We start from the raw sequence: 57,671 nt of genomic DNA on the forward strand, positions 1-57,671 counted from the left end.
GGGCTTCAGGGAAGAACAGCCGGTCAACCGAACCGCCCAACACATACACGAAGAAGCCCAGGCCAAACACGCCGTAAACAATGGCCGGTACACCCGCCAGGTTGTTCACCGCAATACGGATCAGGCGGGTCATCGGGCCCTGACGAGCGTACTCACGCAGGTACACCGCTGCCAGCACACCGAACGGCGTCACGATCACCGCCATGATCAGGGTCATCATCACCGTGCCGAAAAATCGCCGGGAAAATCCCGCCTTCGGTGTTGGCTTCACGAGGATCGTCGCTGAGGAATTCCCAAACCTTGCTGAAGTAGAAGCCGATCTTGGTGAACGTGCCCATGCCGTTGGGCTGGTAGGCGTGTACCACTTTGCCGATTTCGATTTCCAGTTCTTTGCCATTGGCATCGCGGGCGGTCAGGCTGTCGCGATTGAACTGCGAGTGCAGATCACCCAGACGGGCCTCGATGTCCTTGTAACGGGCATCGTACTCAGCACGGTCAGCGTCCAGGTCCGCTTGCGCCGCGGCGTCCAGTTTGCCATCAAGCTCCAGCTTGCGACCTTTGAGACGAATGCGTTCAAGCCCTGCGTTGATTGCACCGATGTCGGATTTTTCCAGGGTCTTGAGCTCGGCTGCGAGCTTGTTAACCCGGGCCACGCGAGCTTGCAGTTCCGGCCAGGCCGCTTCGCCTTCGGCGATGATCTTGCCGTTTTCTTTGACGTTGACCAGGTAGCCGTAGAAATTCCCCCACTCACGACGCTCGATGGCCATCAGCTCCGGCGGCGTGGTCTGGTTGGTCAGCCAATCGCCGACGATCCAGGTGAAGTCGGTACCGTTCAGGTCCCGGTTGCCGACCTTGATCAGCTCGCGGGTCATGAATTCGGGGCCTTCGTCCGGCACCGGCAGGCCAGCGCTTTTCAGGCGCTCGCGGGGCACTGATTCCTTCTGCACCACTTCGCCAACAACCAGTTGCGCGGGTATGCCCGGCACGTTGTAGCTGGCGTGGATCAGGTCGGCCGGCCAAAAATGGCCCAGACCGCGCACGGCAATCACTGCCAGCAGGCCAATGGTCATGATGACCGCGATGGACACCGCGCCACCGCTGATCCAGACGCCGGGGGCGCCGCTCTTGAACCATCCTTTCAGGGAGTTCTGTTTCACAGACTTCTACCTTTCTTAAAGCGACGAATATTTCTTGCGCAGACGCTGACGGATCAGCTCGGCGAGGGTGTTCATGATGAAAGTGAACAACAGCAGGACCAGCGCCGACAGGAACAGCACGCGGTAATGACTGCCGCCGACTTCCGACTCAGGCATTTCCACCGCCACGTTGGCCGCCAGAGTGCGCAGGCCTTCGAACAGGTTCATTTCCATGACCGGCGTGTTACCGGTGGCCATCAGCACGATCATGGTTTCGCCGACCGCACGACCCATGCCGATCATCAGCGCCGAGAAGATGCCAGGGCTGGCGGTGAGGATCACCACGCGGGTCATGGTCTGCCACGGCGTGGCACCGAGGGCCAGCGAGCCCAGGGTAAGGCCGCGCGGCACGCTGAACACGGCGTCTTCGGCGATGGAGTAGATGTTCGGGATCACCGCGAAGCCCATCGCCAGGCCGACCACCAGGGCGTTGCGCTGGTCGTAGGTGATGCCCAGGTCATGGGAGATCCACATGCGCATGTCGCCGCCGAAGAACCAGGCCTCCATGTACGGGCTCATGTACAGCGAGAGCCAGCCCACGAACAGGATCACCGGGATCAACATCGCGCTTTCCCAGCCTTCTGGTACCTTCAGACGCACGGACTCAGGCAAGCGACTGAAGACGAAACCGGCCACCAGAATGCCCACCGGCAACAACATCAGCAGACTGAAAATACCCGGCAAATGCCCTTCGACGTACGGCGCCAGGAACAGGCCGGCGAAGAAGCCGAGGATCACCGTCGGCATCGCTTCCATCAGCTCGATCACCGGCTTGACCTTACGGCGCAAGCTTGGAGCCATGAAGTACGCCGTGTAGATCGCGGCGGCAATCGCCAGCGGCGCAGCCAGCAGCATCGCGTAGAACGCAGCTTTCAAGGTGCCGAAGGTCAGCGGCGCAAGGCTCATCTTGGGTTCGAAATCGGTGTTGGCGGCGGTCGATTGCCAGACGTACTTAGGCTCGTCATAGTTTTCGTACCAGACCTTGCTCCACAACGCGCTCCAGGACACTTCCGGGTGCGGGTTCTCCAGCAGCAACGGTTGCAGCTTGCCACCCTGCTCCACGATCAGACGGTTGGCCCGTGGCGACATGCCGAACAGGCCTTCACCGTCGACCACCTGGTCCACCAGCAAGGTGCGGTGGGCGGTACTGTGGAACACACCGAGCTTGCCGGACGCGTCCAGGGCGACGAAGCCCTTGCGACGCTCCTCGGCGGTGATCTCAATGACCGGCGCAGTGCCCATCTGGAACGTACGAATCTGTTTCAGGCGTTGCTCACCGTCCGCATCGCGGGCCATGAACCACTGGGCCAGGCCACCTGTGGAGTCACCAATGATCAGGGAGATCCCGCCCACCAACTGGGTGCTGGCAGTGACTTGGGCGTCGCCGTTCTCAAGCAGCTTGTAGCGGCCGTTGAGGCTCTTGTCCCGCAGGCTGAATACGTCGGCCTGGGCACGCCCGTTGACGACATACAGCCATTGCTGACGCGGGTCGACGAAGATGTTCTTGACCGGTTCGGTCATCTGCGGCAGCTCGATACGCGTCTGCTCGCTGGTGATTTCACCGGTCATCATGTTTTCTTCACTGGTGATCGACAACACATGCAGTTGCGCGCCCGTGGAACCGGCGAGCAACAGGGTCGAATCAGTGGCGTTGAGCGAAACGTGCTCCAGCGGCGCACCCTGCTCGTTGAGCACAATCGGCGTTTCGCCGTACGGGTACTCGATGGCGGGCGAGATGGTTTTCTTGCCGTCCGGGTAACTGACTTTATAGGTATGACGCAGCACCAGCGCCTGACCGTTGGACAGGCCAATCACCACCAGCGGGCTGCCGGGCTGGTCTTCGCCAATGGAAGTCACGCTGGTACCGGCGGGCACCGGCAAGTCGACACGACGCAGCTCTGCGCCGGTGTCGATGTCGAAGAACAGGGCCTGGCCCTTGTCGGAAATCCGCATCGCCACCTGATTCTGCTCTTCAATGGCGATCATCAGCGGTTTGCCGGCGTCCTGCATCCAGGCAGGCGTGATCGAGTCCTGGGAGGTCAGGTCAGCGCCCTGGAACAGCGGGACTACCACATAGGCAAGGAAGAAGAAAATCAGGGTAATGGCCGCCAGGACGGCGAGTCCGCCGATCAGGACGTACCAGCGGGTCAGGCGATCCTTGAGCGCGCGGATGCGACGCTTGCGTTGCAGTTCAGGCGTATTGAAATCAATGCGCTTGGGAGGGGAAGTCGTAGTCATTGTGGAATTGGCCAGATCATTCATGCGCACACCCTAGCGATCCTGTATGACAGAAAGATGACAATGCAGTGACGCAACAAATCCGCCGCCGTGGACACCGGCAGCGGACAAAAATTTGGGCGTGGGGCGGGCTTGCTCCCGATAGGGCCATCACATTCAACCTCAATGTTTACTGACCTACCGCTATCGCGAGCAAGCCCGCACCCACAAAAGCCCGGGCGTGGCCCGGGCTCAGGTGTTACTTCTTGGCGACGCTGCCGCCTTCCGACAGACCCAGGTCAGCCAGTGCCTTGGCGGCAACCTTGGCTGGCAGTGGGATGTAGCCGTCCTTGACCACAACTTCCTGACCTTGCTTGGACAGGACCAGCTTCAAGAACTCAGCTTCCAGCGGGGCCAGAGGCTTGTTCGGCGCCTTGTTGATGTAGACGTAGAGGAAACGCGACAGTGGGTACTTGCCGTTCAGGGTGTTTTCTTCGGTGTCTTCGATGAACGGCTCGCCTTCTTTCTTGGCAAGAGCAACGGTTTTCACGCTGGCGGTCTTGTAGCCGATGCCCGAGTAGCCAACGCCGTTGAGCGAGCTGCTGATCGACTGCACAACCGAGGCCGAACCTGGCTGCTCATTGACATTGGACTTGTAGTCGCCTTTGCACAGGGCTTCTTCTTTGAAGTAGCCGTAGGTGCCGGATACCGAGTTACGACCGAACAACTGGACTGGCTTGTTGGCCAGGTCACCGGTCACGCCCAGGTCACCCCAAGTCTTGACATCAGCCTTGGCGCCGCACAGACGAGTGGAGGAGAAAATCGCATCGACCTGAGCCATGGTCAGGCCTTTGATCGGGTTGTCTTTGTGCACGAACACCGCCAGGGCGTCCACGGCCACTGGGACGGCGGTAGGCTTGTAACCGTATTTGGTTTCGAAGGCCTGCAGCTCGTTGTCCTTCATCTTGCGGCTCATCGGGCCCAGGTTGGAGGTGCCTTCAGTCAGAGACGGTGGCGCAGTGGAGGAACCTGCGGCCTGAATCTGGATATTTACGTTCGGGTATTCTTTCTTGTAGTTCTCGGCCCACAGGGTCATCAGGTTGGCCAGAGTATCGGAGCCGACACTGGACAGGTTGCCCGACACACCGGTGGTCTTGGTGTAGCTCGGGATGGCTGGGTCGACAGCGGCAACCGCGTGGGCGGTCGCAACGCCAGCGGCGACAAAGGTCATTGCCGTCATCAAACGCTTCAGTTTCATGCCTTACTCCTAGCAGATAGGTGTGTTAAGTCGGCCAAGTATCGGTAAGCCGTGTGAACACTCTATGGCTGAAATATGACAATTGGATGAAAGGCCATTATTGAGATTTAAAAGAAGATCGCGCAGCCCCCATCGCGAGCAGGCTCGCTCTCACAGGGGATGTGCGGTGAACACAAAATCCAATGTGGGAGCGAGCCTGCTCGCGATGAGGTCAATACAGTCGATAAAGCTTAACGACCTTCCTTCCAGAGATACGCCCCCACCGCAATCCCGATGCCGCAGATAACCGCCACGTAATAGGCTGGCCCCATCGGGTTTTCCTTGAGCAGCAAAGTGACGATCATCGGGGTCAGGCCGCCGAAGATTGCATAGGCCAGGTTGTAGGAGAACGACAAACCGCTGAAGCGCACCACGGCCGGGAACGCCTTGACCATGACATAAGGCACCGCGCCGATGGTGCCCACCAGCAGCCCGCTCAGGGCATAGAGCGGAAACAGCCAGTCGGGATGGTTGAACAGGCTGTGGTAGAAGGTCCAGGAGGTGATCAACAGCAGCGCACTGCCGAACACAAACACTCGCCCGGCACCGAAACGGTCGGCCAGCACACCAGAGCCGATGCAGCCAAAACTCAGGAATACGATCGCCAGGCTGTTAGCCTGCAAGGCAATGGTCGGGCTGAAGTGATACACCGTTTGCAGCACGGTCGGGGTCATCAGGATGATCACGATGATGCCGGCCGACAGCAGCCAGGTCAGCAACATCGAAATGGCAATGGCGCCGCGATGATCACGCAGCACGGCCCGCAGCGGCACTTCAGCGGCCAGGGCCTTGCGCAGTTGCAGCTCGGCGAATATCGGGGTTTCGTGCAGCCAACGGCGCAAGTAAACCGAGAACAGGCCGAACACACCCCCTAGCAGGAACGGAATCCGCCAGGCGTAATCTGCCACCTCCACCGGCGTATAGATGCTGTTGATCGCCGTGGCCACCAGCGAACCCAGCAAAATCCCCACGGTCAGTCCACACGTCAGCGTGCCGCAGGCATAGCCGATGTGGCGCGCCGGAACGTGCTCGGAAACGAACACCCAGGCCCCTGGCACCTCACCGCCAATGGCCGCACCCTGGATCACTCGCATCAGCAACAGCAGAATCGGCGCCCACATGCCGATTTGGGCATAGGTCGGCAGCAAGCCCATGATGAGGGTCGGCACGGCCATCATGAAAATGCTCAGGGTGAACATTTTCTTGCGGCCCAGCAGGTCACCGAAGTGAGCCATGATGATCCCGCCCAGCGGCCGGGCCAGATAACCGGCGGCAAAAATGCCGAACGTCTGCATCAAGCGCAGCCACTCGGGCATTTCGGCGGGGAAAAATAATTTTCCGACCACGGTGGCGAAGAACACGAAAATGATGAAATCGTAGAACTCCAACGCGCCGCCCAAGGCAGAAAGCGACAGGGTCTTGTAATCGTTGCGGGTCAATGGACGAGCCGATTGAACGGGTGTCGCCGTGCTCGAAGGCGCAGTGGTCATGGCAAGGGCTTCTCTTATAGTCAGTTCTGCAACCCCGGACAACGGTGGGCAGGCTCGGCACGATAGCAAATTGTTCAAAAAAGCACATAGAGGTGCGTAATTGACAGTCAAAATCGGAACCGGGTGGTCGTCTCGACGTCTATCGCTCGATATACTCGCAACCTTGCAACACTCTGTAAGGGGTTGCTGTGCGAAAACGTCGTTGGTGACGTAGTAACTTAACCAGCCGGTTTCGCAGAGTTTCCCTTTGGCACGCCTTTACGAAAAACGTGACGAACGCCGCATGTTCGGGCTGAATCGTTTTTTTCAAAGACGGCTATTCACCTGATACATAAGACAGAGTTACGGGTCAGAGGCACCCCCGGCATGATAGAGCTCGAACAAGAAGATCCAATCCCGCAAGGCGACCTGGCCCTGCAAATCACCGCGCTTCCTCGCGAAACCAACGGCTTTGGCGATATTTTCGGCGGCTGGCTGGTTTCCCAGATGGACCTGGCCGGCACGGCCATGGCCAGTAAAGTGGCCGGTGGACGCGTGGCCACCGTGGCGATCGATCGCATGGCGTTTCTGGTGCCGGTGGCCGTGGGTGCCCAGCTGTCTTTTTACACCCAGGCGCTGGAGATCGGCCGCAGTTCGATCCAGATGATGGTCGAGGTCTGGAGTGACGATCCGCTGTCCAGCGAATGGCGCAAGGTCACCGAGGCGGTGTTTGTATTCGTCGCCATCGATGGCAGTGGTCGTACCCGCTCGGTTCCGCCGCGCGCCCGTTAAACACGGGGGCCGTTTTGCGGTCCATTGCAGTTCATGTTCCTGAACGAGACTTGCAGTATGCCTACGCCCCATGTCGAAGCCGTCAAACTGGATGAACTGAACGGCTGGCGCATCCGCCACGGTCAGGCCGAGTTGCTGGTGGCCCAGCAAGGCGCGCACATCCTCAGTTATCAGGTCGACGGCCAGCCGCCGCTGATCTGGCTCAACGACCAGGCAACGTTCAAGGCCGGCAAGAGCATCCGCGCCGGAGTGCCGGTGTGCTGGCCGTGGTTCGGCAACCTGACGCGCAACCCCGAGAGCGTGCAGGCCATGCGGGTAAGCAACGAACCGGCCACGGCTCACGGCCTGGTGCGGGCGATGGATTGGGAGCTCAAGGGCATCGAAGCCCAGGGCGAAAGCCTGAAAGTGGAATTCGTACTGCCCTATCCCGAAAACGGTCTCTCAGGCTGGCCCCATCAGGTAGACCTGACGCTGGCCATCGTGATGGACGAGCAGTTGCACATCCGTCTCACCAGCCATAACCGCGGCAGCGAGACCGTCAGCCTGAGCCAGGCACTGCACAGTTACTTCGCCGTCAGTGACGTGCGCAACGTGCATGTCGAAGGCGTGGATGGCTTGCGTTATATCGAAACTCTGGACAACTGGAATACCGTGACCCAGGCTGGCGATCTGCACTTTGCCGGCGAGACCGATCGCATCTATCTCGATACCCCACCGAAGCTGAGCATCGTTGACCCGCACTGGGAACGACGCATCGAACTGACCAGCAGCGGTTCACGCTCGGCGGTGATCTGGAACCCCTGGACCCAACGCGCCAAGGCCTTCAGCGACATGGCCGACGATGGCTGGCAGCGCATGCTGTGCATCGAGACGGCGAATGTGATGGACGATGTGGTGACGCTGCTGCCGCAGGCCAGTCATACCCTCGGCGTCAGCATCGGCAGCAAGCCGCTCTAAGCCACACCGCAAAACCATTGTGGGAGCGGGCTTGCTCGCGAAGGCGGTGTGTCAGTCAACATAAGTATCAACTGACCGACCGCCTTCGCGAGCAAGCCCGCTCCCACATTGGGATCTACGCCATATCTGCGACTGGTTACAAATCCGCCTCCTGCACCACCCTCACCTTTTCCGCCTCCAAGGCATACGCCGCGCTGGCCAGGTCGTTGTCGACCTTTTCGATCTTCAGCGTGCCGGTCACCCATAGCGGTGTGTAGATGTCGTCCAGCTTCAATCCCTTGGGATAGCGCACCAGCACCAGTTGATTAGGCGGTGGTGGCGGGACGTGGATGCAGGCGCCGGGGTAAGGCACCAGGAAGAACAGCGTGCTGCGGCCCTTGGCGTCGGTTTCCAGCGGCACCGGGTAGCCGCCAAGGCGAATGTGCTTGTCGTTCATCGACGCCACGGTCTTGCTCGAATACATCACCGCCGGCAAGCCCTTGCTTTGCTTCAGGCCACCTTTTTCGGTGAAAGTGCCGCTGGCTTCGGGGGTGTTGTGGTCGATCTCGGGCATGGCCTCGAGGGCTTTCTGGTCCGACTTGGGCATCAGTTCGAGCCAGTCGGTTTCCGGCAGTTCGGCGGCATGGGCCAGGCTGCTGCCCAGCAGAAGAAGGGTCAAGACTAGACGGCGCATGAATGGGCTCGGCAATAAGTAGGAAGTGCGACGCCGGGCATTCTAGCCCTCTCTGCGCGCCAACGCAGAGGGGGCTTGGTCACAGAATCAGTTTCTTTTGATCAAGCCGTAGATCACCAGCAACACCACCGCGCCCACCAGGGCACCGAGGAAACCGGCGCCTTCGCCAGCCTGGTAGATGCCCAGGGCCTGGCCGCCGTAAGTGGCTGCCAACGAACCGCCGATACCGAGCAGGATGGTCATGATCCAGCCCATGCTGTCATCGCCCGGTTTCAGGAAGCGCGCCAGCAGGCCAACGATCAAGCCGATAAAGATGGTTCCAATGATTCCCATGGCATTTCCCTCTGAGATAAGTAGCTAGACCAGAGCCCGTTCGGACTTTGGCACCTAGCCATCAGAGAAGTTAGCCGACCAATGGTTCCACCGTCGCTGAAGACTATTGTTCGGCGATCAATGTCTCGACCTTGATGATCTGCTGGGCCAATGTGGCCCGGTCAGCGCAGCGCAGGTTGGCGTGACCGACCTTGCGCCCGGCCTTGAACGCCTTGCCATAGTGATGCAAATGGCAGTCAGCGATCGACAGGACTTTCTCGCTGTCCGGCACCTTGCCGATGAAGTTGAGCATCGCGCTCTCACCCACCTTGGCAGTCGACCCCAGCGGCAGCCCGGCCACCGCCCGCAGATGGTTTTCGAACTGGCTGCACTCGGCGCCTTCGGTGGTCCAGTGCCCGGAGTTGTGCACGCGCGGGGCGATTTCATTGGCCTTGAGGCCGCCGCCCACTTCAAAGAACTCGAACGCCATCACGCCGACATAGTCCAGTTGCTTGAGCACCCGACTGGAGTAGTCCTCGGCCAGGGCCTGCAGCGGATGATCGGTGCTGGCGACGGACAGCTTGAGAATGCCGTCCTTGTGGGTGTTGTGCACCAGCGGATAGAAACGGATTTCACCGTCGCGGGCGCGCACCGCGATCAACGAGACTTCCCCGGTGAACGGTACAAAACCTTCCAGCAGGCAGGCCACGCTGCCCAGCTCGGCGAACGTGCCAGCCACATCTGCAGGATTGCGCAGGACTTTCTGGCCTTTGCCGTCGTAACCCAGGGTACGGGTCTTGAGGACTGCCGGCAGGCCGATGGAAGCGACGGCGGCTTCCAGGTCGGCCTGGGACTGGATGTCGGCGAACGCAGGTGTAGGAATGCCCAGGTCCTTGAACATGTTCTTTTCGAACCAGCGGTCGCGGGCAATGCGCAAGGCTTCGGCGCTCGGGTAGACCGGGACGAACTGGGACAGGAAGGCAACGGTTTCGGCCGGGACGCTTTCGAACTCGAAGGTCACCAGATCGACTTCATCGGCCAGTTGGCGCAGATGATCCTGATCGCCGTAGTCGGCCCGTAGGTGTTCACCCAGCGCGCTGGCGCAGGCGTCCGGCGCCGGATCCAGGAAAGCGAAGTTCATTCCCAGCGGCGTCCCCGCCAGGGCCAACATGCGACCCAACTGGCCGCCACCGATTACACCGATCTTCATTCGTCAACCACCTCAGGCAATGCGTGGGTCTGGATTGTCCAGGACGCTGTCTGTCTGCTCAGCGCGGAATTTTTTCAGCACGGTATGAAATTGTGGGTGCTTGGCGCCCAGGATGCTCGCCGACAGCAGGGCCGCGTTGATCGCGCCAGCCTTGCCGATAGCCAGGGTCGCGACCGGAACGCCGGCCGGCATCTGCACGATCGACAGCAGCGAATCGACGCCCGAGAGCATCGACGACTGCACTGGCACGCCCAGCACCGGCAGGTGGGTCTTGGCCGCACACATGCCTGGCAGGTGAGCCGCGCCACCGGCACCGGCGATGATCACCTCAATGCCGCGAGCCTCAGCCTCTTCGGCGTACTGGAACAGCAGGTCCGGGGTGCGGTGGGCGGAGACCACTTTCACCTCATAAGGGATGCCGAGCTTTTCCAGCATATCGGCGGTGTGGCTAAGGGTGGACCAATCGGACTTGGAGCCCATGATCACGCCAACCAGTGCACTCATCGTCGTGCCTCTTCTCTCTGGGCGCCCGCAGGCGCGTCAAAAAACAACAAGCCACGCAGGAAACCGGCGTGGCTTGTTGTACGAATTATGGCCGATCTGGACCGGCCGAAGGCCGCGCAGTATACCTCAATGAAATAGATAAACAGCCCCTGTCGCGACCATCTGTCATTTGCGCTTAAACGGCGGTTTTATTGACTCTCAGGTCAGCGAAAAAGCACCACAATTCCCCCGTGGGAGCAGGCTTGCTCGCGAAGGCGGACTGACATTCAACATCATCGTTGCCTGACACACCGCTATCGCGAGCAGGCTCGCTCCCACAGGGGATCTTCGTGGTATCAGGAGCCAGTCACGCCTTGCGCCGCGCCGCCCTCGAGCTTGCGCCACAACAAGCGCACATTGGCCTTGCGCACCAGCGCGCAGCGGTACAGGCGGATTTCCAGGGGCACGTGCCATTGCGCGCCGCCGCAGACCACCAGTTCGCCCCGAGCCAGTTCGGCGCGCACGCTCAGTTGCGGCACCCAGGCGATACCCAAGCCCTCCAGCGCCATGCTTTTGAGGCTGTCGGCCATGGCCGTTTCGTAAACCGTGGTGAAACGCAGGGCCCGTTGGCGCAGCAACAGGTTCACCGAGCGGCCGAGAAATGCACCGGCGCTGTAGGCCAGCAACGGCACGCTGGCCTCGCCTTCAAGGTCGAACAGCGGTTTGCCGTCGGCATCGGCCGCACACACCGGCAACATTTCGGTCTGGCCCAAGTGCAGCGAGGGAAAAATCTCCGGGTCCATCTGCATGGCCGAATCCGGGTCATAGAAGGCCAGCATCAGGTCGCACCCCCCTTCACGCAACGCATGCACGGCGTCGCCGACGTTGGTCGCCACCAACCGCGTGGCGATGTTCAGTCCTTCGTTGCGCAGTTGTGCAATCCAGCGCGGGAAGAAGCCCAGCGCCAGGGAGTGCGCGGCCGCCACTTGCATCACTTCACCCTGCCCGCCTTCCAGATGGTGCAGATGACGCAACACTTCACCCAGTTGCTCGACCACGGTGCGCGCCGTCACCAGGAACAACTGCCCCGCCGCTGTCAGTTCGATCGGTGTGCGAGAGCGGTTGACCAGGGTCAGCCCCAGCGCCGCCTCGAGGCTGCGGATGCGTCGGCTGAAGGCCGGTTGCGTCACGAAACGCCGTTCGGCCGCCTGGGAAAAACTGCGGGTAGCGGCCAGGGCACTGAAGTCCTCGAGCCATTTGCTTTCTAGATTCATTACGTCCTCCCAAGGCACGCACCAAAACAGGTCACACGCTCGCCGTACTGTCGGCGTCACACTCGCATTATGCCGAATATGCATAGGTCAGTGTTTAACAGCATTGGCCCTAATTTTCCTGAAAGCCTAGGATTCACAGCGTTCCGGCTCAGACCGGGTCCTTATCGAGATGATTTCCATCATGTCCTCCTCTGCATCATTGCGCACAGAAAAAGACCTGCTTGGCGTACTTGAAGTACCAGCACAAGCGTATTACGGCATCCAGACCCTGCGAGCGGTAAACAACTTCCGTCTCTCCGGCGTCCCGATCTCGCATTACCCCAAGTTGGTGGTCGGTCTGGCAATGGTCAAACAGGCCGCCGCTGACGCCAACCGCGAGCTGGGCCAACTCAGCGAAGCCAAGCACGCCGCCATCAGCGAAGCCTGTGCACGACTGATCCGCGGTGATTTCCACGAAGAGTTCGTGGTGGACATGATCCAGGGCGGCGCTGGCACTTCAACCAACATGAATGCCAACGAAGTCATCGCCAACATTGCGTTGGAGGCCATGGGCCACAACAAGGGCGAATACCAGTACCTGCACCCCAACAACGACGTGAACATGGCGCAGTCCACCAACGACGCCTACCCGACCGCGATTCGCCTGGGTCTGCTGTTGGGTCACGACGCGTTGCTGGCCAGCCTCGACAGCCTGATCCAGGCCTTTGCCGCCAAGGGTGAAGAGTTCAGCCACGTCCTGAAAATGGGCCGCACCCAACTGCAAGACGCTGTGCCGATGACCCTCGGCCAGGAATTCCGCGCCTTCGCCACCACGCTGAGCGAAGACCTGGCGCGCCTGAAAACCCTGGCGCCTGAATTGCTCACCGAAGTGAACCTGGGCGGCACCGCCATCGGCACCGGCATCAACGCCGACCCGCGCTATCAAGCCCTGGCCGTGCAGCGCCTGGCGACCATCAGCGGCCAGCCGCTGGTACCGGCCGCCGACCTGATCGAAGCCACGTCCGACATGGGTGCTTTCGTACTGTTCTCCGGGATGCTCAAGCGCACCGCGGTCAAGCTGTCGAAGATTTGCAACGACCTGCGCCTGCTGTCCAGCGGTCCTCGCACCGGCATCAACGAAATCAACCTGCCGGCTCGCCAGCCAGGCAGCTCGATCATGCCGGGCAAGGTCAACCCGGTGATCCCCGAAGCGGTCAACCAGGTAGCGTTCCAGATCATCGGCAACGACCTGGCCCTGACCATCGCCGCCGAAGGCGGGCAGCTGCAATTGAACGTGATGGAGCCGCTGATCGCTTTCAAGATCTTCGACTCGATCCGCCTGCTGCAACGGGCCATGGACATGCTGCGCGAACACTGCATCGTCGGCATCACCGCCAACGAAGCGCGCTGCCGCGAACTGGTCGAGCACTCGATCGGCCTGGTCACCGCCCTGAACCCGTACATCGGCTATGAAAACGCCACCCGTATCGCCCGTGTTGCCCTGGAAAGCGGCCGCGGCGTGCTGGAACTGGTGCGCGAAGAAGGCTTGCTCGACGACGCCATGCTCGACGACATCCTGCGCCCGGAAAACATGATTGCTCCGCGTCTGGTCCCGCTGAAGGCTTGATCGACACGATGACTGCTCACCAGGTCGAGGGACTAGACACCTCTCACCTTTTGAGGGCTTGGGGATTTATTCCCCAGGCCCTTTTTTTTAACTGACTTGAGGCTGAAAAAGGGTCTGGAAGCTGAAGAGTGTGGGAGCGGGCTTGCTCGCGAAAGCAGAGTGTCAGGCGGCATCACTGTGGCAGACACACCGCATTCGCGAGCAAGCCCGCTCCCACCAAAAGCAGCTCCCAAACAAGCCTGGCCCTAAAACGCCAGGTGATTCAAAGGTCCGCTTCGTCGCACGCACCATAATCGTGCAGACGGGCGCCGCACTGGTAGGTATAGTGCCGCCCCTCTTCGCGTGAGCGGTCGTCGGTAGCGAGACCCCCAACACATGCGAAAACCGAACTAATAACAAACCCGCAATATGGACCGGGACGAAATATCGCCTCACCTGTCGTGCCGCGCGCCGACCGATGTAACACGATGTTTCCAAATGGCCAGCATTTGCTTAAACAAAAAACAGCGAGGAATACTCATGCTCGAAGTCATCAACGACTTCCTCTCAGGGAAAGTGCTGATCGTGCTCATTGTCGGGCTCGGTAGCTACTTCACGATCCGCTCGCGTTTCGTCCAGTTCCGCCACTTCCTTCACATGTTCGCGGTATTCCGTGACAGCCTCAAAAGCAGCGCCGGTCAGCTCAGTTCCTTCCAGGCCCTGATGCTCAGCCTGGCCGGCCGTGTCGGCGCCGGCAACATCGCCGGTGTCGGCATCGCCGTCACCCTCGGCGGGCCCGGCGCGGTGTTCTGGATGTGGGTGACCGCACTGGTCGGCATGTCCAGCAGCTTCTTCGAATGCTCCCTCGGCCAGCTCTACAAGCGCTGCGACGCCGACGGCCAGTTCCGTGGCGGCCCGTCCTATTACATCCAGCACGGCCTGCAGAAGCGCTGGCTGGGCATGATCATGGCATTCCTGCTGCTGATCACCTTCGGCTTCGCCTTCAACGGCCTGCAGGCCCATGCCGTGACTCACTCGCTGAACAACGCTTTTGGTTTCGACACCACCTACACAGGCATTGGCCTGGCGGTGCTGCTGGGCCTGGTGTTCATCGGCGGTATCAAGCGCATCGCCAAGGTCGCTGACCTGCTGGTGCCGGTCAAAACCCTGGCGTACATCGGCGTCACCCTCTACGTGATCGTGCTGCAGTTCGATCAGGTGCCGGCCATGCTGACCATCATCGTCAAAAGCGCCTTCGGCCTTGACCAGGCCTTTGGCGGCCTGATCGGCAGCGCCATTGTCATGGGCGTCAAGCGGGGCGTGTTCGCCAACGAAGCGGGCCTGGGCAGTGCGCCAAACGTCGCCGCCGTAGCCTCCGTCGAGCACCCGGTGGCTCAAGGGGTGATTCAGGCGTTCAGCGTGTTCCTCGACACCTTTTTGATCTGCACCTGCACCGCGCTGCTGATCCTGCTGTCGGGCTTCTACACCCCGGGTTTCGAAGGTGACGGTATTGCCCTGACCCAGAACTCCCTCGCCGCCGTGGTCGGTGACTGGGGCCGGATATTCATCTCCGTGGCGCTGTCGTTGTTCGTGTTCACCTCGATCCTCTACAACTATTACCTGGGCGAGAACAACCTGCGCTTCATGGTCGGCGAAAACCGCAAGGTGCTGATCGGCTACCGCGCCTTGGTACTGGCGTTGATCTTCTGGGGTGCCATCGAAAACCTCGGCACCGTGTTCGCGTTTGCCGACATCACCATGACCCTGCTGGCGTTCGTGAACCTGATCGCGCTGTTCCTGCTGTTCAAGGTCGGCATGCGTATCCTGCGCGACTACGATGACCAGCGTTCGGCCGGCATCAAGGTTCCGGTCTTCGATTCCAGCAAGTTCCCGGACCTGGATCTGGACCGCAAGGCTTGGCCAGCCAACCCTTCGGCACCGGTAGCCGCGCCTGGAAAGGCTCCGGCAGGCGTGGTCGCCGCGCAACGCTGATCGGTAGGCTGATTGGAAAAAACCGGGCGCACCCGCTGCGCCCGGCGTGACACAGCGTAAGGTCGGCGTCATGCTCGGCCTTATGTTGTGGCAGCCCGATGAGCTGTCGTTTTCGTCCTCGGAGAACACCCATGAATGTCTCGACCTTCCCTGCCGCCCAGCACGTCATGGTGCTCTACACCGGCGGCACCATCGGCATGCAGGCCAGCGCCCACGGCCTGGCCCCAGCATCCGGTTTCGAAGCGCGGATGCGCGATTACCTGCACAGCCAACCCGAACTCGTCATCCCGCAATGGCGCTTCCGGGAAATGTCGCCGCTGATCGACAGCGCCAACATGACCCCGGCCTACTGGCAGCAACTGCGCGAAGCCGTGGTCGATGCCGTGGATGTGCAGGGCTGCGACAGCGTGTTGATCCTGCACGGCACCGATACCCTGGCCTACAGCGCGGCCGCTATGAGTTTTCAATTGCTCGGCCTGCATGCCCGGGTGTGTTTCACCGGCTCCATGTTGCCCGCTGGCGTCACCGACAGCGATGCCTGGGAAAACCTCAGTGGCGCGCTGATCGCTCTCGGCCAAGGGCTGGCGCCGGGTGTGCATCTGTATTTCCACGGCGAGCTGTTGGCTCCGACCCGTTGCGCCAAGGTGCGCAGCTTCGGTCGTCATCCGTTCAAACGCCTGGAGCGTCAGGGCGGTGGTATCAAGGCAACCTCGCTGCCGGCACCGTTGAATTACGACCAGCCCAAGCAACTGGCGAACATCGCGGCGCTGCCGCTGTTTCCCGGCATCAGCGCGCAAATTCTCGATGGCCTGCTGGGCAGCGGCATCCAGGGCCTGGTGCTGGAATGCTACGGCAGCGGCACTGGCCCGAGCGACAACCCGGCCTTCCTCGCCAGCCTCGAGCGGGCGCGGGACAGCGGCGTGGTGGTCGTGGCCGTGACTCAATGCCATGAAGGTGGCGTCGAGCTGGATATATACGAGGCCGGCAGCCGCTTGCGGGGCGCTGGCGTGCTGTCTGGCGGCGGCATGACCCGCGAGGCCGCGCTCGGCAAGTTGCAGGCGTTGATCGGTGCCGGGCTGCCGGTGGATGAGGTCCGCCGGCTGGTTGAGCTGGACCTGTGTGGCGAACTCACGTAATTCAAGCCGGGCATCAACTTGTGGCGAGGGGATTTATCCCCGCTGGGGTGCGGAGCGCCCCACTGCCTCACCGCCGCGCTTTGTCAGATAGAACTCAGGGGGGCCGCTGCGCGGCCCAACGGGGATAAATCCCCTCGCCACAGATAAATTCCTTTACCGCTGTGGTTCATGCTGAAAAACCGGCCGGCACATAACTTGCTCCATCTCCAGCCTCCTCCGGCCGGAAACGAACATGCTTCACTCCCACCTCACCACCCTCAACGCCGTCTCCCTGGTACTCAATACCTTCAAGCACGAAGGCCTGCCCAGTGATGCGTTGCTGGCCGGCAGCGGCATCAGGCGCGGCGGACTTGAGCCGGGCCGACGCGCATCACCACCAATCAGGAGATGCAAGTCTGCGCCAACGCCGTGGCCCTCAAGCGCGACATCGGTCTGGAACTGGGCTTGCGCATGCACGTGTCGTCCTACGGGATGCTTGGCTATGCCCTGCTCAGCAGTGCCACTTTGGGTGACGCTTTGCGTTTGGCACTGCGCTATCCGGCGCTATTGGGAACACTCTTCGAACTGAATCTGGAAGAAGACGAGGAGACGGTCTGGCTGAGCGCCGGCGATTATCGGGAGAATCCGGCCCTGGCGGTGTTCAACGCCGAGTTCTGCATGGTTTCGCTAAAAGTCATCTGCAACGACCTGCTTGGCCAGACACTGCCTCTGCGCACCGCGCGCTTCGAACATTCGGCGCCCGATTACCAGGCGCGCTACGCAGCACTCTTCGACTGCCCGGTGCGTTTCGACAGCGTCGATAACGCGTTCGCCTTCGACCGTCACTGGCTGGAACAACCGCTGCCACTGGCCGACCCCATCACCCACCACGCCATGGCCGAGCGTTGCCGTCGGCAGAACACCGAATTCACCGGTCGCCAGGCCTGGCTGGGGCGGATTCGCCAGTTGCTCAGTGCACAATTGAATGCCGCTCCCGGCCTGGAAGGCCTGGCCGAACAGATGAACTGCTCGTCGCGCACCTTACGCCGACACCTCAAGAGTATGGGCTGCAGCTATCAGGAATTGCTCGACGAACTGCGCTTCGAACGGGCCAAGCAAATGCTGTGTGAGGACAAATTGCCGATCTATCGGATTGCCGAAATGCTGGGTTTCAGCGAAACCGCCAGCTTTCGGCATGCCTTCGTACGCTGGAGCGGCGTGGCGCCGAGTCAGTTCAGGTCCTAAGCCTTCGGTAATTGCCGCTTTCACGCACAACACCTGAGACCCCTGTGGGAGCAAGGCTTGCCCGCGATGGCGTCCGCTCAGACACATCCAGCGCCATAAAGGCTGACGCCAGGTAGACTGCAACAACCGGTCTACGACGGCTGCGCCGCCGAGCGGGAGCAAGCTCCCTCACCCCCGAATCCTGAGCATTACGAAGGCTTGTTTATTCTCCCTCCGCAACGCTTCCACCAAGCTACGAATCCTTGCGCCATTGCCTACAACTACGCCAGAATCCGCCCGCTTGTGCGCCTTGCCCATGGGTTCTATCGTTTCCCTGCCACTGCCCATCAGTGGTCGGGTTTAGTAGCCCGAGGTAGTGTCAGTAAGATGCACGAGCTCTCCATCCAAACAGGTTCCTAACCTGTCCTTGATGGTGGCTGTGCGCAGGGCGCTTCGGCGCGCCGGCAATGCTGATCTCCCCGGTCTACTAACCTGCGTACAGCCGCCACCCTTCTTTTAGTAGGGAAGAGGTTGCGGCTTAACCATGGAGTATCAGCACATGTTCAAGCCTACACCGAATCCCCCAGAGACAGACCGCACTTCCCCGCATACCAAATCCGAAGCTAGAAAGCACGACGAAGCAGCCAAACGCGCCTTGGATCACTACCTGCTACCCAAACCGGAAAAGTCCGAAGATGCATCCAAACCGGACCAGCTCTTCACCGTGGCAAAAAACGCCGACAACGAATGCCTGCTCGCCAACCTCAGCGAAAACCTGGCATCCGCCGACGCGATGATCAGCAACCTGGCCTTCGACCTGGAAGGCCCCCGCCGCCACATCGCCCTCGGCATCCAGCAATTGATCGAACTGAGTTCAATGTTGGCGAACCGAGCGTTGGATAACGTCGAACCGCGCTAGCCGCTACACCATCCGTGGCGAGGGGATTTATCCCCGCTGGGCTGCGCAGCAGCCCTAAAGCAGTTAACTCAATCTTCCTGGCACACCGAGTTGCCTGGTTTGGGGGCTGCTGCGCAGCCAGCGGGGATAAATCCCCTCGCCACAGGACCTGGTTCACTGCGCGACAGCGCAGCGTCGCAGACGCGGCGGCCACTCCCTCGCCACAAAATCACCGCCTCGCCACCGAAGCAGCCCTTGCCCCAACCCCGCGCACACCCGCGCCAACAAGGGGCGATTTACGGTCAAACCTTTTGGCCATTTCAATCCCCTTTTGGCCTCTCCTGCCGTTCTCCGAAACGCCGCGTGCCGCAAGACTGTGAGCAACCGGATCAGCCTTACGGAGAACAAAAATGCTGACGATCTACTCAGACGATCACCACCTGCACCACGGACGCTGTGAGTTGATGGACGGGCAATTGATGCCCTGCTTTGAAATGCCCTCCCGGGCCGATCATGTGCTGGAGCGGGTCAAGACCCAGGCGTTGGGCCCGGTCGAACCACCCCATGATTTCGGCCTCGCGCCGATCCAGCGCATTCACAGCCCGGCGTACCTGGAATTTTTCAAAGGTGCCTGGGATCGCTGGGCTGAGTTCAACCGTGACGGCGATCTGCTGCCCTACACTTGGCCGGCGCGGACCCTGCGCACGGTCATGCCGACCAGTCTGCACGGCCAGCTCGGTTATTACAGCTTCGACGGCGGCGCGCCGATCACCGCCGGGACTTGGCAAGCCGCGTACAGCGCCGCTCAGGTCGCCCTCACCGCCCAGGCCGACATCCAGCGCGGCGCCCGCAGTGCCTTTGCGTTGTGCCGCCCGCCGGGGCACCACGCCGCCGGCGATTTGATGGGCGGTTATTGCTACCTCAACAACGCCGCCATCGCCGCCCAGGCTTTTCTCGACCAGGGTCATAAGAAAGTCGCGATCCTCGATGTGGATTACCACCACGGCAACGGCACCCAATCGATCTTCTACGAACGTAACGACGTGTTGTTCGCCTCGATCCACGGCCACCCGGAAGCCGAGTTTCCGTTCTTCCTCGGCTATGCGGACGAGCGCGGCGAAGGCGCCGGTGAAGGCTTCAACTTCAACTACCCTTTGCCGGCTGGCTCTGGCTGGGACACATGGAGCGCAGCGCTGGAACAGGCGTGCGGCGAAATCCAAAGCTACGACGCCGATGTCATCGTCGTGTCCCTGGGTGTGGACACCTTCAAGGACGACCCCATCTCGCAATTCAAGCTCGACAGCCCGGATTACCTGGCGATGGGCAAGCGCATCGCCGCGCTCGGCAAGCCAACGCTGTTCGTGATGGAAGGCGGTTACGCGGTGGCAGAAATCGGCATCAATGCCGTCAACGTGCTCGAAGGTTTCCAAAGCGCCCAATGAGGAATGAAAGCATGAACAGACTCAAGCGTTTGATGGTTCCCAGCCTGTGCGCCGCGCTGCTGTGCAGTGTTGCCCAGGCCGAAGAGCGTACCCTGCGTGTCTATAACTGGTTCGACTACATCACGCCCAAGGCCCTGGACGATTTCAAGGCGCAGAACAGCCAGGTCAAACTGGTCTACGACATCTTCGACACCAACGAAGCCCTGGAGGCCAAGCTGCTGACTGGCAACTCCGGCTATGACATGGTGGTGCCGTCCAACGTGTTCCTGGCCAAGCAGATCGAGGCCGGCGTGTTCCAGCCTCTGGACCGTAGCAAACTGCCAAACTGGAACCACCTCGATCCCAAGCTGATGAAGCTGATCGAAGCCAACGACCCCGGTAACAAATTCGCCGTGCCTTACATGTACGGCACCATCCTGATCGGCTTCAACCCGGACAAAATCAAAGCCGCCCTGGGCGACAACGCGCCAGTGGACAGCTGGGACCTGATCTTCAAGGAAGAGAACATCAGCAAGCTCAAGCAGTGCGGCGTGGCGCTGCTCGACTCACCGTCGGAGATCCTGCCCCTGGCCTTGCAGCACCTGGGCCTGGACCCCAACAGCAAGAAGCCGGCGGACTATGCCAAAGCCGAAGCGCTGCTGATGAAGATCCGCCCGCACATCACCTATTTCCACTCGTCCAAGTACATGGCCGACATCGCCAACGGCGATATCTGTGTGGCGGTCGGTTACTCCGGCAGCTTCTCCCAGGCGGCCAACCGCGCCAAGGATGCCAAGAACGGCGTGACCGTGGACATGCGCCTGCCCAAGGAAGGTGCGCCGATCTGGTTCGACATGCTCGCCATCCCTAAAGGGGCGAAAAACCCGGACGACGCCTACACCTTCATCAACTACTTGCTGCAACCGAAGGTGATCGCGCCGGTCAGCGATTTTGTCGGTTATCCGAACCCGAACAAGGACGCCACCGAAATGGTCGACCCGGCGATCCGCAGCAACCCCAACCTGTACCCGACCGAGACGGCGATGGCCACGCTCTACACCCTGCAACCCTTGCCCAGGGATGCCGAGCGCGCACGCACGCGTGCCTGGACCCGGATCAAATCCGGCCAGTAAAGGCCGTTGTGGGAGCAAGCGTTGCTCCCACCTGGTGTTGGCTACATATACATAGTTACCACCTGCGCCGTCCCTTGCCTCTCTAGCATGAAAAACCCGAAGCATTTGGCTTCGGGTTTTTCATGTATTTCGAGACAGGGACACTCAGATGACACCAGACCCTACCGACACCAACCCGACGTTCAATGCGAGCATCAGGAGTAAGCTGCTCAACCAGTTGCTCGCAGGCCCCACCTACCCGGAGGTGGCCGCCATGCTCCTGCGCAACGCGCTCAAGAAGCTGTACCCGTCATTGGATCTCGATCCGCATACCACCGTCATCGGCGAACCGGCCTGGGACATTGTCGACGACGAGATCGTCGCACGCCCCACCCGTTATGAATCGCTCAGCGATCTGCTCGCCGCACGGGTGGACCAGAGCAAACCCACGTTGTTGATTGAAGGGCTGCATTACCTGACCCAACTGCCGATCACCGTGCCCGAGGTGCATTTGCCGGTGCGCATCGACCAGATCGGACGTTTGATCAACGAACTGGTGCCCGCCATGGTGCCGGCCAGCCAGGAGCAACAACTGGCGTACTGGAACATGCCATTCGGTAATTACGGGCCGCGCTGGCATGAACTGTCCCACACACTGCGCAAGCTCTGGGACGTCAAGCAGATCGAGGGCTGGACGGCGGCTGAGTGCGACATGGCCCGGCAATTGTTCCTGTACCCCGACCCACAAGACCGCAAGGACAGCTATGACAGCCACGCGTATCTGGTGGACATCGAGGAGGTCGACGGCGACGAGGTCAACCGCGTTAATGAAAATTCGCTGGTGGTCCTGATCGGCCTGATTGACAACAAGGAGGTCATCCTTGTGCACTCGTTGCTCAACGGCTACCAGAAGTTCGCTTCACGGCAGGCGTTGGGACAAGCCCTTTCCGATCACCTGGGGACCTTGGTCCACCCGACGAAGATTCGCTGGCGGCTCTATGAACCCAACGGCAATATTTTCGATAGCAAGGCCTGCGGGATCATCGCCGTGCAGGTCAAGATCCTTGGCATCCCCACCATCAGTCTGAATCCAACCTTCGCTGAAGACGAACCACCGGCCCCCAGCGGGCTGGACATAGGACCTAGCGAAAGCTGGTTCCAAAAACAGTTGCCCGAATGGCTGCAGAGCGCACCGATCTCCGACCAGATCCTGTTCGCCCAATACATGAAAAACCTCTCGGCGCTGAGCAGCTCCCACGCCGGAAAAACCTACCTGGACGATATTCCCCTCATCAAGAATTATGCGGCGCACGCGCTGAAAACGCAGATGCTGGCGGACCACCGCGATGCATCGACGCTGGACCCGGAAAAAATCGAGATCGAGATAAAAAGCCCCGTGGTCTGGGGCACCTTCGTTGTGCCCTTCAAGTTGGATACCACCCGGTTCAACCTCGTCGAACTGGCACTGCAAAACCTGATTGCACTGCCTCCGGGCAACAAAACGGTGGGGGCCCTCGACGCGACCGTGTTGCCCGCCTGGTTGACGGTGGACTACATCGAGAATCTCATCACGCAGGTCGACATCGGTCGGTTTTATCCCCACCTGATCAAGCAAAAACTGCTCGATGACCCGGCGGAGTCGAGCCGCCGCGAAAAGCTGTACACCTCGCAATTGCGCATACAGCTGCCCATGCTTGCACTGGAAGGCAAACTCCGTGGGCGGGGCAATATCGATGAGCGCGGTTGCCGTTATGTCGCGGCACTGTTGGAACCCCAGGAAGCCGACCGCAAGGTAGACGGGCAAACTATCGTCCTGCGCAAACTGGCCTTCGTGCCCGAACTGCAACTGGGGCTTTCAGAGGACATCGTTGCCAACATGTTCGTGATCGGCCCGCAGACGCCAAGTGCCGGTCCTTGCCTGCTTTATCGACCATTGTTTGAACCGCAGCTGTGGCAGTTCCCGTCGTTCAGCAACTTGCTGTACACGATCCGGCAAAACGCCTCTTTGCGCCAATCGGTCCTGGCGTGGCTGCCCGATGGCGTACGAGAAACCTATGGCCGAGATGTCTTTCCAGGCGCCCTGCCCTCGCCCTGGACCATCGTAGAGTTCGTGGCAGCCCCGCTGGAGTCATTGTCCAATAACGGCCCCGTCAGTCTTGGCGGCGAAACCCTGGGCGACGACTTCCTGCCGCTGTTGTTCAGGGCCAATGCCAATGCCTTGGTTACGCTCGCCGATCATCAGTCGGTCTCCAATCACGAAGGCCGTTGGGAGTCTTTCAAGCAAGCCGGTTGGCTGATTTTCAACCTGGCGTTGCCCTACCTCGGCACTACGGTGAACACCACGACCTGGCTCTGGCAAATTTTGAACGACCTTGAACAACTGACGCAAAGCAACGAAGAAGCCAACAGCCAGGCCAAGTGGGAACTCTTCGTCGATGTGTTGTTGAACGTTTCCTTGGGGATTATCCATTACGTCATTGACCGCACCAGGGCCGCCAAAGGTAACCGTCCGACAGAGGCCCCGGAGATTGCCCCTTCACAAATCCCGGCAGTGCCCAAACCCAAGCTCATTATCGAAACACTCGCGCCGCTCACCCAGACAGAGCTGCCGCAAGAGCACTACGAGGTCATTCACACCAGCGGCGCCTTGATCGGCAGATCGAGCAAGCGCGCCAATCTCCTGGATAGCTTCAGCATCGCGGCCCCCGACGCCATTGGACAACCCAAGACCGAAGGCGCGCTCAAGGGCCTCTATGAGAAAGGTGGGAAGTGGTACGCGAAGATGGCGGGAAAATGGTTCGCGGTCACCATTGAGGGCGATCAGGTCTCGATCATCGATGGCGCCCGCACCGGCCCTCCGCTGAACCATGATACGCACGGCCAGTGGCAGATCGATACCCGCTTGCGTTTACGCGGCGGCGGATCAAAAGGCGCCCGGCAGAGGGTCGTCGCCGAGGCACGGCGCCGCAGCGTTGAGCTGCTGGCCGAACTCAACCAGTTTGAAGAACAGAAACCGGTGAACCAGAAGTTGCTGACCATGGACGCGCAGGAAATGAACCAGGCGTCCGGCGCGGCCCGGCAAACCAAGCGCGAAGCGTATCTGACGACCCTGCAAGCACAGCGAGAAAACTACGAAAAAGCGCTGAGGACCCTGATTGAATGGCCGGTCTTCCAGTCAAGGCCCGACTACCCTCGCGTCAGCCTCGGTTACCTGAACGCACAGGTCAATTTCACCTTCGCAGAAATGGATGTATTGCGAGAGCGTTTTACCCCTGCCATTACCGAAGCCATGGGCATGATCACGTCCGAGGTCAAGGTGCTGGAGCAACAACACATCGATGCTGCCAACAGCATGATCAGCGCCGGTGACGACATGATCGAGCGCCTGGACTACATGGAAACACGCTTCTCCAGGCTCAAGGAGATGGGGCGCGAAGGCTTTGAGTTTGTCCGCCAGTACCGTGGAAAAATGCCGGCCTACAAAAGTGACGATCTGCGGCTTATCCAGCTGGATATGTATCGTCACCTCTGTTTGTCACTCGAAAGCGTCGAGACAATGCCCGAAGGCTGGGTGGAGATTAACCGAATTGTCGACAACGCTACGATGGCCTTCCAAAGCCTGCGCGACGCCGTGGATGAGCGAAGCATGATCCGGCTGGATGAGCAGATCGACGCACTCGGCAGCCTGACGGAACAGTTTGCCGCCATCGAGGAACATCTCGACTACATGGGTCGCGAATACAAGGACAGCGCCAGCCCTGTACAACTCTCTCGCCTGGTCAGGCAGATAGGCGAATGTAGAAAGCGAGCGTTGCACCAGTTGGCGCAAGCCCTCGATGAGCGAAGCAACCGACGAAGGTCAGGAAGCCCTCATGAGCCACGTCCACGGGCCAGGAAGAAATTCATCAGGGCACGCTTCTGGGGCATCGTCAGTGGCGAGCCTCGCTTATCGCAGTTGCATGAGGAAACGGATTGGGTCGATGTGAAGCATCCGTTCTCGGACGAAATCATCGTCTCATTCCACCGTAAGGAAACCGGCGAATGGGTGCCCCATGTGATGTCCGAGGCCGCCCCGCTGGCAGTTCCGTCGCTGGAAACGAGCGTTCGCAAAGGCCAGGCCCTGATCGACGGGCTGGCAGCGTTCAACGCACAAATTGAAAAAGACCTGAAACAGCCAGGCCGGACACCTGCCGGCATTGCAATGATCCTCAATGCACACGCCAGCAGGATGGAGAAAGTCGGCATCGCGATCAGGAAGGCACTCGACCAGGCACAAAGCGTTGTCACCAACGAAACGATTGAAACATCAGAGGCGCAGCAGCGCTCGGCCGAGTCCTTGCGACTGCGCCTCAAGAAAGAATCGAAGACGCTCTATGAACAGGAGTTCGAAACCGTACTGACCATTATCAAACAGAGCCCACCCACCATGAGTGGCGTGATCTGGCTGAAAGACCGAAACCGGATTTCCATCACCAAACGGATCAACCGACAGCGCGTCAAGGGCCCCTTACATGGTTACCTCGACAGGTATGAAATCAAGGACAGAAAGACCAGCAAAACGCTCTGGTTCGCCGACTTTCACTACTCCACGAACTGGGTGCCCGCCCGTACGTTCCTTTCGGCACGCCTGAAAACAGTGGAGCAGGTGGTTTTCGGGTTGGCCGAGGCCTCTACAAAGGGCTTTAGCCAGCGTCAGTTGATCAATCACTACCGTAGCGAAATTGCCGTGGACCAGGCCCAGCAGGTGTTTTTCCCAAAAGAGCGGCCATAAAGCCAACGCCGCCGCCGATGCCCCGGCGGCGCGCCCTCAGGGTTTCCAGGCTTTCGAAAGGTTCGCCAGCGCGGTGCCAATCGCCGCTGGCGGCACCGCCGCAAACCCCAGCACCAGCCCGGCGCGCACCGGCGTCGGTGTGTTGGGCAACCAATAACTGCTCAGGCCATTGATTTCCACACCCACATTCGTCGCTTGGGCGATCAGTTCGCGCTCGCGCTCGATGCTCTCTACCGGGACCGTGAGATGCAGCCCGGCCACGACAGTGGGCAGTGCACCAACACCCGCAACCGCCTTGGGCCAGCCCGCCAGCAACGCATCACGCCGAACCAGGGCGGCCCTGCGCATACGCCGGATATGCCGCTGGAAATGCCCGGCGGCCATGAACTCGGCCATCACCGCCTGGGTGCTGACTTCGGAGTGGCGCACGTCCACGGCACGCCGGCGAGAGAAGGCGTTGACCAGGCCAGGCGGCAGCACCAGGTAGCCCAGGCGCAGAGCCGGGAACGCCACTTTGCCGAACGTGCCGACGTAAAGCACTCGCCCCTGGCGATCCAGTGCAGCCAAGGGCGCCAGTGGCGCGCCGCTGTAGCGGTACTCGCCATCGTAGTCATCTTCGACGATCCAGCCGTCGTTGCGTTCGGCCCAGGCCAGCAGTTCCAGCCGCCGGGGCAGGCTCATGACCACCCCGGTCGGATATTGATGGGACGGTGTGACGTAGGCCAGCCGACAGTGGCTCAACGCACCCAGCGCTGCGCAATCCAGGCCGTCGCCATCCACCGGCACGCCTCTGACGTCGGCACCGGCAACGGCGAACGCATGCCCGGCCGCGCGATAGCCGGGATTCTCCACCGCCACGACGTCGCCCGGGTCGACCAACAGCTGTGCACAAAGGCTGATGCCCTGCTGCGCGCCACTGGTGATCACAATTTGCTCAGCCGTGCAGTGCAGCCCCCGGGAGCTGCGCAAATAAGCAGCGATCAGCCCGCGCAAGCGCGCATCCCCTTGGGAATCGCCATAACACAGCTGTTGCAGATCCGGCTTGCGCCAGAAAGCCGCATTCAGCTTGGCCCAGACGTCGAAAGGGAACAGATCGAAAGCCGGCACGCCGACCCTGAATGCTCGCGGCGGGCCACTGGGCGGTTGGGGCAAATGGTGGTTTTCGACGCGGTTCAACGCGTCGCTGTGGATAACTTTACTGGATGGACCCACAGGTAAATCCAGCCAATCTGTGGATAAGGCTGTGGGTAAGCCTGTTGAAAACCCTGTGGATACTTTTGTGGATATGTTTTTCAGCGGCAGCGCCGACGAGGACAGTTTCGCCACATAAGTACCGTCACCGACCCGTCCTTCGATGAAACCCTCGGCGTAGAGCTGGTCGTACGCCCGCACCACGCTGTTGCGCGAAATCGACAAGGCCGCCGCCAGGTCCCGGCTGGCCGGCAGGCGCGTGCCGCTGGCCAGGCGCCCATCGAGCACACGGGCACGCAAGGCCTGGTAAAGCTGGCGGCTGAGCCCCTGACGGCGGTCCAGCTCGATACCAGCGGGGTTGAACGACAGTGGCGGCACGGCGTTGTGCATGACAGCCCTCACGAATGGACCTATCGAATTGGCCGTAAGTGGCTCTTACAACAGACCAATAGCCTGCCTAGGATGCTCGCATTCGCCAAGGAAAATCGTCATGTACAACCCTAAAGCCTTTGCCGTCGAAGACCTGCCTCAACTGCATGCCATGATGGGTGATTGCCGCCTGGCCGTCTTGATCACTCAAGGTGAACACGGCTTGCAGGCCAGTCATCTGCCGTTGCTACTGGACACGCAACAAGGTCCGAACGGAAGCCTCTACGGCCACATGGCCCGGGCCAATCCACAATGGCGTGACCTGGAAGCCGGCGCCGAAGCGTTGGTGATTTTTGCTGGGGGCGACGCTTACGTCAGCCCCGGTTTCTACCCCGGCAAGGCCGAACACGGCAAAGTTGTGCCGACCTGGAACTACCTGGCCGTACACGCCTATGGCCGCGCAGAGGTGTTCAGCGATCCTCATCGCCTGCGTAACCTGGTGGGCGCCCTGACCGACCGCCACGAAGCTGGCCGCGCCCAGCCCTGGACAATCGATGACGCTCCGGCGCAGTACATCGACAGCATGCTCAAGGCCATCGTCGGCTTCGCCCTGCCCATCCAGCGCCTGGAAGGCAAGCGCAAACTCAGCCAGAACCGCAGCCCCGCAGACATCAGCGGGGTGCGCAACGGTCTCGCCGCCAGCCTGGACCCGCAGGACCAGTCGCTCGCACGCCTGATACCTGAACAATCGTCGAAGGAGTGAACATGAGCCAAATCGAAATCCGCCTCGTCAGCGCCGATGACCACGCCGCCTGGCTACCGTTGTGGCAGGCCTACTTGCGTTTCTACAACACCGAACTGCCGCAGGCCGTGAGCCAAAGCACCTGGCAACGCCTGCTCGATGAGCGCGAGCCGACCTACGGCGCCCTCGCCTGGAACGGCGACACAGCGGTGGGCCTGGTGCATTTTATTTATCACCGTTCGAACTGGAGCATCGAAAACTCCTGTTACCTGCAAGACCTGCTGGTGACGGAGCACAGCCGTGGCACCGGCGTCGGTCGCCAGCTCATCGAATTCGTCTACACCTGCGCCAAGGCCGATGGTTGCTGCAAGGTCCATTGGCTGACCCACGAAACCAACGCCACGGCGATCCAGCTCTACGAGCGCATCGCCGAGCGCCCAGGCTACATTCAATTTCGCAAAGCCCTGTAAGGAGCACACATGTCGATTTCTCTCGCCGATTGGAAAGGTGTTCCGGCACCGTCTGCGCAGTTGCTCGAGGGGCGCTTCATCCGCCTGGAAAAACTCGATCCGGCGCGCCATGCCGATGGCCTCTGGCAAGCGCTCGAAGGGCCCGGAGCCGATCCGAAACTCTGGGATTATTTGCCCTACGGCCCGTTCCAGGATCGCAGCGCTTTCGATGCGTGGCTGGCCAATCACGCTGCCAATACCGATCCCTATTTCTTCAGCGTGATCGACCGCACCAGTGGCGAGGTGCAGGGTATTCTCAGCCTGATGTCGATCGTGCCGGCCCAGGGCCGCATCGAGATCGGCCATGTGACCTTCGGCGCGCCGATGCAGCGCTCACCGAAAAGCACCGAGGCGGTTTACCTGCTGGCCAAGGAGTCTTTCGCCCTGGGTTATCGCCGGCTGGAATGGAAGTGCAACAACGGCAATGCCCGCTCCAAATATGCTGCCGAACGGTTGGGGTTCACGTTTGAAGGGGTGTTCCGCCAGCACATGGTGGTCAAGGGGCAGAACCGCGACACCGCCTGGTACTCGATGCTGGATTCGGAATGGCCGGTGATCGCCGCGGGCTTCGAGCAGTGGTTGAGTGAGGACAATCAGCGCGAGGGTGGGCAGGTGCGCGGGTTGGTGGAGTGTCGGGCATAGCTTATGGGTGACTGATCGTCCGGCTATTTGCGAGCAGGCTCGCTCCCACAAGGGTTCAGAGGTCGACGACAGGACTTGTGCTCGCCGTTGATCCCTGTGGGAGCGGGCTTGCTCGCGAAAGCAGTGTGTCAGCCACCACAGAGGCTGGATGTACCGACGCCTTCGCGAGCAAGCCCGCTCCCACACGGCCAGTCACACCTGTTTCGGTTTCATCTCGCCAAAAGTCTTGAGCGATTCGGGTGTCACCCCGCGCCTCAGGTACTGCCAGGCCCAGTTCGGCACGGCCATGTGGCTTTCCAGATACGTCACAAAGTCCAAAAGGCTGTGCCCCAAGCGATTAACGGGGAAATCAAAGTTGTTCAGATATTGTTGGGCGCGGCTTTGGTCGATGCTGAACAGCTCCCTGACAATCCGGTTCGCACGAAGGTTGCCTCTTAACGCGAGCACAAAATCCAGCGCGGAACGAAGTACGCCGGGGCGCTCGAGCGTGAATTGAATCACCGAATCGCTAAATTGCCGCCCAATCAGATCGTCCCAGATCTGCACCGCGTGACGCCTGGGGAGACGTTGCAGCGAGCTCCATAGATCTGGCGTATTGAACAAAATGCTCACTCGAGTATTGGAGGGTAATTGCCCCGGGCCACTGAATAATCTGATGACAGGCGCCTGGTTCGCCTCTCCAGCCTTCGCTGGCGCCCTCTCCAAGAACTCCCAAAACGTCGTCAGTACCCGTTGATGGGTGACAATATTCTGCAGATTGCTGTCATCAAACAATCGCATCCACTGGATATCGATATCGCCTTGCCTCACCACCTCTTTGTAACGCGTATCGGCATATTCAGAGATGACTCGCAGTCGCCGCTCGGAGAGCGCCGGATTACGCAACCATCTTGCAACCACATTCACAGGCAACATGCCGTCCAGGTTGGATGAAATAACCGCTGACCTCAGGATGAGGTTCGCCCGCCTCAACAAACCGGGGAAACGTGCGAGGGAGGCAATGAGTAAATCACGGGTGTTTTCAGCCCTGTCGTAATAGATGAATTGCTCCATCAGTTCTGAGTCGTCATCGATTACCCGGCCCGTTTCACGCTCGAATCTCAGTTTCACCTGATCCAGATCGTCGCGATCCACCAGGTAGGCACCGTCGAGCAATTGTTCAAGCTGGTCATCATCAAGATGACCATGCCTGGCCTGGTCGAACTTGATGTAGGCCAATTGATTTCTGGGGTGATGATCGGTCAGTTGCCGGGCCCTGACACCGTACTCAAGCATGATATGGATCACGCCTTGAGACAGCCGGAGGAATTCATTGTTGAGCAGTTCGGTGAGGTGCAAATCCTCGATGGGGCCCAGCAGCGTATCCTGGAAAAATTGCCGCAGGGTCTGATTCTCCCGAGTGTAATAAGGGGCGCTGCTCGGCATCAGTTGCTCTGGGGACCGGGGCGATAAATGACGCCCGATTTGCTGCAGCACCTCCGGTGGCAGGTCGGCCTCTCGCGCTGCAAACAGCGTCCTGCGACCCAGGCTGTTTGCGTACAGCCTCAGGTAATCCTGGGTCGGTTGAAACAGGCCATACGGGTTGGGACCGCCGTAGATAATCCGGCTTAGATCGGACAACGCCGCCTCGTCCAACAGGTTTTCCAGCCAGGGGGCATTTTCAAAGAACGCTTGTCGGACCCCGGAGGCTCGCGACACCATGTACTGATTCAATTCCGGGTGTTGATCGACATAGTCGGCCGCTGCATGACGCAGCCCCTGCATCGAGAAAGTCTCCTGCGCTTGCCCTTCATTCAGCCCTCGGGCAATGGCATTGAAAAAACAATCACCGTCGCCAGGGATCTGCTCGACACGGTCTCCCAGCACCAGGCTGTAGTGGTTCTGGGTCGTGCGCCTCAAGACGATATCGGTGCTCGACTGACCCGGGTGGTTGCTCATCGGATAGACACTTTCCACCTCGCCCGGGGTAAAGCGCACGGACCAAATACGCTCTGCCGTTATCTCATCGATGATCAGCAAGCTGCGGTTTTGCGGCCAGCTCGCAAGGCGCGTGATGATGGCCGGCACCAGCTCCATGACTTGAGTGTTCCAGACGCCTGGCGTACGGATCAAACCGGAAACAGACGCCGATGATGGGGCAGGTACCTTGGGTTTCGATGGGCCTGGTTCAGCCGGCGCCGGACGCTTTCCACCACCCCGACCAAACCCTACAGCGCGCCACTCGCCATTGGGCATCCGTGCCACCGTGCTTCTCATCACCCCACTGGAACGGATACTCAACCCGGTAGCAGGGTCGACAAGGGTGGCCTCGGTCGCCGTCAACTTCGTATGATCGTGCACCCGGAACACCGTCCCATCGGGTTGCCGCACGTACACGGGGCGCGTGACGCTGTTATTGACCGTGGGGCGATAAAAGCCTTGGGCATCGGCGGCCAGCCCTTGTAGCAACGAGGGATCCGTCACGGCATAACGGCGGTAAAGCGCGTCTTCCAAAGGCAGGCCAGCCAATGCTTCGCCCTGGCTCTGGCGCGCCGTCACGGCCAGGAAAGAGGACTGTCCCCGCACCGGGACGGTCACGCCAGCGGCCAGCCCTCGCCCGCCATGATTGGCCACTCTGTGGACAAAGGCCAAGGTGGTCAGGTTCGCTGGAACAGCGCCGGTGCGGACCATCAACCAGCCCGTCTTGATGGCGCTCTTGAGTAGCTGGAAACCGGGGACCAGGAGGATGCCGGCCAGGTCCATGACTGCTTCCATCGCCATCATCACCAGCCTGGCATACGTCTGGCGATGAACATCCAGGTTGCTGTTGGAGCGGTGATCGGCATAAGCGCTATGGAAGTTGACGTGCGCTCGATGAAGGGCCTCAAGAAGATTGCCAGCGATCAACGCACCTCGGATCAAAGGACGGCCACGTTGTTGCCCCAATGTGCGCTTTATCTCTTCGGGATCGAGGGTGCTAATGCGTGACCGGAAATACCCCTGCCATTGCTCTTGTTGCAAAAGCCCGGCAACCCCCTCGCCCAGGCCGGCAAACTCATGAAAGTCATTACCGTCGGGGCTGTCTGGAAAATAAACACCCACGGTTCCCTTGATGTCCGGCCCGTCCTGATCGGAAAAAACCAGGACGCCATCAATGCTGACCGCACTCCCCATCGTCCCATGCTGCCCTCCACCCCCTACGCTTCCACCCAGTAGAAGAGCATAGACCTGCACCCTTCGCCCCTGGACCAGGGCACGCATCTCGGCACCGGGCGCTTGCAGAACAGCCTGCAACCAGAGAGCGACCAACTTCTTGGGTTTCGGTGGATGGAAGGCCCTATCGAGCAGGGTGGCCTTGAACACTTCATCGCCCCTGAGCCCGGCCTCATAACCTTTGAATTTCATGTTAGCCAGGTACGCCGCCTGCCAGGCTGTTTTGTATTCAGGGGTATTCATCGCCTCCCTGAGCCGGGTTTCGTAACGACCACCGACATCAATACCCGTCGCCATCCTGGCAAGCTCGCCCCCCGTCAATGTGATCAGGAAGCCATTGGCCGGGTGACGGATGCGCTGGCCGTCTTGATCGGCAAGGTAGACGGTCAGCACGTCTCTCATTGCATTCGGGTATTGAGCCGGGCGCAGATTATCAAGCATCAATTGGGTCAGGCTGCAGATACGCGACTGCCTTGGGTTGGCACCTTTGCCATAGGAAAGTGTGACCAGGGTCTTGTCCGGATCGGGATCCAGCCCAGGGTGCACAGCCTGTTGCAAGTACTGCTTGACCTTCTGGCGGGTGAACTGCAACAACGTCGGGATATCGCTATTGCCCAGTTTATAGGCGGCCTCCAGCACCTGCTTTTCCAGGCTGCGGTAGTTCGATTTCTCCGAACGCGTCGCGGTTTTATAGAAATCGGGGCGGTTGTTCTCAACCAGGGTTTCCTGGCGTACGGCCAGCGGCCCGGCAAGCGACAACATGGGCAACCCCAGCGCATCTTCAGCCTTCAGCGCAAGGGCAGCCAAATCGAGCGTCTCGTTTCCCGAGGCATTCAGGACCGCCTCCAGCGCGGCGCTTTGGCTCTGCAGCAAGTCATCCGCCGCCACTGCGAAAACAGACCCGCACAGTTCAGCGGAAATCTCCCGGATCCCACGTTTCTGCCCTGCATAGGTCGGGCTGACTTGATTGACCAGGTCCTGGAAAGAACGCAAGCGCTGTATCCCTCCTTCCAGGGAGTACAGGAACAGCGAAGGCTGATCCGTGCGTTTGATCACCATCGCAGCGGGCCATTTCTGTGGCTTCGCGGCGCCCATGTCGAGCATGACGGCATAGACATGGGGAACGGGCGCGCGCAGCAAACGGCTTCTGTCCGCCCTGGACGGGTGGGTGGTGATGAGGTCCAGCAGGCGATCCTCTTCATCCTGCAGGGTTCGCGCGCTTTGGGTTAACGGGATGGCCGGATCCCGATCGACTTTGTACAAATCGAGCAGATGCAGGAATCGTCGGGACAGCAGATGAGCCAGTGCCGCTTCAGTTGTCGACGTATCGAGCACGTCTGCAGCGTTTCTGTGCGTGCGAAAAGCGATGAGCTCGTCACGCCACTGACGCTTCAAACTGTCATTGATCGCAGGTTCAGCGATATAGAACACGGACTCCATGATCGCTGGAGTTTTTGTGTCCAGCGGGCTGATAAATACGCTGTCGACCTCTTCCACTGCATCCGGACGGGTGAAGAATCCCACGCCGCCGACCGAGTAGGTGGGAGGCGTATCGGTCGCTAAACAGCCCAACATAACGTCGGTAAAACACTGCGAGGATGTCAACGAACGGCCACCGAGCGAGTCCACGGCAAAGTGGTTCACGTACCAGTGATCTGGATCGATGCCCTGAAGCAATGATGGGCGGAATTTGCGCTCCGGCATCCTGGCTTTGAGCCGGCTGACCAGCAGGCTCTTGAGCACCGTGCCGAACGTTGGCAGGCCGGCGAACAACCGCGCCAGTTTCACTTGGTTGCCATCCAGAAACCCCAGTTGGCTGACTTGTTCTTTTTCACGGGGGCTGAGCAAATTGCCCTGGGCATCCACCTGCGTAATGACGGGCTGCCCGATGCCCTGATAGCCGGGCGCAATGCCTGTTTGCAATTGCTGCAAAACGTCTTGCGAAAGGCCTTTGCCGTTGACCAGAAGTGACGAGAAGTCCAGGGACATATGACTTATATGAGGATAAACCCAACCCTCGCGCGGGGAATGGACCGAGGAAGAAGCATTGCTTTGGTGGGCGATCAAAAAACCTCGTGTCACGGCGTCACGCAGAGGCACCGATGAGGTTTTTCCTTGAGCGGCCGAATCGACTGTTTCGACCTCTTGATAAGTAACCTGTACCTGCGCGTCGCCGATAAGGCCCCACTGACTTAGCCATTGATCGGCGAATTCATGGGCCTGAAATCCAATACCGTGGGGTAACAGGCTGATGGGTTTCAGACGTACGCCGGCAGCAAACGGCGTCACGCCAGGTGCATTTTTAGGGGGGGCAGTCATTCAGGTGTCCCGGTTGTGAGTAGGACTGGGACCCTATCGCGCCGTTTCAGCGCAAATGACATACATATGTATAGGCTTGGCTACGGGATACGCAGAAACGTAAGCCGAAATGTCAGCAGAATCTCATGGGGTCGTGGCGGGGAGTTTGCTCCCTCGCCACTGGCTTACTTCATCAAGTTCAGATCAGCTTTTGCGCCAACACCGCAATATGCTCCGGCCCGATCCCGCAGCAGCCGCCCAGATGACTGGCACCGCGTTTCTGCCAGTCCGCCGCCCACTGGAGGTACCCCGGGGGATCGAGGTCTTCACGCAGCGGATCCAGCCCATCATTGGCCGTCGCGTCCTTCGGTTGCGGCGGGAAGGCGTTAGCGTAAGCACCGATGTGGATTTTCACCCCCAGGCGCTCGAAGGTGTCTCGCGCCGCGTCAATCGCCGAGCCGATCACTTCCGGCTGGCTGCAGTTGAACAACAGCACCTCGACACCCAGTTCGGCCGCGACAGCCGCAGCATCCGCCACCGGTTCGCCGGAACGCAGGCGCGGTACTTCATCGGTGTCTTCGTCTTTCAGGGTGAACGACAGCCAGAACGGCTTGCCGTCCTTCGGCAGCCCGGCGTGAATCGCCCGCGCTTCAACCGTGGAGCTTTGGGTCTCGGCCAGCCACAAGTCGACATGAGGCGCCAGGCCGGTCACCAATGGCGCCAACAATTCGCTGGCGCGGGAAGCGTCGAACAGATCCGGCCGGTAGGAGCCGAACAAGGGTGGCAGCGACCCGGCAACCCGCACCGCTTTGCCGCAAGCCTGTACCGCCCGTTGCGCCAACTCACCCGCCAGCGCGGCCAAGGCCTGGCCTTCTGCGGCGAAACGCGCTTCGCCAATATGAAACGGCACCACGGCATAGCTGTTGCTGGTGATCACGTTGGCGCCGCTGGCAATGTAGGCCGCATGCACGGCCTCTACCACCTGTGGTGCTTCGCTCAAGGCCAGCGCCGACCACTCGGGCTGTCGGAACGGGGCGCCCCGGCGTTGCAGTTCACGGCCCATGCCGCCATCGAGGATGACTATCGTTGCTGCGCCCATATGCGATTCACTCATAAGCTTATGAAAATTACTCACTACCGGAGTCCTTCTTATAACTATTTAATACGCACCCATCGGTTAACCACAACTTATTTTTCAGCCTGGGATCTCTCGTGAAACTTCAACCGCTGCTGGCCCTCGGCCTGACTCTACTGGCTGTTTCGTCGCAAGCATTCGCTGGCGCCACGCTGGATCGCATCGAGCAAAAAAAACAACTGGTCGGCGTGCTGATGGAAAGCTATCCACCCTTCTCATTTCTCAACGATCAGAACCAGCTCGACGGCTTCGACGTGGATGTTGCCAAAGCGGTCGCTGAAAAACTGGGCGTGAAGCTGCGCCTGGAAACCCCCTCCTGGGACGTGATTGCCGCCGGGCGCTGGAGCGGGCGCTATGACATCTGCATCTGCTCCATGACGCCAAGCAAGGCTCGCGCCGAGGTGTTCGATTTCCCGGTTCAGTATTACGCCTCGCCAGCGGTGATCGTGGTCAACGCCAAGGACGACAGCATCCATGGCGCCAGTGACCTGAGCGGCAAGAAAGTCGGCCTCACCAGCGCCTCCAGCTACGAGAGTTACCTGAACAAGAACCTGGTGATCGAAGGCGCCGAAGACACCCGTTTGAGCTACCCCTTCGAGGACGTGCAGATCGCCCCGTACGACACCGACAACGTAGCCTTCCAGGATCTGGGCCTGGGCGCCGGGGTGCGTCTGGACGCGGTGCTGACCAACCTGGTGACCGCGCAGCCGCGCCTGAGCGAAGACAAACGTTTCAAACTGGCGGGCGAGCCGCTCTATTCCGAACCGAACTCAGTGGCCATTGAAAAAGGCGACGCCGAATGGAACAGCAAGGTGCGTGAAGTCTTCGCCCAGTTGAAACAGGACGGCACCATGAGCAAGCTTTCACAAAAATGGATCGGCGCCGACATCAGCCAATGACTTCCTTTCCATCCCCTGCTCGGCCACCGCAACCGGTGGCCGAGTCGCGCCTGAAAAAGATCTTCGGTTTTCGCACACGGTTGTACCTGACCTGGGCGGTCATGCTGGTGTTGTTCGCGAGTTTCTTCCTGAGCTTCGACCTGAAGTTCTCCATCATCCTGGACAAACTGCCAAATCTGCTGGGCATGCACCTGGCACCCAACGGCTTTCTGCAGGGCGCGGCGCTGACGCTGTTTCTATGCCTGTGTTCGATCGTCGCTTCGTCCTTGCTGGGCTTCATCACGGCCCTGGCGCGGCTGTCCAGCAGCGCGGTAGCCTTCGGCATTGCCAGTTTCTACGCGTCATTCTTTCGCGGCACGCCGCTGCTGATCCAGATTCTGCTGATCTATCTGGGCCTGCCACAACTGGGGCTGGTCCCGGGCGCGATTGCCGCCGGGATCATCGCCCTGTCGCTGAACTACGGCGCCTACCTGAGCGAAATCTTCCGCGCCGGCATCCTTGGCGTCCCCCACGGCCAGCGCGAAGCCTCCCTTGCGCTGGGCATGGGTGAAACCGTGATCTTCTGGCGCGTCACCCTGCCCCAGGCCATGCGCACCATCATTCCACCGACCACCAACCAATTCATCTCCATGCTCAAGGACTCGTCCCTGATCTCGGTGATGGGCGTCTGGGAAGTGATGTTCCTGGCGCAATCCTATGGTCGCTCCAGCTACCGCTATATTGAAATGCTGACTACGGCGGCGATCATCTATTGGTTGATGTCCATTGCGCTGGAGCTGATTCAGGCGCGGATGGAGCGGCATTATGGGAAGGCTTATCTGAATAATCGCTGAGCTTGGGGAATGCCTGGGAGGCGATAAAGCTATTCCGGTGTGTATATCCGTTGCTGCGGTAACGGCTTCTCAGGGTTCCGCCCTTACGGCGGGTCACTTTCGAAAATCCGGAAGCCGGCCCAGGCGAAAGTAACCAAAGCGCTTCTGCCCCACCACTCGGCACCTCGCCTAGGCTCGGTGTGCCTGAACGAAGGCATTGCTTCGTGGGCCCGCCGCGAAGGGCCATCCATGGCCCAGCGCGGCTATCCCGGTCGTACACCCATCAGATCTGTGGGAGCAAAGCTTGCTCGCGATGAGGCCAGTAAGCACAACATCCATGTGACTGAACCACCGCCATCGCGAGCAGGCTCGCTCCCACATTCGATCTTCAGCGGACACAAAATTCATACCCAACACAGAACCACTGTGGGAGCGGGCTTGCTCGCGAAGAGGCCAGCAAGCACAACATCCATGTGACTGAACCACCGCCATCGCGAGCAGGCTCGCTCCCACATTCGATCTTCAGTGGACACAAAATTCATACCCAACACAGAACCACTGTGGGAGCGGGCTTGCTCGCGAAGAGGCCAGCAAGCACAACATCCATGTGACTGAACCACCGCCATCGCGAGCAGGCTCGCTCCCACATTCGATCTTCAGCGGACACAAAATTCATACCCAACACAGAACCACTGTGGGAGCGGGCTTGCTCGCGAAGAGGCCGGCCCATCCAACATCTTCATCGACTGTGACACCGCCTTCGCGAGCAAGCCCGCTCCCACAGGAGAAATGCGATCCCACCAAGAACCAGGTCGGCTATAAGGACGCCTCGGGGTGGACGTTGATCTCGGCGCCCCGTTAACCACGCTGGCTGAACGAAGGCGTTGTGAAGTGGGCCCACGGAGTAATGCCTCCGTTCAGGCATGCCGAGCCTAGGCTCGGCACCGAGTGGTGGGGCATGAGCGTCTTGCTTACTTTTGCCTGGGCCGGCTTCCGGATTCTCAAAAGTGAGCCGCCGTCAGGGCGGAACCCTAAAATGATGTTCTGACAAGGCAAAAAAAAGGGGAGCACATGCCCCCCCGAGGTTAAACGGTTGTATCGAGGCTGTTAGCTCAGCCTTCGATCTCGATCAGGATCTCGCCCGGGTTGACCCGGTCGCCCTTGGCTACATGAATCGCGGTGACCTTGCCGGCGATGGCCGCCTGTACTTCGGTTTCCATCTTCATGGCTTCGGTGATCAGCACCGCTTGGCCGGCCTTCACCACGTCGCCCTCCTTGACCAGCACATCGACGATGTTGCCCGGCATGGTGGTGCTGACATGACCCGGCGCAGTGGCTTGCTTGCGCTTGCTGCTGCCGCCGCTGACAAACTCATTGAGCGGTTCGAACACGACCTCTTCGGGCATGCCATCGATGGACAGGTAGAAGTGACGCTTGCCTTCAGCCTTGACGCCCACTCCGGTGATGTCGACGCGGTAGGTTTCGCCGTGAACGTCGATGACGAACTCGGTCGGCACGCCTTCGCCGCCCGCCGAACTCACACTGCCCGCCTCAGGGATTGGCAGCAGCACTTCCGGGGTCAGGGTGCCGGCTTCGCGCTCTTCGAGGAACTTGCGTCCGATGTCCGGGAACATGGCGTAGGTCAGTACGTCTTCTTCGGATTTGGCCAGTGCGCCGATTTCGCCACGCAGCTTGGTCATTTCCGGCTTGAGCAGGTCGGCCGGACGCACATCGATCACGTCTTCGCTGCCGATGGCCTGGCGGCGCAGCTTCTCATTCACCGAACCCGGAGCCTTGCCGTAGCCGCCCTGCAAATAGAGCTTCACCTCGTTGGTGATGGTCTTGTAGCGCTCACCGGCCAGCACGTTGAAAAACGCCTGGGTGCCGACGATCTGCGAGGTCGGGGTCACCAGCGGCGGGAAGCCAAGGTCTTCGCGCACTCGCGGAATCTCAGCCAGCACCTCGTTCATACGGTTTAACGCGCCCTGCTCTTTGAGCTGGTTGGCCAGGTTGGAAATCATCCCGCCCGGCACCTGGTTCACTTGCACCCGGGTGTCTACCGCGGTGAACTCGCTTTCGAACTGGTGATACTTCTTGCGCACCGCATAGAAATACAGGCCGATTTCCTGCAGCAATTCCAGGTTCAGGCCGGTGTCGAACTCGCTGCCCTTAAGGGCCGCAACCATCGATTCGGTGCCCGGATGGCTGGTGCCCCAGGCGAAGCTGGAGATTGCGGTGTCGATGTGATCGGCGCCGTTTTCAATTGCCTTGAGCTGACACATCGCGGCCAGGCCAGCGGTGTCATGGGAATGGATGAACACCGGCAACGATTGCTCGGTCTTCAGCGCTTTCACCAGCTCGCCAGTGGCATAAGGGGTCAGCAAGCCGGCCATGTCCTTGATTGCCACCGAGTCGCAACCCATGGCTTCCATTTGCTTGGCCTGGGCCACGAAGGCTTCGATGGTGTGTACCGGGCTGGTGGTGTAGGCGATGGTGCCCTGGGCATGCTTGCCAGAGGCCTTCACCGCCTCGATGGCGACCCGCAGGTTACGCACGTCGTTCATCGCATCGAAAATACGGAACACATCGATACCGTTGACCGCAGCCTTGGCCACGAATGCCTTGACCACGTCATCGCTGTAATGGCGATAGCCCAGCAGGTTCTGGCCGCGCAGGAGCATTTGCAGGCGAGTGTTGGGCAGCGCCGCGCGCAGTTGGCGCAAACGCTCCCACGGGTCTTCCTTCAGGAAGCGCACGCAGGCGTCGAATGTCGCGCCGCCCCAGACTTCCAGCGACCAATAGCCGACTTTGTCGAGCTTGTCGCAGATCGGCAGCATGTCCTCGGTGCGCATGCGCGTGGCGAGCAGCGATTGGTGGGCGTCGCGCAGGATTGTGTCGGTAACAAAGATCTTCTTGGACATGGTTGTATTTCCTTACAGGCCTGCGTGGGCGGCAATGGCGGCGGCGATGGCCAGGGCCAGCTCTTCGGGTTTGCGCTTGATCGAGTAGTTGGTCAGCTCAGGATGGCTTTCAACGAAGCTGGTATTGAACTGGCCACTACGGAATTCCGGGTTGCGCAGGATTTCCTGGTAATACGCCGCGGTGGTCTTGACCCCCTGCAGGCGCATGTCGTCCAGGGCCCGCAGGCCACGGTCCATTGCCTCTTCCCAGGTCAACGCCCAGACCACCAGTTTCAGGCACATCGAATCGTAGAATGGCGGAATGGTGTAGCCGGTATAGATCGCTGTGTCGGTGCGCACGCCCGGGCCGCCGGGGGCGTAGTAACGGGTGATCTTGCCGAAACTGGGCAGGAAGTTGTTTTTCGGGTCTTCGGCGTTGATCCGGAACTGCAGCGCGAAGCCACGGTGATGGATGTCTTCCTGCTTGACCGACAGCGGCAACCCGGAGGCGATGCGGATCTGTTCGCGAACAATGTCGATGCCGGTGATTTCTTCGGTGATGGTGTGTTCCACCTGCACCCGGGTATTCATCTCCATGAAGTACACCTCGCCCTCGGCGAGCAGGAACTCCACGGTGCCAGCATTTTCGTAGCCCACGGCCTTGGCGGCGCGCACCGATAGGTCACCGATGTAGGCACGTTGCTCAGGCGTCAGTTGCGGGCTGGGGGCGATCTCGATCAGCTTTTGGTTACGACGCTGGATAGAGCAATCACGCTCGAACAGATGCACCACGTTGCCAAAACTGTCACCCAGGATCTGCGCTTCGATGTGCTTGGGATTGACGATGCACTTTTCCAGGAACACTTCTGCCGAACCGAAGGCCTTGGTAGCTTCGGAAATGACCCGAGGGAAAGCCTGTTCGAGTTCTTCGCGGCTGTTGCAACGGCGGATACCCCGACCGCCGCCACCGGACGTAGCCTTGAGCATCACCGGGTAACCAATGCGGTCGCCTTCGGTCAGGGCCTCTTCGATGCCCGATACGTTGCCTTCAGTGCCCGGCGTGACCGGCACGCCGGCCTTGATCATGCTGCGCCGCGCTTCGGTCTTGTCGCCCATGCGGCGAATGACTTCAGCCGACGGGCCGATGAATTTGATTCCGCGCTCGGCGCAGATGTCCGCCAGCTCGGCGTTTTCCGAAAGAAAACCGTAACCGGGATGCAGCGCATCGCAGCCGGTTTCCACGGCCAGGTTCACCAGTTTGCGCGGGTTGAGGTAGCCGGCCAGCGGATCGGCGCCGATGCTGTGGGCCTCGTCCGCACGCTTGACATGCAACGCATGGCGGTCCGCGTCGGAATAGACCGCGACCGAGCGAATGCCCATCTCGGCGCAAGCGCGCACGATGCGGACGGCAATCTCACCACGGTTGGCGATCAGGATCTTTGTTATCAATTGGAGGTTCCCTTGAGCCGGTGATACCACGACCTGGGAGGTTCAGGTCGACGCGTGACCAGATGTAACAATCGGTCGCAGCACCACACTAGCCCTGGCTGGGGATTAACAAAAATGAATATTTATTGGGTCACGCATAAGCAAAGACTTATAGTTGACTCATCCGCCCCGACCCAGAGCCTATAGAAAATGCGTAAGTCATTGATGCGTATGACATTGCGTCAACTGCAAATTTTCAACGAGGTGTGCGACCTGAGGTCCTACAGCCGCGCAGCCGACGAAATGTCTCTCACACAACCGGCCGTTAGCCTACAGATTCGGTCACTTGAGGAGCTGATTGGCCAGCCGCTGTTCGAGTACGTTGGCAAAAAACTCTACATGACCGAAGCCGCCGAAGCCCTTCAGCGCGCCAGCCGGGACATCTTTGGGCGCCTGGAAAACCTCGACATGCAGTTGTCGGACATGCAGGGCTCGCTGCAAGGCCAACTGAAGCTGGCGGTGGAATCCAGCGCCAAGTACTTCGTGCCGCACCTGTTCGCCGCCTTCAAGCGCCAGCATCCGGAGGTCAACCTCAACCTCACGGTGGTCAATCGCGGCCAAGTGATTCGAAGGCTCTCGGACAACCGGGACGATCTGGTGATCATGTCCATGGTGCCTCAGGACATGGGCCTGGAATTCCTGCCTTTTCTCAATAATCCGATCGTCGCCGTGGCGCCGCCCGACCACCCGCTATGCCATATGGGCCCGCTGCGCTTGCAGGACCTTGAGCCGTATACACTGCTGCTGCGCGAGCCGGGGTCAGGCACGCGGCTGGCCTGTGAGGAGTATTTCAAGGAGAAACGGGTGCATTTCACCCAGACACTGGAAGTGGCGTCGGCGGAGGCCCAACGCGAATGCGTGCTGGCGGGGCTGGGCGTGGCGCTGTTGACACGCCACGCCGCGAGCCGGGAGCTGACATCCGGCGCACTCATCGAGCTGCCGGTGGAGGAGCTGCCGCTATACCGCAGTTGGTGCCTGGTACAAGCCAAGGCGAAACGCTTGTCTCCGGTGGCCCACGCCTTCCTGGCGTTCGTTCGCGGCGAACGTGCTCAGATCATTGGCCTGGTTGGTCGTTTCGACGGGAAGCCGCCGGTGTTGCCTGCCAATAGTTGAATTCTGCTGCATCCGGAAACTCGCTGATTTCGGCCAGCAGCTGGCGCTGCTCACAGCGGTCTTCGATGGCACGACGGAACGCCATGCGGCGCTGGTCTTCCTGCTGACGACGGGTTTTGACGGCGCTGCGTTCTTCGTAGGACTGGGTCATGTCGAGACTCCCAAGACGTATACGGGAGCTTTACGATGAAGGCGCGGGATGACGATTTGGCGGCGCGAGCGTTACAGAACGATGAATTCGGGACAAATGAACCTTTGTGCCCCCAACTTCAAGACCAGCGGTCAGTCATCCAGCGCCTTCACCGACTTGGGTGACAGCCGCAAGCTACGCAGGCTGCGTTTCACGCTCTTGAGGTGATTGACCAGACTTGGGCCACGCGCCATGGCCACGCCCATCGCCAGCACGTCAATGACCACCAGATGGGCGATGCGTGAGGTGAGCGGCGTGTAGATTTCCGTGTCTTCATGCACATCGATAGCCAGGTTCACCGTCGAGAGCTCCGCCAGTGGCGTCTGGCTGGGACACAAGGTGATCAGCGAGGCGCCGCTTTCGCGCACCAGGTTGGCGGTGATCAACAAGTCTTTGGAGCGCCCCGACTGGGAAATGCAGATCGCCACGTCAGTGGGTTTCAACGTGACCGCCGACATCGCCTGCATGTGCGGGTCGGAATAGGCCGCCGCCGTGAGCAGCAAACGGAAAAACTTGTGCTGGGCATCCGCCGCTACCGCGCCCGAAGCACCAAAGCCATAAAACTCGACGCGCTGAGCCTGAGACATGGCTGTGACGGCTTTCTGCAAGGCCACCGGATCGAGTTTCTCGCGAACCTCCATCAGCGTGTGCAGCGTCGTGTCGAAGATTTTCAGGCTGTAGTCGGCGACCGAATCGTCTTCATGGATGGCAAACTGACCGAAGCTCGCACCCGCGGCCAGACTTTGCGCCAGCTTGAGTTTCAGGTCCTGAAAACCCGAGCAACCGATGGCTCGGCAGAAACGCACAATGGTCGGTTCGCTGATGCCTACGCTGTGGGCAAGATCGGCCATGGAGCTGTGCATCACGGCCGCAGGATCAAGCAATACGTGATCGGCGACTTTCAGCTCCGACTTGCGCAGCAGATGGCGTGACTGGGCGATGTGTTGCAACAGGTTCAAGGGACTGGACTCTTGTTATTGGCAGGTGCCGGGATGTAGCAAGTTTGTAGTTATACTACAAGAGTTGGCTTTTTGCCCGCCCAATGCGAACTCAATCTCCCGGTTTCATGCCGCATGCACGCCATGTAGCAACAGCGCGCTATAAATCATCTTTATTAGCCCATAACAATGCAGCCAAGCCTTCGGCCTCAACCGGACGGCTGATGAGGTAGCCCTGAACCTCATCACATTGTTCGGCTTTGAGAAATTCGAGCTGCTCTGGCCGTTCGACGCCTTCGGCCACCACTTTGAGCGACAACCCATGGGCCATTGCAATGATTGCCCGGGTAATGGCCGCGTCTTCGCTACCCTCCTTCAACCCTCGAATGAACGCTTGGTCGATTTTCACGTAATCCACCGGGATGCGCTTGAGGTAGCTCAGGGAGGAATAGCCGGGTGCCAAAGTCATCGATCGCCAGCTTGACCCCGAGGTCGCGCAATTGCTGGAACGTCGCGATGATGTGCTCAACGCTGTCGAGCAACTGGCTTTCAGTCAGCTCCAGTTCCAGGTATTGCGGCGCCAGACCGGTTTCTTCCAGCACTTGCCGAACCAGGCTGACCAGCTTGCCCTGGCGCAACTGATGCACCGACAGGTTGACCGACACCCTGATCGGCGCCAGCCCCTCACGCTGCCATTGGCATGCCTGCCAACAGGCCTGACGCAACACGAACTCGCCGATCGGCCCGATCAGCCCGGTCTCTTCGGCCAGGCTGATGAAATCCCCCGGCGGGACCCTGCCCATGACCGGATGATCCCAGCGTACCAGCGCCTCGGCGGCATTCAGGCGACCGGTCGTCAGGCATAATTTGGGCTGATAAAAAACCTTCAATTGCTGTTCTTCCAGAGCCTTGCGCAGCTGATTCTCCAATTGCAGACGCTCAAGCGTGCTGGCCTGAAGGCTGTCGGTATAGAACTGGAAATTGTTGCCGCCCAAGTGCTTGGCATGTTGCATGGCCATGTTCGCCTGGCTGACCAGCGTAGAGATTTCCCGCGCGTTGTCCGGCAACATGCTGATGCCGATCGAGGCACTGACCACCAGTTCGTGGCCCTCGATAGTGAGCGGCAGACGCAGCTTGGCAGACAATCGGGTCGCCACCCGCGCCAGGCTGGAAAGATTGCCGTAGGCGTCGAACAGCACCCCGAACTCATCGCCGGACAAGCGGGCGATGGTGTCCGCTTCGGGCAACGCATTGATCAGGCGGCGGGCCATCTTCTGCAACAACTGGTCGGCAACATCATGACCGAGGCTATCGTTGAGGAGTTTGAAACGATCCAGGTCGATATGCAGCAATGCCAGGCTGCGTCGTCCGCCCTGACGCACCCGCTGGTGGGCTTCGTGCAGGCGCTCGCGAAACAGCGAGCGGTTCGCCAGCCCCGTGAGCTCGTCGTAATGGGTCAGGTAACGCATTCGCTCTTCGGATTCGCGCCTGGCCGAAAGATCGGCGAAGAAGCCTACGATATGGCTTACATTTCCCCGAGCATCGCGCACCACGTTCAGTTGCAGCCATTGCGGATACAATTCGCCATTGGCCCGAGCCTCCACCAACTCTCCCTGCCAGGTACCGTGCTGCTTGAGCGCCTGGCGAATGACCGGGTAGTGCCGGCGAGCATCACGACTGCATGGCAGATCAACGACATTGCGTCCCAGCATGTCATCGATATTAAAACCGGTGACCCGCGTGAAGGCCTGGTTGGCCGCCAGCAGCGCGTAATGCGGGTCAAAAATCACAATGCCTTCGCTGGCGGCCTCGAAAACCGTGGCAGCCAATTGGCGCTGTTGCTCGAGTTCTTTACGGGTGCTGATGTCTCGCCGGGTACCGACCATGCGCAGCACTCGACCACTGGGGCTGCGCTCCACGGCCCGACCGCGGTCTTCGATCCAGACCCAATGGCCATCGCCGTGACGTACGCGGTATTCGATCTGATAGTCCTCACTGCGGCCTTTAAGATGCTCTACGAGGGCGCGTTTGAGGGCGGGCAGGTCTTGAGGATGCAGGCGCGGGGTCAGGTGACTGAGCATCGCTGTGATGTACTCAGGCTCCAGGCCGAACAGTTCCTTGAGCTGGGTGTGATGGACTTCGTCGGTCTGCAGGTTCCAGTCCCACAACCCCAACTCACTGGCCTTGAGTGCCAGGTCAAGACGGGCTTCGCTCTTGCTCAGAGCCTGGCTGGTCGCCTCCAGCTCGAGGCTGCGCTGTACCACGCGCGCTTCCAGCCCAACCTGGGCTGTGCGCAATTTTTCCTCGGCGCAGCGGCGTTGTTCAACTTCCCGACCAAGCGCCTCGTTGAGCTGCGCACTACGGGCTTGAGCCTGCTGCAAATGCTCGATCAGCGCCTGATTCTGAAACCTTCGCAGCATGCCATTTTGGATCAACCGGTTGACCTGCCAGGCGACCACGCTGAGTGAGACCAGTACGACCAGCCCGAGCCAGCCCCATCCGCGCTGCTGCTCATCACCGCCCCAGAAGAGATAACCGATGGCCGGCAACAGGCACGGTAAGGTAAAGGACAAAAATGCCGGAAGGCTCACGGCATAGGCAACGCTGGCCGACAGGGTCGCTGCGCCTATCAGGCCGAATACCCAGGCTTGTTGCTCGAAGCTGTCAGTCGGAACCAGGGCGACGCCCGCCGCGGCCAATGTCAGGCCGGTCATCGCCGAGCCGAGCAAAAACATTCGCAACCATATCGGGTGCGCCTGCCGGCTGGGTATCGCCGAATCGAAGGCCGCGACCTGAATAACTCGCAGTGCCACCAGCGACAGCAACCAGACCAGCCACACACTGACCTGAAAATGACGCGAAGGTCCCCACAACAACGCGGCGCAAACCAGGCCGTTGACGAGCATGAACAGCGTGGGCAGCAGCGAACCCTGATACAACAGCCTTGTGCGTTCGACCGCCATTTCCGTGGCGTACTGCTTGCAGATGATCCGTGGCTCCACACAGGGGCCCGCCAGATCGGAATTTAGGGTCATAGGCACTGTTCTTGTTCTTATTCAGTGGAGCATGGAGAACCCGAAACATGCAGCGAGCATACACAAGGCAACGGCCATCCCACACTGCCCAAGCTCATAAAAATGCTGAAAAAGTCGCTATTTCATTGGGTCGCATGGCCTTCAAGCGAGCGCCGCCAATGCCTGTGGCCCATGACCAGCCGGTCATCACCGACCCGTCTTTTATCGGCTGGCGTAAAGCTCGGTTTGCCCGAGGTGCCGCCGCACCCTAGAATGCCCTGATGCGCGATGATCTCTCCCTTCTGCTGAACTCCCTCAACGATGCCCAACGCCAGGCCGTAGCTGCCTCCGTGGGTCGACAGTTAGTCCTGGCCGGTGCCGGCTCCGGCAAGACCCGAGTGCTGGTACACCGTATCGCCTGGTTGATCCAGGTTGAGAACGCCTCGCCCCATTCGGTCCTGTCGGTGACTTTCACCAACAAGGCTGCTGCCGAGATGCGCCATCGCATCGAGCAACTGATGGGCATCAACCCCGCCGGCATGTGGGTCGGCACCTTCCACGGCCTGGCGCACCGCTTGTTACGGGCGCATTGGCAGGAAGCCGGCCTGAGCCAGACGTTCCAGATTCTAGACAGTGACGACCAACAACGTCTGGTCAAGCGGGTGATCCGCGAGCTGGGTCTGGACGAGCAACGCTGGCCGGCCCGTCAGGCCCAGTGGTTCATCAACGGCCAGAAAGACGAAGGCCTGCGTCCGCAACACATCCAGGCCAGCGGCGATCTGTTCCTGGCGACCATGCGCAGCATCTACGAAGCCTACGAGGCGGCGTGCCAGCGGGCTGGCGTGATCGACTTCTCCGAACTGCTACTGCGCGCACTGGACCTGTGGCGCGATCACCCAGGCCTGCTGGCGCATTACCAGAAGCGCTTCCGGCATGTGTTGGTGGACGAGTTCCAGGACACCAACGCCGTGCAATACGCCTGGTTGCGCCTGCTGGCCAAGGGCGGCGACAGCCTGATGGTCGTGGGCGACGACGACCAGTCGATCTACGGCTGGCGCGGCGCCAAAATCGAGAATATTCATCAATACTCGGCGGACTTTCCTGACGCCCAAGTGATCCGCCTGGAACAGAACTACCGCTCCACCGCCGGCATCCTCAAAGCCGCCAACGCCCTGATCGCCAACAACACCGGGCGCCTGGGCAAGGAGCTGTGGACCGACGGCAGCGAAGGCGAAGCGATCAACCTCTATGCCGCCTTCAACGAACACGATGAAGCCCGCTACGTGGTGGAAACCATCGAGAGCGCGCTGAAAACTGGCCTGGCCCGCAGTGACATCGCCATCCTGTATCGCTCCAACGCCCAGTCGCGGGTGTTGGAAGAAGCCTTGTTGCGCGAACGCATCCCCTACCGCATCTATGGCGGCCAGCGCTTCTTCGAGCGCGCCGAAATCAAGAACGCCATGGCCTATCTGCGCCTGCTCGAAGGGCGCGGCAACGACGCGGCCCTGGAGCGGGTGATCAACGTACCGACTCGGGGCATTGGCGAGAAAACCGTCGAAGCGATTCGCGACCATGCGCGCCACAGTCATGTGTCCATGTGGGAAGCCATGTGCCTGCTGGTTACCAACAAAGGCGTAACCGGTCGCGCTGCCGGTGCGCTGAAGGCGTTCATGGACCTGATCGAAGACCTGGCCGCCAAGTGCACCGACATGCCGCTGCATTTGATGGCCCAGACCGTTATCGAGCAGTCCGGCCTGATTGCCTACCACGAAGCGGAAAAGGGCGAGAAAGGTCAGGCCCGAGTGGAAAACCTTGAGGAACTGGTCAGCGCCGCACGCAACTTCGAGAACACCGAGGAAGACGAAGAACTTTCGCCACTGTCGGCCTTCCTCGGTCATGCCTCTCTGGAGGCCGGCGACACCCAGGCCGACGAGCATGAAGACAGCATCCAGTTGATGACCCTGCACAGTGCCAAGGGCCTGGAATTCCCCTACGTGTTCCTGGTGGGGATGGAAGAGGGCCTGTTCCCGCACAAGATGAGCCTGGAAGAACCGGGACGCCTGGAAGAAGAGCGGCGCCTGGCCTACGTTGGCATCACCCGCGCCATGCAGAACCTGGTGCTGACGTATGCCGAGACCCGGCGCCTGTACGGCAGCGAAACCTACAACAAAGTGTCGCGCTTCGTACGTGAAGTGCCCAAAGGCCTGATTCAGGAAGTGCGGCTGTCCAACAGCGTCAGCCGTCCGTTCGGCGGCGGCCAGCAACAGAGCTCCAGCAGTCTGTTTGGCGGCAGCGACATCCCGGAAACTGGCTTCAGTCTCGGCCAGACCGTGCGGCACTCGGTGTTCGGCGATGGGGTGATCCTCAACTTCGAAGGCGCCGGCGCCCAGGCCCGGGTCCAGGTGAACTTCAGTGAAGGCAGCAAGTGGCTGATGCTGGGGTACGCCAAGTTGGAAGCGATCTAGAGATTTCGTAAGAAGTACCTTGCAGTGGGAGCAAGGCTTGCCCGCGAGGCGGTGGCACAATCGACACAGATGCGTCAGACCGATCGCTATCACGGGCAAGCCTTACTCCCACAGGTATCTCTCCCATCCCTCATTAGTTTCCGACCGAACTTATTACCTTTTCCTACAGCCCAAAGCGAACAAGCCCTCTTGCGCAGGCTGAACCTGAACCTCACCTGTCACGCAAAAGCCCGAAACACTCTGTCGCTAGCCAGCAACAGTTCACCTGTGCAACATGGCGCGCGTGCTATCCACAAATGGGAATGCCCTTATATGAAACGTTTTCTTAGCATCGCCATGGCGTTGTGCATCGGCCTGACGATGGCCATCGACGCCAATGCCGCCAAACGCTTTGGCGGTGGTAAAAGCTCGGGCGCTGCCCCGACCCACCAGACCAGCCAGATGGCACCGTCCTCTGCGGCCGGCTCTACCGCGGCTACCGCGGGCGCGGCCGGTGCGGCTGGCGCCGCCACCAAGGCCAGCGGTGCTTCGCGCTGGCTCGGCCCCCTGGCCGGCATCGCCGCCGGTGGTCTGCTCGCCTCCATGTTCATGGGCGACGGCTTCCAGGGCATGCAGATCTTCGACATCCTGATCATGGCGGTCATCGCCTTCCTGGTCTTCCGCTTCATTGCCGCCCGTCGTCGCAAGCAACAGGAGCAACTCGCTCCCGCCGGTCATGCGCCGATGCAGCGTGAAACGTTCGACCAGCAGCCTGCCGGCGGTTCGATCTTCGGCGGTTCGGCAGCTCCCGTGGCTGCTCGTCCGGTGATCAACGCGCCAGCCTGGTTCAACGAAGAGCGCTTCATCGAAGCTGCGCGCAACCATTTCATGTCCCTGCAGCAACACTGGGATGCGAACGAAATGGACAAGATCTCTGAGTTCGTGACCCCGCAACTGCTGGAATTCCTCAAGCGCGAGCGGGCCGAACTGGGTGATGGCTTCCAGTCGACCTACATCGACAATCTGCAAGTACAACTGGACGGCGTCGATGATCGCGCCGACAAGACCATCGCCACCCTGACCTTCAACGGTGTGTCGAAGGACTCGCGCTTCGACAAGGGCGAAGCGTTCAGCGAAAGCTGGAACATGGAACGTCCTCAAGGCGAAAACCAGCCTTGGCTGGTGGCCGGTATCCGCCAGAACAGCTGATCCTCACTCGCGTTTCTTATGTTGAAATAAAACCCCGGCCCAGGCCGGGGTTTTCTATTTCGCGATTGCATCTATTGCGAGCTACTGTATAAACCGCTCCATATAAACCGCGCCATGAGAAAGAGGATCCCCGGACGTGGAAGAAATTATCGAACAACTGCGTGAAGCCAACGAACCTGTACCGGTTCCACTTGAGTTGCCTGATGAAGACTTGCTGGTGGAAATCGAAGAGCAGTTGTTCATCGACATTCCATTCGTGTTCAGAGAGTTTTTACTGACGGTCAGCGATGTCGTCTACGGCAGCCTGGAGCCCGTCACCGTCACCGACCCGCAGTCCCACACCTATCTGCCAGATGTGGCCGCCAATGCCTGGGATGCCGGTGTCGACCGTAGCCTGATCCCGATCTGCCAGGACGGCGACGACTATTACTGCGTCGAAGAAGACGGGACCGTGGTGCTGTGGCAAGCCGAAGAAGAGCTGATTGCCGAAGAAACCTGGGAATCGGTCTGGCACTGGGCCCGGGACGTCTGGCTGGAGAGCTGATCCGCCGGGTACCCGCCGCCGGTCAATGCCCGGATGATTCCTTGTGATTGTCCAGGGTTTCCAGCAAAGCCACCTGCATCCGCGTATGCAGGCGAATGAACCAGCGCCAGAGCAGTGCCGCCACGGCAGTCGCTACCACGGCGATCAGTACGAGCAACTTGTTGGTCGGCAGAATGCTGGCCGACAAGGCTGCCAAGAGCAGGAAAATCATCAGCAGCGAGAGAATCGGGATCACTTCGGCGATCACCCGACGCACGCGCTGGGTGTGGCGGCCGGCCATCTCCGGCTTCACGCCCATCTCCGCCAGCAGCATCGACAACGCCTTGAGCTTGCGATACGCGGCAATCAAAAACGGCAGCGACAACAACAACGCCCCGCCCCAGATCAGCGCTTTCTGCCAACTCGGGTCGCTGATCCAGGCTTGCAGATAAGCCGACATCTGTTCGGCAAAGTAGCCACCGGCGATAAAAATCGCGATGACCAGCGCCAAGTTGACGCCCACCTGCAGCAAAATCCGCCGGATCATGGCGGCCACCAGCGCGCCCTCCCCTTGGGGTTGAATGCTGCGCAGCCACTCGCCATACATCCCCAGCACTCGCGACAACCGTTGTGGCATGACGGCAGCCAGCCTGACCGATAAAGGGTCGGCGGCCCGGATCAGGTAAGGCGTCAGCAGAGTAGTCAGTACCGAAACCGCGACTGCTACCGGATAAAGGAAATCGCTGGTGACCTGCAGGGTCATCCCCAGCGACGCGATGATGAAGGAAAATTCGCCGATCTGTGAAAGGCCCATCCCGACTCGCAGTGAAGTGCGCCCGTCGTTGCCAGCAATAAAGGCACCGAGGCCGCAGGACAGCATCTTGCCCAACACCACTGCGGCGGTGATCACTGCAATCGGCCAAGCGTATTGGAGCAATATGACCGGATCGAGCATCAGGCCGATGGCCACGAAGAAAATCGCGCTGAACAGGTCACGCACCGGCTCCACCAGCCGCTCGATTTTCAGCAACTGTCGCGACTCGGCCATGATCGCGCCGATCAGAAACGCTCCCAATACCATGCTGTATTCCAGCTTTACCACCAGCAGGCAAAAGCCGAAACACAGGCCCAGCACGGTGATCAGCAACATCTCGTCGCTGTCGAACTTCGCCACGTAAGCCAGCAGTCTCGGCACCAGCAAAATGCCGATCACCAGGGCGACAATCATGAATAACGACAATTTTCCGACCGTGGAAAACACCTCGCCGGAGCTGACCGTACCGCTGACAGCGATACTCGACAGCAAGGCGATAATGCCTATGCCCAGGATGTCTTCGACGATCAAGACCCCAAAGATCAACTGCGCAAAGCGCTCGTTCTTCATCTTCAGGTCATTGAGGGCTTTGACGATGATGGTGGTCGAGGAGATGGCCAGGATTGCCCCGAGGAACAACGAATCCATGGTGTTCCAGTCGAACCAGCGCCCGATTTCGTAGCCGATCCAGATCATCAAGACAATTTCGAGGAACGCCGCGATGAACGCCGTGGCGCCCACCTTGAACAACTTGCGCAGGCTGAACTCCAGCCCCAGATAAAACATGAGGAAGATGACCCCCAACTCGGCCAGGGTCCTGATCGTATCTTCGTCGTGGATGAAACCGAACGGCGGCGTATGCGGGCCGATGATGAAGCCGGCAACGATGTAACCCAGCACCACCGGTTGTTTGAAACGGTGAAAGAGTACGGTGACCAGCCCCGCTGCCATCATGATGATTGCCAGGTCTTGAATAAAGCTGATGGCATGCATGGTGGGGCTCCCTGTTCAAATGACCCATCACAGAGCTGGATAAGTCCGTTTCCTTTGTAGGAAATACCCCCGCAAGGGGCTTTTGAAGGGTAACACCGCGACTTCCGACAAAAAGACAGTGCAATATATGGAAACAGATCCGCCGGGGCGTGACGGCAACCACAGGCGCAGCGTCCCGATATCGGTGGTTTGAAAAACCTTCCAGCACCCGCAGAGGTGCCCTCCCCGAAATTGCTGCCTTGAACCGTGAGTACGTTATGGAACCCGGAAACGCCCAGCTGTCGATGACGGTGTTGATGACCCCCGATATGGCCAACTTCTCTGGCAATGTCCACGGCGGCACCTTGCTCAAATACCTCGACGAAGTCGCCTACGCCTGCGCCAGCCGTTACGCCGGACGCTATGTAGTGACGCTGTCGGTTGACCAGGTGATTTTTCGCGAGCCGATTCATGTCGGCGAACTGGTGACGTTTCTGGCGTCGGTGAATTACACCGGTAACACGTCAATGGAAGTGGGCATCAAGGTCGTGACGGAAAACATTCGTGAACGCTCGGTGCGCCACACCAACAGCTGCTTCTTCACCATGGTTGCGGTGGACGACCAGAGAAAACCCGCCGCCGTCCCGCCATTGCAACCGCAGAACAGCGAAGCAAAACGCCGTTACGAACAAGCCCAGCAGCGTCGGCAGATTCGCCAGGAGCTGGAGAGGCGGTATCAGGCAATCAAGGCGGACGGGCCTTAACCGATAGACCGAGCGCGCCCGTCACGAGCAAGGTCGTTCCCGCAGCGATTCACGTTGATCAGAGAGTAATCGGAACCGCCTCGAACCTTACCCGAGGATGGACAATCCGGTCCTGGGCGCGTACCAGTTCCAACTCGTAACTGGCACACGCCTGGGTTTCCAGCAGTACTTCATGCACGGCTGCAGCAGTGAATTCGAGCGCCGCCACCAGGCTGTCCCCCAGCAACACCCGCGCCAGGAACAGCCCCGACGTCAGATCGCCCACGCCCACCGGCTGGCGAGGGAAAGCCAGTAACGGCCGGCGCAGATGCCAGCTACCGTCGGCGGTCACCAACAACATTTCGAAGCTGTCCTGCGGCTTGCCGGGATAGGCCAGATGCTTGACCAGCACGGCCTTGGGCCCGCGGGCCAACAGCGAACGGGCCATGGCCAGGCAGTCCAACAGCGACTGCGCCTTGCGTCCCGAAAAACTGTCCAGCTCCAGTTGGTTCGGGCACATGATGTCCGCCACGCAAGCAGCTTCTTCCAAAAGGAAATCGCTCACCTCGGGCGCCACGATGCAACCCTTCTCCGGATGCCCCATGACCGGATCACACAAATAGATCGCCTTGGGATTGCACGCCTTGATCCGCGTCACCCCGGCCAGAATCGCCCGTCCTTGGGCGGCGCTGCCCAGGTAACCGGAGAGCACCGCATCACAATTGCCCAGCTCGCCGATTGCTGCGATGCCCTCCACCAATGCCGGTATCTGCTCAGAGGCAAGCACGTCGCCGGTCCACTGTCCGTACTGAGTGTGATTGGAAAATTGCACGGTGTTGAGCGGCCAGACGTTCACCCCAACCCGTTGCATCGGAAAGACTGAAGCGCTGTTACCGGCGTGACCAAACACCACATGGGACTGGATGGCAAGCAGATGAGGGGTACGTTTCATGCGGGATGTGTCCGTAAAACGAATGAAATTCAAGCCGCGCAGTATGCGACTAAACGCAACCTGTACGACAGACCGGGGACACAGTTAAGCTGACAGCAACTTGTAGGAGCACTTCGTTCATGCTGACCCTTGGAAATATTTTCGTGCTGATGCTATTGGCCACCGCCGGCGCCTGGCTGTGGCACAACCATGGCTTGCGCGAACGGGCGTTGGCGAGGGTCATGCAACATTGCGCCAACCTCAAGATCGAGCTGCTGGACGGCAACGTGGCGCTGAAAAAAATCGGGTTCGTCAAAGACGCCAGCGGACGCCGGCGCCTGGCCCGTATCTATAACTTCGAATTCACCGTCACGGGTGAATCGCGCCATTCGGGCACCATTACCCAGTTCGGGGCTCACAGCGCGCAAATCGAGCTGGCGCCCTACCCAATGCCGTTCGAAGAGGCAGCGCCGACACCGATCGAACCGGTCCAGACCAGGCCCAGGGCCGAAGTCATCGAATTGAGTCAGTGGCGCCAGGAACATAACAAGTGGAAGCCTTGAAGCAAGGCTGACTCACGGGCACCGACAATTCGCCAGACCGGCTTGTAGCGCTGCCACGTCTTGAGGTTCACCAAAAATCAATTCGATCCGTGAGTCCTGGCGCCACTCGCTGGCCTGCCACTGCAGCGTCGCGCCCTCCAGCGCATTGGCTGAAACCCAGCCATCGGCGCTGTGGATAACCATCTTCGCCCGTTTCCAGCCCCAGCCTTGCAGCCAGCGCGTCAGTGTCACCGTGTCCAGTCGCTGACTCGGATGCCAGCGCCAGCCAATACTCCAGCCGCCGTCCTGTCGCTGATGCAGGCAGATGGGCGATGTCGGGTCGCTCCAGACGGCCGACATCTGTCCCACGCCCTTGGGTAGATTCACGTTATCCACAACCCCGCTTCCGCGAGCCGCAAGACCTGGCAGTCGATTGATCGGCAACGCTGCCTGTCGGGTCCAGTACAGCGCAATCTCTGGCAGTTGCGCAGCAACGGCGAGGCGTTCGGTTTCGCTCAGGTGTTCGGATTTGTTCAGCACCAGCAACCCGGCATTGTCCAGGGTTTGTCGCTGCGCATCGGGCAACGGCGTGCCATCCGCCATCGCGCGGGCATCCAGCACCAACACGCAAGGCTGAACCGCCAGCACGCCGAGCCATGGCGCTTCGTTCAGTTGCCGCATCAGCTGCGCCGGATGACCCAGCCCGGAGGGCTCGATAAACAGTCGATCCGGGCGCGCCTTGCGCAGTAACCGAGCGAGGCCGATCTGAAATGGCGCGCCGTTGACGCAACACAAACACCCCCCGGCCACTTCGCCCAGTGCGATACCATCGGCAGTCTGGGTCAGTAACGCCGCGTCCAGGCCGATTTGACCAAACTCGTTGATCAGCACCGCCCAGCGCTCATTCGCCGGGCGCTGCGCCAGCAATTGCTTGATCAGACTGGTCTTGCCAGCACCCAAAGGGCCTGCGATGACGTGGGTGGGGATGTTCTGCAGCATAATCGGCGGCTTTCGATGGAGGTGAATATGCGGTTAATCGGCTGTTTGTTATTGGCGCTGACGTCGAACCAGGCGCTGGCCCAGGCTTGTGTCGTGCATAGCCAGGCAGAACGGCTCGATGTAAAAGTCTGCCAGCAGAACCGCAATATTCCGCAGAAACTGTTCGCCGACGGCTTCTGCCAGCCAAACCTTGCCGGACAAAAAGTCGAGGTACAGTACGTCGATCAATGCCCTGGTGGCGCGTTTGGCATCTGCAGCAACGCCCAAGTCGCCAATATGCCTTACCGCCAGGATATTCACTATTACGGCGTGGCCACCGATGCAGCCTATCTGCAGCCGTTTTGTGAAGGAAAAAGCCAGGGCAACTGGCTCAAACCTTAGGCGAGCCAATCCAGAGTAAGGATCAATCGACGCTGCCCCGGCGTCAGCTGCGGCGAGCGATGGATCAGGCCCATGCCCTCATTACCGTGCCACTTCTCGCCTTTGAGCAGCGCCACATCGCCGCAGGCAAGCTGCTGAACCGCACGCGGATCACCCGGCTCAGCCTCGGGTTGCGCCAGGCGTCGACGATCCATTGCGCCTTCTTTTAGCCACTGGCTGCCAACGCCGGCGTATGTGGTAATCAGCCGTACCGGCACATGGTCGACGTGAAAGCGCGGGCACATAGCCTTATCCAGCGTTCGCAGGCGCAGGCCGACACGTCTGGCACCTAGCAGACAGGCAAACGCACTGACCAGCCAGGAGACATCAGCGATGAAGCCTTCATAGCCATGCAGATCGCGAAAGCCTGCGGCGAGACCTTCCAGGGCCGGTTGAGCGTCCTCCTGCGGTAGATCGATCACCAGCGATTCGGCCAGGGGCTGATCCATGGAAAGCACCATTGCCGCAAAATCGCTGATGTGCGCCGGTAGCTGACGTTGCCAGACCGTTAGATTGGTATCGTCGTCCAGAATTTGCGTCAGGATCCGCGGGGTATCGCCCTGAGCCTGGCGTACCTGCACTTCCCGCTTCTGACTGGGCGCCAGCATCACGCTGCGACCTCGTCATGCCAGGAGCCGAACGGG

The 57,671-nt window shown here is 60.1% G+C and carries 41 protein-coding genes and 3 pseudogenes (2 of these 44 only partly in view); 22 read left to right on the forward strand and 22 right to left on the reverse strand.

Annotated elements, in window-relative coordinates; genetic code table 11:
- From pstA to PSH57_RS28630, 4 genes and pseudogenes are all read right to left on the reverse strand, one after another.
- A pseudogene (gene pstA / locus PSH57_RS28615) lies at positions 1-1,157 on the reverse strand (phosphate ABC transporter permease PstA) (it extends 515 nt beyond the left edge of the window).
- A 15-nt stretch (positions 1,158-1,172) separates the two neighbouring features.
- Positions 1,173-3,458 carry an ABC transporter permease subunit gene (locus tag PSH57_RS28620; RefSeq protein WP_305386946.1) on the reverse strand — a complete coding sequence of 762 codons (2,286 nt, stop codon included), beginning with the start codon at positions 3,456-3,458 and terminating at the stop codon, positions 1,173-1,175.
- Positions 3,459-3,672: 214 nt separating this feature from the next.
- Complete coding sequence (locus PSH57_RS28625) at positions 3,673-4,671, reverse strand: phosphate ABC transporter substrate-binding protein PstS family protein (protein ID WP_305386947.1); 999 nt, start codon at positions 4,669-4,671, stop codon at positions 3,673-3,675.
- Between the two features lie 230 nt (positions 4,672-4,901).
- Complete coding sequence (locus tag PSH57_RS28630; RefSeq protein ID WP_305386948.1) at positions 4,902-6,200, reverse strand: MFS transporter; 1,299 nt, start codon at positions 6,198-6,200, stop codon at positions 4,902-4,904.
- A gap of 366 nt (positions 6,201-6,566) precedes the next feature.
- On the opposite strand from PSH57_RS28630, the gene PSH57_RS28635 reads away from it, so the two are divergent.
- The gene (locus PSH57_RS28635; protein WP_003177184.1) at positions 6,567-6,971 is read left to right on the forward strand and encodes an acyl-CoA thioesterase; all 405 of its coding nucleotides are present in this window, start codon (positions 6,567-6,569) and stop codon (positions 6,969-6,971) included.
- Between the two features lie 57 nt (positions 6,972-7,028).
- Positions 7,029-7,928: a D-hexose-6-phosphate mutarotase gene (locus tag PSH57_RS28640; RefSeq protein WP_305386949.1), complete on the forward strand. Its 900-nt coding sequence runs from the start codon at positions 7,029-7,031 to the stop codon at positions 7,926-7,928.
- Positions 7,929-8,064: 136 nt separating this feature from the next.
- Here the strand turns inward: PSH57_RS28640 and PSH57_RS28645 are convergent, their stop codons facing one another.
- The 5 genes from PSH57_RS28645 to PSH57_RS28665 all read right to left on the reverse strand — a co-directional run bounded on the left by PSH57_RS28645 (position 8,065) and on the right by PSH57_RS28665 (position 11,880).
- Positions 8,065-8,601: a DUF3299 domain-containing protein gene (locus PSH57_RS28645; RefSeq protein WP_305386950.1), complete on the reverse strand. Its 537-nt coding sequence runs from the start codon at positions 8,599-8,601 to the stop codon at positions 8,065-8,067.
- A gap of 87 nt (positions 8,602-8,688) precedes the next feature.
- Positions 8,689-8,934 carry a GlsB/YeaQ/YmgE family stress response membrane protein gene (locus tag PSH57_RS28650; RefSeq protein WP_256229514.1) on the reverse strand — a complete coding sequence of 82 codons (246 nt, stop codon included), beginning with the start codon at positions 8,932-8,934 and terminating at the stop codon, positions 8,689-8,691.
- 103 nt (positions 8,935-9,037) lie between these two features.
- Positions 9,038-10,123, reverse strand: a complete 1,086-nt coding sequence (locus PSH57_RS28655) for a 5-(carboxyamino)imidazole ribonucleotide synthase (protein ID WP_305386951.1) — start codon at positions 10,121-10,123, stop codon at positions 9,038-9,040.
- A gap of 12 nt (positions 10,124-10,135) precedes the next feature.
- Positions 10,136-10,627 carry a 5-(carboxyamino)imidazole ribonucleotide mutase gene (gene purE, locus PSH57_RS28660; protein WP_305386952.1) on the reverse strand — a complete coding sequence of 164 codons (492 nt, stop codon included), beginning with the start codon at positions 10,625-10,627 and terminating at the stop codon, positions 10,136-10,138.
- Positions 10,628-10,962: 335 nt separating this feature from the next.
- Entirely contained in the window at positions 10,963-11,880 is a 918-nt protein-coding gene (locus PSH57_RS28665; RefSeq protein ID WP_305386954.1) for a LysR substrate-binding domain-containing protein, read from the reverse strand.
- A gap of 181 nt (positions 11,881-12,061) precedes the next feature.
- On the opposite strand from PSH57_RS28665, the gene aspA reads away from it, so the two are divergent.
- The 8 genes and pseudogenes from aspA (at position 12,062) to PSH57_RS28705 (ending at position 25,998) form a co-directional block, all read left to right on the forward strand.
- The gene (aspA, locus tag PSH57_RS28670; RefSeq protein ID WP_305386956.1) at positions 12,062-13,486 is read left to right on the forward strand and encodes an aspartate ammonia-lyase; all 1,425 of its coding nucleotides are present in this window, start codon (positions 12,062-12,064) and stop codon (positions 13,484-13,486) included.
- Between the two features lie 519 nt (positions 13,487-14,005).
- Positions 14,006-15,457, forward strand: coding sequence for an alanine/glycine:cation symporter family protein (locus tag PSH57_RS28675; protein ID WP_305386957.1), 1,452 nt, complete (start codon positions 14,006-14,008; stop codon positions 15,455-15,457).
- A 131-nt stretch (positions 15,458-15,588) separates the two neighbouring features.
- Entirely contained in the window at positions 15,589-16,593 is a 1,005-nt protein-coding gene (locus tag PSH57_RS28680; protein ID WP_305386959.1) for an asparaginase, read from the forward strand.
- A gap of 232 nt (positions 16,594-16,825) precedes the next feature.
- Positions 16,826-17,817 (forward strand): annotated as a pseudogene (locus PSH57_RS28685) (AraC family transcriptional regulator).
- A gap of 538 nt (positions 17,818-18,355) precedes the next feature.
- On the forward strand, positions 18,356-18,715 hold the full coding sequence (locus tag PSH57_RS28690; RefSeq protein WP_305386962.1) for a DUF6124 family protein: 360 nt from the start codon (positions 18,356-18,358) through the stop codon (positions 18,713-18,715).
- A 389-nt stretch (positions 18,716-19,104) separates the two neighbouring features.
- Complete coding sequence (locus tag PSH57_RS28695) at positions 19,105-20,136, forward strand: histone deacetylase family protein (protein ID WP_305386963.1); 1,032 nt, start codon at positions 19,105-19,107, stop codon at positions 20,134-20,136.
- A gap of 11 nt (positions 20,137-20,147) precedes the next feature.
- Positions 20,148-21,248 carry a polyamine ABC transporter substrate-binding protein gene (locus PSH57_RS28700; RefSeq protein ID WP_305386964.1) on the forward strand — a complete coding sequence of 367 codons (1,101 nt, stop codon included), beginning with the start codon at positions 20,148-20,150 and terminating at the stop codon, positions 21,246-21,248.
- A gap of 148 nt (positions 21,249-21,396) precedes the next feature.
- Positions 21,397-25,998, forward strand: coding sequence for a dermonecrotic toxin domain-containing protein (locus PSH57_RS28705; RefSeq protein WP_305386965.1), 4,602 nt, complete (start codon positions 21,397-21,399; stop codon positions 25,996-25,998).
- 36 nt (positions 25,999-26,034) lie between these two features.
- Here PSH57_RS28705 and pdxR read toward each other — a convergent pair whose 3' ends face one another.
- Positions 26,035-27,579: a MocR-like pyridoxine biosynthesis transcription factor PdxR gene (pdxR, locus tag PSH57_RS28710; RefSeq protein ID WP_305386966.1), complete on the reverse strand. Its 1,545-nt coding sequence runs from the start codon at positions 27,577-27,579 to the stop codon at positions 26,035-26,037.
- 100 nt (positions 27,580-27,679) lie between these two features.
- Here pdxR and PSH57_RS28715 point away from each other — a divergent pair, with 100 nt between their 5' ends.
- Genes PSH57_RS28715 through PSH57_RS28725 form a run of 3 tightly spaced genes read left to right on the forward strand, consistent with a single transcriptional unit; the run spans position 27,680 to position 29,451 of the window.
- Positions 27,680-28,321, forward strand: a complete 642-nt coding sequence (locus PSH57_RS28715; protein ID WP_305386967.1) for an FMN-binding negative transcriptional regulator — start codon at positions 27,680-27,682, stop codon at positions 28,319-28,321.
- A 2-nt stretch (positions 28,322-28,323) separates the two neighbouring features.
- Entirely contained in the window at positions 28,324-28,770 is a 447-nt protein-coding gene (locus tag PSH57_RS28720) for a GNAT family N-acetyltransferase (protein ID WP_305386968.1), read from the forward strand.
- 9 nt (positions 28,771-28,779) lie between these two features.
- Positions 28,780-29,451 (forward strand): GNAT family N-acetyltransferase, encoded by a 672-nt coding sequence (locus tag PSH57_RS28725; protein ID WP_305386969.1) that lies wholly within the window; start codon positions 28,780-28,782, stop codon positions 29,449-29,451.
- Between the two features lie 192 nt (positions 29,452-29,643).
- On the opposite strand, the gene PSH57_RS28730 is transcribed toward PSH57_RS28725, so the two are convergent.
- A complete protein-coding gene (locus tag PSH57_RS28730; RefSeq protein ID WP_305386971.1) occupies positions 29,644-34,962 on the reverse strand; it encodes a dermonecrotic toxin domain-containing protein in 5,319 nt (1,772 codons plus the stop codon).
- A 178-nt stretch (positions 34,963-35,140) separates the two neighbouring features.
- Entirely contained in the window at positions 35,141-36,040 is a 900-nt protein-coding gene (locus PSH57_RS28735; RefSeq protein ID WP_305386973.1) for a homocysteine S-methyltransferase family protein, read from the reverse strand.
- A gap of 113 nt (positions 36,041-36,153) precedes the next feature.
- Between PSH57_RS28735 and PSH57_RS28740 the strand changes: the two genes are divergently transcribed.
- Positions 36,154-36,975, forward strand: a complete 822-nt coding sequence (locus PSH57_RS28740; protein WP_305386975.1) for an ABC transporter substrate-binding protein — start codon at positions 36,154-36,156, stop codon at positions 36,973-36,975.
- Positions 36,972-37,808, forward strand: coding sequence for an amino acid ABC transporter permease (locus tag PSH57_RS28745; protein ID WP_305386976.1), 837 nt, complete (start codon positions 36,972-36,974; stop codon positions 37,806-37,808). The genes PSH57_RS28740 and PSH57_RS28745 overlap by 4 nt, the downstream gene beginning before the upstream one ends.
- Before the next feature lie 1,091 nt (positions 37,809-38,899).
- Here PSH57_RS28745 and oadA read toward each other — a convergent pair.
- The gene (gene oadA, locus PSH57_RS28750; RefSeq protein ID WP_305386977.1) at positions 38,900-40,708 is read right to left on the reverse strand and encodes a sodium-extruding oxaloacetate decarboxylase subunit alpha; all 1,809 of its coding nucleotides are present in this window, start codon (positions 40,706-40,708) and stop codon (positions 38,900-38,902) included.
- 12 nt (positions 40,709-40,720) lie between these two features.
- Positions 40,721-42,136, reverse strand: coding sequence for an acetyl-CoA carboxylase biotin carboxylase subunit (locus PSH57_RS28755; RefSeq protein WP_047226699.1), 1,416 nt, complete (start codon positions 42,134-42,136; stop codon positions 40,721-40,723).
- Between the two features lie 189 nt (positions 42,137-42,325).
- Here PSH57_RS28755 and PSH57_RS28760 point away from each other — a divergent pair, with 189 nt between their 5' ends.
- Positions 42,326-43,288: a LysR family transcriptional regulator gene (locus PSH57_RS28760; protein WP_305386979.1), complete on the forward strand. Its 963-nt coding sequence runs from the start codon at positions 42,326-42,328 to the stop codon at positions 43,286-43,288.
- Here PSH57_RS28760 and PSH57_RS28765 read toward each other — a convergent pair.
- From PSH57_RS28765 to PSH57_RS28775, 3 genes and pseudogenes are all read right to left on the reverse strand, one after another.
- Entirely contained in the window at positions 43,230-43,439 is a 210-nt protein-coding gene (locus PSH57_RS28765) for a PA3496 family putative envelope integrity protein (protein ID WP_256229540.1), read from the reverse strand. The genes PSH57_RS28760 and PSH57_RS28765 overlap by 59 nt on opposite strands.
- A 131-nt stretch (positions 43,440-43,570) precedes the next feature.
- A complete protein-coding gene (hexR, locus tag PSH57_RS28770; RefSeq protein ID WP_003187110.1) occupies positions 43,571-44,437 on the reverse strand; it encodes a transcriptional regulator HexR in 867 nt (288 codons plus the stop codon).
- A 139-nt stretch (positions 44,438-44,576) separates the two neighbouring features.
- Positions 44,577-47,451, reverse strand: a pseudogene (locus PSH57_RS28775) (putative bifunctional diguanylate cyclase/phosphodiesterase).
- A 260-nt stretch (positions 47,452-47,711) separates the two neighbouring features.
- On the opposite strand from PSH57_RS28775, the gene uvrD reads away from it, so the two are divergent.
- The 3 genes from uvrD to PSH57_RS28790 all read left to right on the forward strand — a co-directional run bounded on the left by uvrD (position 47,712) and on the right by PSH57_RS28790 (position 51,627).
- Complete coding sequence (gene uvrD, locus PSH57_RS28780) at positions 47,712-49,895, forward strand: DNA helicase II (protein ID WP_305386982.1); 2,184 nt, start codon at positions 47,712-47,714, stop codon at positions 49,893-49,895.
- Positions 49,896-50,207: 312 nt separating this feature from the next.
- Entirely contained in the window at positions 50,208-51,083 is an 876-nt protein-coding gene (locus PSH57_RS28785) for a Tim44 domain-containing protein (protein WP_305386984.1), read from the forward strand.
- A 136-nt stretch (positions 51,084-51,219) separates the two neighbouring features.
- The gene (locus PSH57_RS28790) at positions 51,220-51,627 is read left to right on the forward strand and encodes an SMI1/KNR4 family protein (RefSeq protein ID WP_003187120.1); all 408 of its coding nucleotides are present in this window, start codon (positions 51,220-51,222) and stop codon (positions 51,625-51,627) included.
- 22 nt (positions 51,628-51,649) lie between these two features.
- Here PSH57_RS28790 and PSH57_RS28795 read toward each other — a convergent pair whose 3' ends face one another.
- Entirely contained in the window at positions 51,650-53,413 is a 1,764-nt protein-coding gene (locus PSH57_RS28795; RefSeq protein WP_305386985.1) for a cation:proton antiporter, read from the reverse strand.
- Positions 53,414-53,670: 257 nt separating this feature from the next.
- Between PSH57_RS28795 and PSH57_RS28800 the strand changes: the two genes are divergently transcribed.
- On the forward strand, positions 53,671-54,156 hold the full coding sequence (locus PSH57_RS28800) for an acyl-CoA thioesterase (protein ID WP_305386986.1): 486 nt from the start codon (positions 53,671-53,673) through the stop codon (positions 54,154-54,156).
- Between the two features lie 58 nt (positions 54,157-54,214).
- Here PSH57_RS28800 and pdxY read toward each other — a convergent pair whose 3' ends face one another.
- A complete protein-coding gene (gene pdxY / locus PSH57_RS28805; protein ID WP_305386987.1) occupies positions 54,215-55,087 on the reverse strand; it encodes a pyridoxal kinase PdxY in 873 nt (290 codons plus the stop codon).
- Between the two features lie 119 nt (positions 55,088-55,206).
- On the opposite strand from pdxY, the gene PSH57_RS28810 reads away from it, so the two are divergent.
- A complete protein-coding gene (locus tag PSH57_RS28810) occupies positions 55,207-55,629 on the forward strand; it encodes a DUF3301 domain-containing protein (protein WP_305386988.1) in 423 nt (140 codons plus the stop codon).
- Positions 55,630-55,641: 12 nt separating this feature from the next.
- On the opposite strand, the gene PSH57_RS28815 is transcribed toward PSH57_RS28810, so the two are convergent.
- Entirely contained in the window at positions 55,642-56,607 is a 966-nt protein-coding gene (locus tag PSH57_RS28815) for a CobW family GTP-binding protein (RefSeq protein WP_305386989.1), read from the reverse strand.
- 27 nt (positions 56,608-56,634) lie between these two features.
- On the opposite strand from PSH57_RS28815, the gene PSH57_RS28820 reads away from it, so the two are divergent.
- Positions 56,635-56,988, forward strand: a complete 354-nt coding sequence (locus PSH57_RS28820) for an NADH:ubiquinone oxidoreductase (protein WP_256229549.1) — start codon at positions 56,635-56,637, stop codon at positions 56,986-56,988.
- Here PSH57_RS28820 and PSH57_RS28825 read toward each other — a convergent pair.
- Together PSH57_RS28825 and zigA are read right to left on the reverse strand one after the other, a co-directional pair.
- Complete coding sequence (locus tag PSH57_RS28825) at positions 56,985-57,635, reverse strand: DUF1826 domain-containing protein (RefSeq protein ID WP_305386990.1); 651 nt, start codon at positions 57,633-57,635, stop codon at positions 56,985-56,987. The genes PSH57_RS28820 and PSH57_RS28825 overlap by 4 nt on opposite strands.
- Positions 57,635-57,671: the end of a zinc metallochaperone GTPase ZigA gene (zigA, locus tag PSH57_RS28830; protein ID WP_305386991.1), read on the reverse strand. It continues 1,172 nt past the right edge of the window; only the last 37 of its 1,209 coding nucleotides appear in the window; its start codon lies beyond the right edge, outside the window — the gene reads right to left on this strand; its stop codon occupies positions 57,635-57,637. The genes PSH57_RS28825 and zigA overlap by 1 nt, the downstream gene beginning before the upstream one ends.

Source organism: Pseudomonas hefeiensis (assembly GCF_030687835.1).
Classification (GTDB): Bacteria; Pseudomonadota; Gammaproteobacteria; order Pseudomonadales; family Pseudomonadaceae; genus Aquipseudomonas; species Aquipseudomonas hefeiensis.

What these genes read in the sequence shown, in the direction of transcription:
- PSH57_RS28620 (WP_305386946.1), bottom strand. Translation starts at nt 3,458, where the DNA reads ATGAATGATCTGGCCAATTCCACAATGACTACGACTTCCCCTCCCAAG.
- PSH57_RS28625 (WP_305386947.1), bottom strand. Translation starts at nt 4,671, where the DNA reads ATGAAACTGAAGCGTTTGATGACGGCAATGACCTTTGTCGCCGCTGGC.
- PSH57_RS28630 (WP_305386948.1), bottom strand. Translation starts at nt 6,200, where the DNA reads ATGACCACTGCGCCTTCGAGCACGGCGACACCCGTTCAATCGGCTCGT.
- PSH57_RS28635 (WP_003177184.1), top strand. Translation starts at nt 6,567, where the DNA reads ATGATAGAGCTCGAACAAGAAGATCCAATCCCGCAAGGCGACCTGGCC.
- PSH57_RS28640 (WP_305386949.1), top strand. Translation starts at nt 7,029, where the DNA reads ATGCCTACGCCCCATGTCGAAGCCGTCAAACTGGATGAACTGAACGGC.
- PSH57_RS28645 (WP_305386950.1), bottom strand. Translation starts at nt 8,601, where the DNA reads ATGCGCCGTCTAGTCTTGACCCTTCTTCTGCTGGGCAGCAGCCTGGCC.
- PSH57_RS28650 (WP_256229514.1), bottom strand. Translation starts at nt 8,934, where the DNA reads ATGGGAATCATTGGAACCATCTTTATCGGCTTGATCGTTGGCCTGCTG.
- PSH57_RS28655 (WP_305386951.1), bottom strand. Translation starts at nt 10,123, where the DNA reads ATGAAGATCGGTGTAATCGGTGGCGGCCAGTTGGGTCGCATGTTGGCC.
- purE (WP_305386952.1), bottom strand. Translation starts at nt 10,627, where the DNA reads ATGAGTGCACTGGTTGGCGTGATCATGGGCTCCAAGTCCGATTGGTCC.
- PSH57_RS28665 (WP_305386954.1), bottom strand. Translation starts at nt 11,880, where the DNA reads ATGAATCTAGAAAGCAAATGGCTCGAGGACTTCAGTGCCCTGGCCGCT.
- aspA (WP_305386956.1), top strand. Translation starts at nt 12,062, where the DNA reads ATGTCCTCCTCTGCATCATTGCGCACAGAAAAAGACCTGCTTGGCGTA.
- PSH57_RS28675 (WP_305386957.1), top strand. Translation starts at nt 14,006, where the DNA reads ATGCTCGAAGTCATCAACGACTTCCTCTCAGGGAAAGTGCTGATCGTG.
- PSH57_RS28680 (WP_305386959.1), top strand. Translation starts at nt 15,589, where the DNA reads ATGAATGTCTCGACCTTCCCTGCCGCCCAGCACGTCATGGTGCTCTAC.
- PSH57_RS28690 (WP_305386962.1), top strand. Translation starts at nt 18,356, where the DNA reads ATGTTCAAGCCTACACCGAATCCCCCAGAGACAGACCGCACTTCCCCG.
- PSH57_RS28695 (WP_305386963.1), top strand. Translation starts at nt 19,105, where the DNA reads ATGCTGACGATCTACTCAGACGATCACCACCTGCACCACGGACGCTGT.
- PSH57_RS28700 (WP_305386964.1), top strand. Translation starts at nt 20,148, where the DNA reads ATGAACAGACTCAAGCGTTTGATGGTTCCCAGCCTGTGCGCCGCGCTG.
- PSH57_RS28705 (WP_305386965.1), top strand. Translation starts at nt 21,397, where the DNA reads ATGACACCAGACCCTACCGACACCAACCCGACGTTCAATGCGAGCATC.
- pdxR (WP_305386966.1), bottom strand. Translation starts at nt 27,579, where the DNA reads ATGCACAACGCCGTGCCGCCACTGTCGTTCAACCCCGCTGGTATCGAG.
- PSH57_RS28715 (WP_305386967.1), top strand. Translation starts at nt 27,680, where the DNA reads ATGTACAACCCTAAAGCCTTTGCCGTCGAAGACCTGCCTCAACTGCAT.
- PSH57_RS28720 (WP_305386968.1), top strand. Translation starts at nt 28,324, where the DNA reads ATGAGCCAAATCGAAATCCGCCTCGTCAGCGCCGATGACCACGCCGCC.
- PSH57_RS28725 (WP_305386969.1), top strand. Translation starts at nt 28,780, where the DNA reads ATGTCGATTTCTCTCGCCGATTGGAAAGGTGTTCCGGCACCGTCTGCG.
- PSH57_RS28730 (WP_305386971.1), bottom strand. Translation starts at nt 34,962, where the DNA reads ATGACTGCCCCCCCTAAAAATGCACCTGGCGTGACGCCGTTTGCTGCC.
- PSH57_RS28735 (WP_305386973.1), bottom strand. Translation starts at nt 36,040, where the DNA reads ATGGGCGCAGCAACGATAGTCATCCTCGATGGCGGCATGGGCCGTGAA.
- PSH57_RS28745 (WP_305386976.1), top strand. Translation starts at nt 36,972, where the DNA reads ATGACTTCCTTTCCATCCCCTGCTCGGCCACCGCAACCGGTGGCCGAG.
- oadA (WP_305386977.1), bottom strand. Translation starts at nt 40,708, where the DNA reads ATGTCCAAGAAGATCTTTGTTACCGACACAATCCTGCGCGACGCCCAC.
- PSH57_RS28760 (WP_305386979.1), top strand. Translation starts at nt 42,326, where the DNA reads ATGCGTAAGTCATTGATGCGTATGACATTGCGTCAACTGCAAATTTTC.
- PSH57_RS28765 (WP_256229540.1), bottom strand. Translation starts at nt 43,439, where the DNA reads ATGACCCAGTCCTACGAAGAACGCAGCGCCGTCAAAACCCGTCGTCAG.
- uvrD (WP_305386982.1), top strand. Translation starts at nt 47,712, where the DNA reads ATGCGCGATGATCTCTCCCTTCTGCTGAACTCCCTCAACGATGCCCAA.
- PSH57_RS28785 (WP_305386984.1), top strand. Translation starts at nt 50,208, where the DNA reads ATGAAACGTTTTCTTAGCATCGCCATGGCGTTGTGCATCGGCCTGACG.
- PSH57_RS28795 (WP_305386985.1), bottom strand. Translation starts at nt 53,413, where the DNA reads ATGCATGCCATCAGCTTTATTCAAGACCTGGCAATCATCATGATGGCA.
- PSH57_RS28800 (WP_305386986.1), top strand. Translation starts at nt 53,671, where the DNA reads ATGGAACCCGGAAACGCCCAGCTGTCGATGACGGTGTTGATGACCCCC.
- pdxY (WP_305386987.1), bottom strand. Translation starts at nt 55,087, where the DNA reads ATGAAACGTACCCCTCATCTGCTTGCCATCCAGTCCCATGTGGTGTTT.
- PSH57_RS28810 (WP_305386988.1), top strand. Translation starts at nt 55,207, where the DNA reads ATGCTGACCCTTGGAAATATTTTCGTGCTGATGCTATTGGCCACCGCC.
- PSH57_RS28815 (WP_305386989.1), bottom strand. Translation starts at nt 56,607, where the DNA reads ATGCTGCAGAACATCCCCACCCACGTCATCGCAGGCCCTTTGGGTGCT.
- PSH57_RS28820 (WP_256229549.1), top strand. Translation starts at nt 56,635, where the DNA reads ATGCGGTTAATCGGCTGTTTGTTATTGGCGCTGACGTCGAACCAGGCG.
- PSH57_RS28825 (WP_305386990.1), bottom strand. Translation starts at nt 57,635, where the DNA reads ATGCTGGCGCCCAGTCAGAAGCGGGAAGTGCAGGTACGCCAGGCTCAG.